The following is a 57,671-nucleotide window of genomic DNA, read 5'->3' on the forward strand; positions in this document are numbered from 1 at the left end:
AACCCATTCTACCTGCCCATCGCCCGGCGTCAAATGGGTGACTTCCTTTGTTTTTGGATTGATACTATACAATTGCATCCAATTGTTTTTTTCCCATGGAAAAACCAAAGAACCAGAAGGTGTCCACCAAAGTCGTTCACTTACTGCGGGTAAATCGTCCACCATCACGGATCCTCGACCTGGATCCGCTTTCCATACTTCTTCAGCTTTCATCGTGGCGATATCCAAAACACGAATACTCCAAGGATTGGCCTCAGTGATGGATGTAAATGGAAGCAGATTCAGAATATTTGGAATCCGGAGATAGGCGAGTTTTTTTCCGTCAGGACTCCAAGAGGGATAAGAATCAAAATCTAGGCTTGCTTCAGGAAAAGTCAACTGTTTTTTCTCGAAATCCCACAATCCAACAAAAGAATGATCCGACCGGCCTGACATAAAAGCCAGGTATTTTCCGTCAGGAGAAAAAGAAATCATGGATGCACTCCCGCGAGCTTTGAAGAGTTGCTCAACCGAATCGGTGGTGTCTGAAGTTGATTTCAAATAAACCGAACTTCCCAATACATATGCGATATCTTGACCATCTGGACTGAAAACAGGTGAAGTTCCAGGTGCAAACCAGCTTGATTTTCCTGTCTGCAAATCAAGCTTGAAAATCTTCTTGTCTGTGTTTTCCTGTAATTGGGCGGGGTTTGCAGGTTCGCCATTTGGATTACGTCCATTTCCTCTGACGTAAAGCAATGTTGTCCCATCCGGAGAAAATACCAATGGCCCCAAATCCACCCCGAGGTCACCTGAATAATCTGTCAGTTTTTTGGCTGAATAATCCGGCGCTTTTGCATAAAAAATATTTCGTTCACCTTGATTATTGAACACCCATGCGATCGCTGTTCCGTCAGGTGATGCAGTCATCGAGGTGGGAAATGGGGCCGAAAGATAGTCTGCAATGCCTTGACCTTGGAGATCAAAAACAAGCAGAATCAGAAAAACTGAAATTAGGATCTTTTTCATTGGGAAGGGGTTTGGTAAAAGGTACAAATTCCCTTTAATTTCTAAAAAAGTAATTGCAATGGTTAAGACTCTTGGGTTTCCTCTTTGCCTGCTCGGTTTTGTTTACCTAATAGGGTTTTCTGCATTGGCACAGGAGAAAAAAGTGGTTTTTATCATCTTAGATGGTATTCCAGCGTCTGAATTGGAGCGAGTGGATACGCCCAATCTGGACCAAATAGCTGAGACGGGAGGATATGCTCGGGCCTATACCGGAGGGAAGGCAGGGGACTATTCTGAGACGCCTACCATCTCAGCGGTGGGATATAACTCGCTTTTGACCGGGACTTGGGCCAATAAACACAATGTATGGGGAAATGGAATTGAAGCTCCGAATTACAATTACTGGACGATATTCAGATTTTTGAAAGAGGCGAGACCTGATGCTCAAACAGCGATTTTTTCCACATGGCAAGACAATCGAACCAAGCTTTTGGGAGAAAATCTTCCGCAAACTGGCTATTTGAAATTGGACAAATCCTTGGATGGGATGGAAATTGATACCCTAACTTATCCACATGATGAAGGCCACCTGTATATCCGAGCTATAGACGAAAAAGTAGCTCGGGAAGCCGCCAACTACCTTGAAACTTCGGGTCCTGATCTCACTTGGGTGTATTTGCAGTATACCGACGATATGGGTCACAAGTTTGGTAAAAGTCCGGAGATGGATGAGGCGATCCGTCTTGTCGATGCTCAAGTCGGAAGCATCTGGGAATCGATTCGGCGAAGAAAAGTGGAATTCGGTGAGGATTGGCTCATCTGGGTGACCACAGATCATGGTCGAAAAGATCCGGAAGGCAAAGATCATGGAGGTCAATCAATTTCAGAGCGTGAAACCTGGATGGTTACCAATGCGCAAAACCTGAATGATCGCTTTCTCTTGGGAAATGCCTCCATGGTGGATATTCTGCCTACATTTCTTCGGTTTTATAATTTAGTTGTCTCTGAAAAAAGGGAGTATGAACTGGACGGGATTCCGCTGATCGGAGAAATTTCCATTGCCGATGCTGAATTGATTGGTAAACCGAAAAAGCAAAAGCTTATCTGGAAGCCTTTGGATAAGTCTGAGAAAGTCAGCATTTATTGGAGTCCTACTGATAATTTCTCTGCCGGAGGATTTGATGAGTATATTCTTTTAGCAAATGTGGAAAACTCGGGTTCATTTGACCTGCCTAAATCAATTTCCAAAAAGAAGTTTTTTAAACTATTGATCCAAGGTGAGTGGAATGAAGTGAATGTGTGGAAGGGAGGGAAAAAATAAAAAGTCCCGCCGCAGCAGGACTTTTTAAGTTAGTTTCTGTAGGAATTAATCCATACCACCTTTACGATTTGGAGATCTTGGCGTTGGCCATTCGGTAGGTTCTCCTGTTCTGAAGTTGAGCGGAATGCGCTTTTCACGGGAAACTTGCTCAGGCTCTTCTGAGGCCATGTAAACCAGAATCGCTGCCAAAATCGCGTTACTTTTTACGTCATCGAACACTACTTTGTCATAGGTGTCGACATTGGTATGCCAAGTCTGTGTGCCATAATCCCAGCTTAACGAACTTAAGTTAAACGCAGGCACGCCAGCTGCTACAAAAGAAGCATAGTCTGATCCTCCGCCACCGGGATTGCCCGGAAAGCTGGTTTCGATATCTGATGTAATTTCCCTTGGTACTTTGTTCATCCAGCGACCAAGATATTCGTAGCTATCTACAAAACCTTGACCCGATAGATTTGCCACTCGGCCTGTTCCATTGTCCTGGTTGAAAAGTACTTGGATTTTGCCCATCATCTCAGGATGATCTTCGACAAATGCTCTGGATCCGTTGAGGCCTTGCTCTTCTGATCCCCAATGACCGACTAAAATGGTACGCTTGGGATTTGGATAGACTTTCTTAAGGATCCGCATTACTTCCATCATTAAAATAGTTCCTGTTCCGTTGTCAGTGGCACCGGTTCCACCATCCCACGAGTCAAAGTGAGCCGAAAGCATCACGTATTCCTCAGGTTTTTCTGTTCCTTTGATTTCAGCGATGGTATTGAATGTTGGCTGTACCCCAGTCTCTTTGGATTGGGCATTGAGGTGGATTTGAGGCTTTTTGCCGCTTTCAGCCAAACGGAAAAGCATGCCATAATCTTCCAAGGAAAGATCTACAGTGGGTACGGTCTTCGTCGAGGCAGAGAAGATTTTATTTGCTCCAAAAGCTCTGGACCAGTACGAGGTGATGATGCCCAAAGCTCCTGCTTCTTCTAAAGCCAGCGGTAGAGCTTGACGATTTTTGCCTGTTTTTCTCAGGCGCTCCTGCCATGCAATATCAGCGGCGGAGCGTTCCTCTTTCATCTTTTCAAAAGATTCCTTAGTGGCCCATTTTTCCCAGTTGTAATCGGGTCTACCGGTAATCTGAGGAGCGGAGATCATTACATACTTTCCTTTTACTGAGGGAAGCCATTTTTGAAATGCGACTGAATCTGCAAAATCAGGCAAAACGACGACTTCGCCCTGCGCTCCACCCTTTGGAGAAGCTGGACTCCAGGCAAGCTGCATTCCTGAAAGAGATCTGGTCCAAGGAGCCACCATATCGATATGGGTGATTCCACGCTCCCAACCTCTCCATTCGCCCCATTTTTCATTTCGTGCAGGGATACCCCAAGCTTCATATTGGCTTACTGCCCAGTCGTGAGCTTTTTGCATCTGAGGAGAACCTACAAGTCTCGGTCCCACACCGTCCAAAAGCTCATGGGCTAAGACTTCCAATTGGGAGTTTTCATTCGCTTCTTTGATGATGGCATCGATGACTTGGTTTTGCGCTCCTGCTTTGACTGAGATCAAAAGCAAAAGGGCCAAGCCTAAGTGATAAATTTTTTTCATGTGTTTTTAGTTTGCTTTTTAATGGTCAAATAACCTGTCTCGTCCGCCGCGGCGGATCGGGAGAATCTCGCATTTCGAATAATTACCTCGATGTGACGTTCTTCGTCATGCTCGATTTCATAGGATTTAGTTTAGGAGATAAAAATAAATGAGTGGGCATTATTTCGGCTAACCGCTGGTGGATAATTGACTATTCTTTATCAAAGCTGCTTTACGACCTTACATGGATTTCCAAAAGCGAGGACATCACTTGGGATGTCTTTAGTGACCACAGATCCTGCACCGATGGTAACATTGTCGCCAATGCAGATACCCGGAAAAATCACTGAATTGCCACCAATCCAAACATTGTCCCCGATGATTACCGGTTGAGTAGAAGTATGGTAGCGGGTACTTTCCCCATCTTGATAAATCCGCTCGGAAGCCTTAAGCGGATGAGTTGCGGTGTAAATCTGCACGTATGGAGCGATTAACCCATTTTTACCGATTCTGATTTTGTTGTCATCGAGAAATATGCAATTTGAATTGACAAAGGTGTTTTCGCCAATCTCAATGTTGACTCCATAGTCACAGTAAAATGGAGTTTCTATCCAGACACCCTTTTCGACTTTTCCCAAAAGTTGACTTAAAATTTCTCTTCTCCGAGCCAGATCTCGACTATCGCAGGCATTATGGGCTAAAATGAGAGCCTTTGCCTGGTGGTAAAGCTCTAGTAATTCAGGGTCACGGGAATCATAGGCCTCGCCATCCAGCATTTTTTGGTGGTTGGATTTCATGGAAACTCAATTTAATCGATCTCTAAAATAGAAATAATTGCGCGATCATGACTTTTAAAGTACACTTCGCCTAAGTCAAGATTCATTATCCCATGATTTTTATCAGGAATCGCTTTTTTTCCTTCCTTTCACCAAATTTCCCTTGGCTTTTCTAAGGCTTTTGGATTTACTTTATCTCTGCTTCAAACCCGGAGGACAACATGCAAACCCAAACCGACTTACTTGCTTTTTTTAAAGAGGTTCTATCTTCCAGAGCTGAACTCAAAGCGCTCGATTGGCTACATACCCAAACAGAAAAAATCATAGCTGAAGCATCGCCCATCAAGTTTTTTCTTGCTTTCTCTCAGGCATCCCGCTTTTTCAAAAAGGAAAAAATGGTTCTAAACCAGCAGGAAATAGACCGGGCAGCTTCTTTGGTAGCTGGATTTGACCCTGGTCACTGGGATTTGCTCCAGACTGCACGAACTTATCTTTTGCTTCATTTTCCACAGGAAAAAGAACGATGGTTTACAGCCATCAATCAGCTTTTTGAGACGGGCGACCTGTATGAGCAGCAGGCGCTTTATGCGGCATTGCCATTGATGCCATTTCAGGAAGAGTTGCTTCCTCGAGCCATAGATGGATGCCGAACGAATATGACGCTGATCTTTGACGCCATTGCCTTGAATAATCCCTATCCTTCCAACTACTTTCCGGAAGCCAACTGGAATCAACTGGTCCTCAAGTCGATCTTTATGCAGCGACCACTCTATCGAATTCAGCAGCTGGATGAACGAAGAAATCCTGCTTTGGCTGCAATTGCCTCAGATTTTGCTCACGAGCGATGGGCTGCAGGAAGAGAGGTCATGCCTGAACTCTGGCGTTTGGTGGCGCCGTTTATCAATGAAAAATTCATTGCTGATCTTAAAAAAGTATTGGCATCAAACGATCAATTGGAGATTGAAGCCGGACTTTTAGCTTTGATTGGGTGTCATTCGGAAGAAGCAAAGCAGCTACTTCAAGGGCACAATGAAGAGGTCATGGCCATCGAATACGGAGAAATCACCTGGGAAAAAATCGGAAGGGACTTTCAGGAAAAAAGAGGGTGATTACCTTCCCAATCCTTAATTTTAAATTCTTCATTCTTAATTACTGAATTATGGAAATGTACATAGATCCTCATATTCACCTGGTTTCACGCACGACGGATGATTACGAAGCCATGCGAAAAGCCGGTATTGTAGCCACTATCGAACCAGCCTTTTGGCTGGGTCAGCCCAGGACCGAGGTGGGTTCTTTCAAGGATTATTTTTCCACACTTGTGGGTTGGGAAAGATTCCGTGCCAGTCAATTTGGAATCGTGCACTACTGCACCATGGGCCTGAATTCTAAAGAAGCTAACAATGTGGCTTTAGCCGAACAGGTGATGGAGCTTTTGCCACTGTATGCAGGCAAAGAAGGAGTAGTGGCAATCGGTGAAATCGGCTACGACGATCAAACTGAGGCCGAAGATCGTTTTTACCGTCTTCAGCTCGAACTTGCAAAAGACGTCAACCTGCCAGTACTTATCCACACCCCTCATCGCGACAAGAAAAAAGGAACAACGCGGTCCATGGACGTAGCCGAAGAGCATCAAATGGATCCGGGATGGGTAGTAGTCGATCACAACAATGAAGAGACGGTTAAAGAAGTTTTGGATCGGGGGTTTTGGGCGGCTTTCACCATTTATCCACACACTAAAATGGGTTCGGAGCGTATGGTAGAAATCGTCAAACAATACGGCCCTGAGCGAATTATCGTTAATTCTGCTGCGGATTGGGGAATTTCTGATCCTTTGGCTGTGCCAAAAACGGCCAACCTGATGCGAAAAATGGGCATTCCCGAGGAGCACGTTCGCTTGACTACGTATCAAAATGCCCTGACTGTCTTTGGACTAAGTGGGCAAATGGACGAGAACGATTGGCTCAAAGCACCTTCCATTGACCAAACCAAAAAACTTGGTGGAAACTCTGTCCTTCGTGGTGGGCAGGTACCTCGTGTGGAAGGTCCAGCCGATCGAGTTGAAAATTAATCCATGGCAAAAAACGGAATATTCCCTTACCTCCAACTTACCCGCCCGGCGAATGTAATCACAGCGATTGCAGATATCTGGGCAGGATTTGCAGTTGCCGGTGCTTGGGATTACATGGCCACGAATTGGGTATATGGGGATCAGCAATTTTGGTTAAACCTGCTTTGGCTTTCATTGAGTACAATTGGGTTGTATGCTGGTGGTGTGGCCTTTAATGATATCGCTGATGCCGATTTGGATGCCATAGAGAGACCAGAGCGACCGATTCCAAGCGGCAGAGCTTCCAAATCCAAAGCAACTATCATGTCTTTGGCATTGCTAATCCTTGGTGTACTCTCGGCCGCCCAGGTCAATTTCACCGCAGCATTAATTGCTGCTTCAGTCGCTGTTTTGGCTGTGGTATATGATTACTGGGGAAAGCATCAGCGGATTCTAGGCCCAATCAATATGGGGCTTTGCCGATCTGGAAATTTACTCTTGGGCATCAGCGTGGCACCTGAAGTAGTGGAAAAAATCTGGCCGATTGCGTTTATTCCTTTGATTTACGTGGCAGCCATTACCATGATCAGCCGGGGAGAAGTACAAGGAAAAAACAGAAAAGCCCTGTTTGCTGGAGGTACAATGTATGCGTCCATTTTCTTGGCAATTTTTGGATTGGCTTATCTGGAGAGTCCGGGATACCTACAAGTCATTCCTTTTTTAGCTTTGCTGGGATATATGTTGTTTCCTCCATTGGTGAAAGCAGTTCGAACTCAGGAACCAAAATTCATTGGAAAATCGGTCAAAGCGGCAGTTATTTCCTTGATTATCGTCAATGCCTCGGTTGCCACGGCATTCTCGGGTTGGCCCATTGGAATCATCGTTTTGCTCCTTCTTCCGGTTTCCCTTTGGTTAGCGAAAAAATTTGCCGTAACCTGAGCAAAATTTAAACTAAATCGCCGTTAAAATTGTCTTGAAGGCGATAATTGCCCAATAACCTATTGCCGATTCTGATGAATACAATTCTCGAACAGACCTTTTCAGTTCCTTTCCGATATCCGGTGTGCTTCACCGAGGATCTTTTCGATCCAAAGAATTCCATTTTGGCCGATGTACTTCGTGGAGATCGAGTTCCCAAAGTACTTTTTGTTATAGACAAAGGTGTTTCAGATTCCCATCCTGGATTAATCGATCAGGTAAAAGCCTACTCTGCTACATTCAGCGAAATATTTACTCTGGCTGCCGACCCGATGGTGGTGATGGGTGGTGAAGCCTGCAAAAATGACGAGAAGCTATACCAACAAATCGTGGAAGCCACGCATCTGTATGGAATTGACCGCCATTCCTACATTGCCGTGATTGGGGGGGGAGCGGTCTTGGATATGGTTGGCTTTGCAGCAGCAATTTCTCATCGTGGGATTCGATTGATCCGGATACCTACTACTGTGCTATCGCAAAATGACTCCGCAGTAGGCGTGAAAAACAGCATCAATGCCTTCGGCAAAAAGAATTACCTCGGCACATTTACTCCTCCAAATGCCGTCTTGAATGATTTCAATTTTCTGAAAACCCTGGACGATCGAGACTGGAGAGCAGGTATTTCCGAAGCTATAAAAGTGGCTCTGATTAAGGATTTGAGCTTTTTCGAGTGGCTGGAGGCCAAGGGGGAAGCGCTTGCCAATCGTGAAATGCTCCCGATGAAGGAACATATCATCCGCAGTGCCAAGATGCACATGGATCACATCGCAGGTAAAGATCCATTTGAGTTTGGCTCTTCTAGACCTTTGGATTTTGGACATTGGGCAGCACATAAATTGGAAAAGTTGAGCGATTTCAGAATCCGTCATGGAGAAGCGGTGGCAATCGGGATTGCCTTGGATTCTACGTATTCATTTTTGCAGGGTAGAATCTCAGATGAGGACTTAAATAGGATCATTCACCTACTGAAAACTCTTGGGTTTGAGTTATATGCTCCAGAGTTGCAAGGTGACCATCTCATACAGGGACTTAAGGAATTCCAAGAGCATCTTGGAGGTCAACTGACGATAATGCTCTTGGAAAAACTAGGAAAAGGAATCGAAGTTCATCAGATGGACTATGATCTGATCCATCAATCTGTAGATTTGCTACAATCATTTCAGGGGAAATCCAATCTTATTCCTTCCTGATTTTTTTAATTTCACCACATGGACATCAAGGGATTTCATCTGAGCTATTGCAGCAATATACATCCCGGTGAAAGCTGGGAAGCCACTTTTCAAAATCTAAAAATCTACATCCCCGAAGTCAGGCAACGTCTCAAAGCTGAAGGGCCTTTTGGAATCGGACTGAGGCTTTCCAATGAAGCATCGCTGATCTTAGAGCGGCCCGAAAAACTTGCCGAATTCAAAGATTGGCTGCGCAAAGTCAATGCCTACGTCTTCACTTTAAATGGCTTTCCCTACGGTGATTTTCATAGGCAAATTGTCAAGGAAAAGGTGCATTTCCCGGATTGGACGACTACCGATCGCCGAGATTACACCATTCGCTCCTTTCGTATTTTGTCTCAACTTTTGCCCGCAGGTATTGAAGGGGGAATCTCCACGTCACCAATTTCTTACAGGCATTGGTTTAAGTCGTCAGATGCGCTGAATGAAGGAATGGAAATCGCCACGCAGCATCTGCTGGAAGTGGTCGAGCAGTTGGTATTGATCCACCGAATCACTGGAAAATTGATGCACCTGGATATTGAGCCGGAGCCGGATGGGGTTTTGGAGAATTCAGATGAAATGATCTGGTTATTCACCGATTGGTTGCTTCCTAAAGGCAAACCTTGGATCGCTGAGAAGTTTGGGATAGGTGAAGATGAAGCAGAAAAGTTGATCAAAACGCATATACAAGTCTGCTATGACGTGTGTCATTTTGCAATCGTCTATGAAGAGCCGGCTGACACATTTGCGAAATTCGAAGCTGCCGGAATTCAGATCGGAAAGATTCAAATTTCCGCTGCGCTAAAAGTTTTGATTCCTGCTACGCCAAATGGCAAGTTTAGCTTAGGTAAAAAATTGCAGTCATTCATGGAGTCTACCTACTTGCATCAGGTAGTGGCAAGGCAGGAAGATGGAGCACTGAAATCCTATTCAGACCTTCCTCAGGCATTGGACACTTTGGCAGATAGCAAAGAGCAAGAATGGCGAATCCACTTCCATGTCCCTGTATTCTTGGAGAATTACGGCTCTTTTTCGTCCACTCAGGAAACAATTTCAATTGTACTCAAGGAAATTTTATCCAATCCAGAAATCACCCAACATCTTGAAGTGGAAACGTATACTTGGGAAGTTTTGCCGGAAGATACGCGGCTGAGTTTGGGTGAGTCAATTGCAAGGGAATTGAGTTGGGTGATCGGGGAGATGAAAGCTTAGTAATAGTAAATTGTAAGTGGTAAAAAGTAGTCAGTTGGATTGAGGTGCCTAAGTGCGAACTCCCCCTTGCAAAGGGGGTCGGGGGGATTTGGTTGTTTTCCAATTGAGTTTTTCAAAATCCCCCTAGCCCCCTTAAGAAGGGGGAATTGCCTCAAATATGGTTTTGAACCTTGATTAAAATAGTTGAGGTTGAATCTTTGAATGCAAAATTCATAAGTAAAAAACATGATAAAAACCGTTGTCCTAGATATCGTTGCCCTTTCTCCTCGAGTGATCGGCGAATACACTCCTTTTTTGAAAAGCTGGATTGAATCTAAAAAGCAAGCTGTCGTGGAGCCTGTTCTTCCGGCAGTGACTTGCTCTGCGCAGTCGGTGTATTTGACTGGAAAATGGCCTTCAGAAAACGGAATCGTAGGAAACGGCTGGTATTTTCAGGACGAATGCGAAATCAAGTTTTGGCGTCAGTCCAATAAGCTCGTACAGGCAGAGAAAGTCTGGGAAGTGCTGAAAAAGGAAAATCCGAAATTCACTGTAGCCAATCTATTTTGGTGGTACAACATGTACTCGAGTGCCGATTTTGCGGTGACACCTCGCCCACTTTACCTGCAAGACGGGCGAAAAGAGCCAGACTGCCATTCCCAACCCATGGAACTCCGGGATCGCCTGCAAAAGGAACTAGGCCAGTTTCCGCTTTTCTCCTTTTGGGGACCAAAAACTACCATCGAATCCAGTCGCTGGATCGCAGAAGCGGCCAAAAAAGTAGATCAATGGCATAACCCGACACTGAACCTGATCTACATTCCACATTTGGATTATGGCCTTCAAAAGTATGGGATTGACTTTGACAAAATAGGGAAGGACCTGAACGAAGTCGATGACTTGGCGAAAGACTTGATCACCTATTTTGAGAATCAGGGCACCCAGGTTTTATTGCTTTCGGAATATGCCATCACTACGGTAAGCAAACCTGTTCACCTCAATCGGATTTTCCGGGAAAAAGGCTGGATTCAGGTGAAAGATGAATTGGGGAAAGAGACATTGGATGCCGGAACCTCGGCGGTTTTTGCGGTAGCAGATCATCAGGTTGCGCATGTCCATGTGAATGACAAGTCCAAACTCGCTGAGGTGAAAAAGCTCTTGGAAAAAACTCCCGGTGTGGAGAAAGTCCTTGACGAGGTAGGTAAAAAAGACTTCCACATCGATCACGCCCGCTCGGGTGATTTGGTGGTGATTGCCGATTCGGATTCTTGGTTTACGTACTATTTCTGGTTGGACGATGCAAAAGCGCCGGATTACGCAAGATGTGTGGATATCCATAGGAAGCCAGGCTACGATCCTGTTGAGTTGGTGTTGGATCCAAAGATCAAATTCCCGCTGGTGACAGTTGGTTCGAAAGTGCTAAAGAAAAAGCTGGGCTTCCGCTACCTGATGGATGTGATTCCCTTGGATGCGACTTTGGTGAAAGGAGCACATGGACGGATTCCCGAATCCGACTTGGACAAGCCACTTTTTGTTTCTGATTCGGCTATTAATTCTGCTGCAAACATCCAACCGACCCAAGTCTTTGACCTGATTTTGAAGGCTGTAAGAGGTTAAAACAGCAAAAATAATTCTTGATATTCTTTGATTTTAGTTTAGCTAAGTTAGTTTAGTAGGAAAATTATTTTCTATGAGTCGGCTTGCTTTATCGTTAAGTCTTTTTCTGCTTTTTTCCTGTGGAGGGAATTCTTCGGAAAAATCCGAGTCCGGCAATATTTTGGAGAATTTGACTTTTGATTTAGATACGGTGGTGATGGATCCAGGCGATGAGCTTGTCAATCTCCAGTTTTCACCTTCTCAATTTGACCTTTCTCCTGACCAGAGGCGATACTATTTTATGCATCGGAATTCAGGAGAGATGACCGTATTTGATTTAGAGGAAAGGAGACTAATCAAGAAAATTCTCTTTGAGAAAGAAGGACCCAATGCCATCCCCAATTTCGTTTATAGTTTCCAGTTGTTTGATGAAAATAAGTTTCTGCTCACAGATTCCAGAAATATCAGTTTTTATGATTCTTCGGGAGTGAAATTGAGGAGTGTTCCTTTTGATAAAGATAATTTTCCCGAATTGACCGAGGATGAGGGCTATAGTTTGATCACTGGGTTGAAAGTAGATGATCAGCAGCAAATCTTCTATTCTCTTCCCAATGATCCAAAAAGTGAGCGGGTTAGCTTGGCTATTTGGGATAGTGCTACGGGTCAAAGCCGATTGGTTTCCCTGCCTGAGTTTGGGTTTTTGACCAAGTTCACACTTGTATTTCGGGATGGTAACTCCTATAGTGGAGCCAGTTTTGCCAATCTCAAATTAAAATTGGAACAGGATCGAGCGATTATCTATTCCTCTGGTACGAGCAGCATTTACTCCTTTGATTTGACTATGGATTCACTCTATTTCAAAAGGTATGAGCCCAAGATGTTCCCTTTCCAGGCCGAGGCTCCCCTTGTCAGTGAGTTTTCAAGCAAGCAGGAATTTGATGAAGGGATTGGTAAAGCCAGAGCTCAAATATCATTTGGTGATCTTTTTTGGGACGAAAGCCGGACCATCTATTTTCGATTTGCATCTATTTCAAAACCAAATCTTAATCCGGAGCTTCCTGCCAAAAGCGAAGTGTATCTTATGGCATTCGATAAAGAGTTGAATTTGATTGGAGAAACCAGATTGGAGGAATTGTCTTTTCCTCCCACTTGGGCCTTCTTCAAAGACGGCAAGCTTTGGACCTATGTCAATGTGGAGGATGAGCTGGGTTTTGCAGTGATGGATTTTAAATTTTAAGATGATGAAAAAACTAGCGGTAATTCTATTTATTCCTATTCTATTATCCTGTGGAGAAAATTCATCTGAAAAATCGGAATCTGGAAACGTATTGGAGTCTTTGACTTATTCAGTAGATACAGTGGTGATTGATGCCAAGGAAGAGTTTCTCTTCATTCAGTGGGGACTGCTAGGCTCGGTGGTCACCCGTGATCTGAAGCAGTTGTATAATTTCAACCAAAAGGATTTTAAACTGGAGCAGATTGACTTGGATAGTCGGACTCTAATAAATAAAGTATCCTTGGAACGAGAGGGGCCACTTGGAACTGGGGATTCTCAATTGATCCAGCTGGACAAAGCCGGAAACATCTATTTCATCGGCATGTGGGAGCTTCGGATTTTCAATCCAAGCCTGGACTCAATGACCTTGTTCAAGTTGAATCCGGACACGCTGAGCGGTCTGGATCCAGATGATGCGGTGGGTTCTGAGGCACTCGTGACCGCAGATGGCAAATCCTTTATTACCACCTATTTTTCCAAAGAACAGACGCAGGCGGGGATGTTGGTGATTTCTCTGGAAGATCTTTCTACCAAAAAGTACCCCTTTGACCTCGGTGAAAAATTGGAGCCCTTTCGATTTACCTTGCTTGAAGATGGCAAGGTGAGAGCGAGTACCATGGAACGGATTTATTTGACAGAATTGGATCAAAATGTTCTCATTTCCTCTGCACACTTCAATGAGGCCTACGTCTTAGATCTTAGCCAGGACACCTTGATGGTGAAAAGACACCACGCTCAGCTTACCGCCAATGAAAAGACAAAGCCACAAAAGTCAACTGCCGACTCCTTCGAGGAATTGGAGGAAATCCTGGCAGAAACCGGAAAACAAGTCCGCTTTGGAAGCTATGTGTATGACCCATCACAAAAGCAGGTTTGGAGATTTTCTCGGGTGATGGAAAGTGAGCTGGAAGGAAAAAAGACCTATAAAAATGTCGTTACCCTTTTTGACTCAGAACTGAATCAAGTTGGCGAAACAGTGCTCCCGATTTTCCCGGAGATACCCTTTTTCTTCAAAGACGGCAAGCTTTGGTCCTTTGTTAATGTGGAAGATGAGCTGGGTTTTGCAGTGATGGATTTTAAATTTTAAGACTATGAAAAACGTAATTTTCTTATTCCTTATCTCAGGATTCGCTTCTTGTTCTTCTGAAAAAAAACCAGCTGAGCGACAAACCCTCGACTTTACGGTGGAGCTTGACACAATTAAAGTCGATGCCGGAGAGGAGCTACTTTATGTCAATTGGAGTCTCTCTTCCTCGGGGGAGTCACCTGATGGAAAATACCTCTTTAATTTCAAGCGAGCTAAACCCATTGCCTTGGAGGTGATCAATCTGGAAAACCTTAGCCTCGAAAAGGTCATTCTCATGGAACTGGAAGGGCCTAACGGCTTAGGCACGGAGTATATTTCAAAGATCCATCTTACCCCTAGCGGAAGCTTTATTTTTCTGGATGGTTATCAGGTTTCTACCTTTGATGATCAACTTAATAAAGTCAGCACGTACCGATTAGATAAGGAAGAGTTCATTCTCAAATCACTACCAGAAGGAAAAAGAATTTGGCTCGATCAGGCTATATCGGGTGATGGGAAAAAATTAGCGGCATTCTATGGAGGGCAACAAATGACCGATCCGAAAGAAGGTGTGATTGTGGTTGATTTTGATGCACAAGCAGCCAGGATTTTCCCGATGGAATCCTTAAGTTCTTGGTTAAAATATCAGACGACTTTCCTCTACAATGGGGAACATCCCATGAATGCCATTTTTCCACCAGCCAATCTCTTGATGAAGGGTGACTCGATCATTTTCTCAATTGCAGCAGAAAATAAGGTTTACTTTTTGGATCTGAATACTGACTCAATCAGCACTAATACCTATGAAAGTCAGTTTACCAGTCAGATTTCGCAGAAAGTATTTCCTCAAACAGTAGATGCTGAGGAGGAATTCCAGAAAATTTCAACAGAAAAATTAAATGAAGTACGCTATGGAAATTTTCTTTTTGACGAAAAAAATCAGGTTTACTGGAGAATTACACTAGAGTCTCCAAAGGCAGTGCTTACCGTATTTTCATCTGATTTCAAGCAACTAGGCGAAGTACTGTTGGATGAGAGTTTTAAACTGCCCTCAAAGGTTTTCATTCGGGATGGTATGATTTACACCTTTCTCAATCAGGACGACGAGGTGTACTTTGTGAGGCTGAAGCCCAATTTTGAGAATTAAACCACCCCCAGCCTTTTCTTCACCGTCAGGAGGTTTTCCTGCTTTTTAGGCTCGCGGTGCTTTTGGCAGTACTGGGTGTGAAAGTGATGCTTTTGCATAAATACCAGTTGCAGTTCATCCCAGGCCTGTTCCGTAAAATCAGGGTTGAAGTGCTTCAACTCCTCGAAAAGTGTTTTGCCTATTTTCTCAAATTGATCTGTACCCAAATATTCCAGATCCGCATCTGCAATGATCTTTTCCAACAGATTGGTGGGGCTTTGAGGAATCTTGGTAGCCATGATCATTCCACAGATTTTATCCAATTCTGCACCGGAATAGGCTCCTTCGAGATAGCTTTTGGCGATTTTGCACCCTTTTTCTTCGTGGTCTTTGGGATTGTCAATGAAGCCTGTATCGTGAAAAAGTGCCGCAAGCTTCAATAAATGGAGTTCTTCGTCTGATAGCTGGTGCTCCTTACCCAAAAAAATCACTTGCTTGATCACATAGGCAGTATGGTCGAGATTATGATAGGTCAGATGTTTTGGCAGCTTGGCCAAAATTTCCTGATAGACCGTATGTTGGATTTCCTCAAATTCCATCAGCTGTGTTTTTTACCGACCCGTTTGATAACCCCTCCCCTGACTTCCTTGATCGTCTGAACATAAAAGAATGCTTTTGGGTCTATGTGTTGAATTGCCTCTTTTATTCGATGTACTTCCAGTCGCGTGACTACTGTCATGATGATATCGCAGGGATGCTTGATGTGGAAAGTTTCTGGAAGATAACCTCTTTCTCCTTTATATACAGAAATCGCCTTGCCAAATTCCTTGACAATAAGCTCTTTCACTTTATCATCCTCTCTGGATATGATCGTCAGAGCCGTATATTCCTCAAAGCCCTCCACCACATAATCGGTCATTTTGATTGCGGTGAAGTAAGTCAGAATAGAATATAAAGCAGCCTCTGTGCCAAAGTATACCGCTGCAACAAGCATAATGATCGAATTGAGAAATACAGTGATCTCACTGCCTGAAAAGGCCGAATTTTTCTGAAAAAACTCCGTGATCACTTCAAATCCATCAATCAATCCTCCTCCTCGGATTATGAGTCCAATTCCCGTTCCCATCAATACCCCTCCAAAAACCGCAATCAGCAGTTTATCATTGGTGATCGGTTCGATCTCCATAAAATGAAGGACAATCGTCAGAAGAAAAACGGAAAATGCAGACTGCACAGCGAAGGTTTTTCCGATCATTTTCCATCCTATCCAGAGGAAAGGAATATTTATCAGGACCAAAAGGAGGTTTAGATCCACACCAAAATTAAGGTTCACGATAATGGCTATACCAGTCACTCCTCCATCCAGGAATTTGTTTGGGAGCATAAACGCTTCTAAAGCTACCGCAGCGCAAAATACACCCGTGATGATGTAAAAAAGTGACGCTGGATCAAAGATGGCTTTCCAATCGATGTTTTGTCTGGATGATATCATTCCAAACAAGGGTTAAAAAAGTTCATATTTTGGTGGATTCTCATTTTTTGTAAAATTTAAGCAAATTCCCAGTTTGCCCAAATTTCCCTCAGCGGAAACTTTAAGGAATGTTGGAATTATCTTGATTTTACTACAATTAGCACTGAAAATTAGCCTAATCGCGGTAAACTGAGCTTGTATTTCATGGCAATCATCCGAATACTGATGATCAAAGACATGGAGATAAGCATATTGTAGTTTCGGTCAAGACCAAAGTGCTCCAACACCAAGTACATGATCGCTCCAACAAGGCAGGCTGAAGCGTAGATTTCTTTCCTGAAAAGGATCGGAATCTCATTCGTGAGGGTGTCCCGAATCACCCCACCCATCACTGCCGAAAACATCCCCATAATCGCAGCGATCTCAGGCCTGACTCCAAGGCTTAGCGCTTTCTCCACACCCAGCACAGTGAAAAAACCAATTCCCAGCGTATCAAACAGAAAGAAAGTTTTGCGGAGCCGGCTGAGAATAGAAGGGAATAAAAATGCAGTCAAGATTCCAACAAGTATGGCATAGAGCACTTGGACATTGCCTATCCAGACAAGGGGATAACTGTCCAGTAAAATATCACGAAGCGTACCACCGCCTATCGCTGTAATAAATCCAGTAAATCCCGCCCCAAAAAGATCATGTTCTTTTTCCCGAATAGCCAATGCTCCTGATATCGCAAAGACGAAGGTACCGGTGAGTTCGAGGCCGTATTGAAGATCCATGGAATAAAAGGTTTGTGAAAAGTTAAGGGATTGGAATAAAAGTACTGCTGGGTCAGTCTGAAGAAATTTGTTAAAATCTAGGTCCGAAGCCTTTTCCTTCTAAAGGCTTCCAGCTTCTTTTTCCAATACAAAAACACCCATCGCACGTTGTCCATGTACCAAGACTGACTTTGGGTTTTCAAGATGCCGAAAGCCCATTTTTTCTAAGTTATCCACATGTACTTGGGTTAGCAAAAACCGCTCTGATCCTTCAGGAAGCAGGAAATTCCCATTTTCCAGCGCTTGACTTTCCTCCAAAATCCCCCCAAAACCAGTCGTCATTCGAAACCAAAATATGCCACCCGGTTTGAGTACTCGATAGATCTCTGAGATCATTTGCCAGAAGTTATCCACACTGTCAGCAAAGTGCAAGACCGCCGAGCAAATCACCGCATCAAAAGCTCCTGCATGAAATGGAATGTCTTCTAGTCTCCCCACTTGAAATCTGTGTGCATCAAATTCGGGATTTAAGCTTTTGGACAGGTATCTACAATATTGAATCGCCATTTCATTCGGATCAATGCCAAAAATCGGATAGCCTTTATTGATGAAATAGACTGCATTTCTACCTTCGCCGCAACCTGCATCCAGAATTTTCATTTCCTTGGTAAATCGACCCTTCAGTATCTGATCCAATAGGTAGATATCCACATTCCCTAAAAGCCGATTGAGTTCAGTTACTTCCATTTTCCAATTGGTCCAGGGCTTCTTTTGTTTTTTGACGACCGATTTCTATCATTTCTGCCGCACGGTGAAATTCCAGCGTTCCAGCCTGTTTTCGAGAGATTCGAACCATCATATCGACCGGATATTTTTCGATCAACAACTGACAAAAACGGTCTTGAAGCAAATCAAAAGATCTGGTGATCAAATTTAGGGAGGAAAGTGAACTTGGTTTTTCTTCTTTTTCCGCCTCAGGAAAATAGGAGCTCATCTTGATGCGGTAATCTTTTAGCCAACTTGGAAGGGTAAGAAAGCGGTTTCCCTCCTCATCCCTTTTGGGAGGCTGAATGTAATGTGAGTCGGGACCATTGACCTCTACCACGATCAGCAGGCGGTTTTTATGGTTTGAAATCAGGGAAATCGGAACGGGATTCAGCACACCACCATCTATAAATTCATGCCGATGATGCCGAGCAGGTTGGAATACGGACGGAATACTTCCCGATGCCCGAATCGCTGCATAGAGGCTTCCCTCACGGAAAATTACCTCTTCACCGCTTTTGTAATCTACCGCATTGCAGGAAAATGGTATGCTCAGATCTTCGATCTGACAGTCTTTGACTACTTTCTTCAGGGCATTGTAGACTTTTTCACCTTTGATAAAACCTCGGCTCGAAAAGGTGAAATCCATCAAAGAAAAGACATCCAGGCGATCCAGATTGCAGATCCAATCCTTGAATTCGGACATTTTTCCTGCAGCATACATGCCCCCTACCAACGCTCCGGCAGAGCACCCGGCAATCTCAGCGATCTCATAACCACGGTTTTCCAGCTCCTCGATCACGCCGACGTGCGCCAATCCCCTTGCCCCACCACTGCTCAAAACCAATGAAACTGTTTTCTTTTTTGACATATCTTTAAGGACTGAAAAAACTATCTTTCCGACGAAAAATTATTAACGAAATTAAGCATTATGAGCGAATTTAAACCCTTTCACCTCGCATTCCCTATTCGGGATATTGCCGAAACCCGCGAATTCTATGGTGATTTGCTGGGATGCGAGATCGGTCGTAGTACTGATAAATGGATCGACTTCAACTTCTTTGGGCATCAGCTATCTGCCCATATCAAGCCTGAGGAACTTGCGAATGCCAAGACCAATGAAGTCGATGGGAAAAATGTACCTGTCAGACATTTTGGAGCAATTTTGGGCTGGGAAGAATGGCACGAACTCGCTGAAAAACTGAAAGCGAATGGGACAAAGTTTGTCATTGAGCCTTATATCCGTTTCCAAGGCGAAGTGGGTGAGCAGGCAACCATGTTTTTCTTGGATCCTTGTGGAAATGCACTGGAATTTAAGTCCTTCCAAGATCCCTCTCAAATCTTTGCCAAATAAATTCAGTTTTGAAAAACTACTACCTGGACACCGGAGTCGGTCGTATGATCGAGATAGATGGAAGAGACTATTTCTATTTCAGCGGGACTTCCTATCTAGGCATGGCTCAGGACATGGATTTCTTGGATGTTTTAGCCAATAACCTTTTTGAGTTCGGAGCAAACCACGGCCAAAGTAGAAATAACAATATTCGACTTCGGGTATTTGATGAATTTGAGGAGTCTTTTGCTTTTGCTGTGAATGCAGAAGAAGCAGCAGTATTCAGCTCCGGATATCTTGCAGGGATTGCTGCATCCAAGTCCTTAGCTCATGAAGCAGAGGAAATTTGGATCGCACCGGATTCGCATTCGGCTATTGTTCCAGATAATTTTAAACCCGCCATGCAATTAGATTTTTTACAATGGAAAAATGAGTGCTTGGCGAAAGCTGAGCAGCTTTCTCCTCGAAAAATTTTGATCATTGGAAATGCCTTGGACCCAATCCGCTGTGAGATTCATGACTATGGCTGGGTCAGTGAAATCGCTAAAAAGCATCAGGTAGCTCAGCTCATCGATGATAGCCATGCCTTTGGCACGCTTGGACCAAGCATCTATGGTACGTTTGCCCAGTACGCTGACCCTCGTATTGATTTAATGGTTTCAGGTTCTTTGGGAAAAGGTTTGGGCTTGCCTGCAGGAATCATATTGGGGTCTTCAGCGCAAATTCAAAAAATCAAACAAACCCCTTTATTTGGAGGGGCTTCCCCAGGTTCACCAGCTCATTTACAGACTTTTTTGGAACTGGAAGATCGGTATTTGGAGAAAAAAGCCTGGCTAAAGCAAGCTTGTGAACTCTTTGCCAATGAAACTGCGAATATTTCCCAAATCAAAGGCAGCAAGCTGTTTCCTGCCTTTGCATACTCAGAGGATTCTTGGGTGCGGGAATTCGAAAAGGCCGGAATTATCACCTCTTCCTTTGCTTATCCTACGTCCCAAAGTCCAAGTGTCAATCGGATTGTAATTTCCGGTTTTCATGAAAAGGAAGATTTGATGTATCTCAGTGGAATTATCCAAAATCTTGCAAAATGACTAAACAACTAACTGTAATTCTGTCAGCCGTTTTTTTGCTATCCTCCTGTTCAGAAAAAGAGGATTTGCCTTTTCAATCCGGTTTGGAGAATTATCCTACCTTGAGCATGGTCTTGAAGGATTCCTCCAAATACCATGTGCAAATCCTGTATACCCAAATCGACCGAAACGAACACGCGAATCCTTTGATGACAACGTATGAGTTTAATCTGGATGATGAGCGCTACTTCTATCCTGCCTCTACGGTAAAGCTTCCGATTGCAATTTTAGCTTTGGAATGGCTGGAGGAGCAAAATATCGAAGGGCTGACCGCCAAGACGATCATGTTGACGGATTCTGTTAGACCATCACAATTTCCAGCTTTGGTGGACAGTACTTCCGAATCGGGACTACCGAGTATCGGCCATTACATCAAAAAGATTTTGCTGGTTTCGGATAACGATGCCTACAATCGGCTTTACGAATTGCTCGGACAGGATTACATCAATCAGAAGCTAAAGGAAAAAGGCTTGAATCAAACCATGATCAATCACCGGCTTAGCATGCCGATGAGCCCGGAGGAAAACCGACAGTTTAACCCGATTCGGTTTGTGGATAAGTCGGGAAAAGTTATACTTGAAATCCCAGCACGGAGTACAGAAACAGTCTATTCAAATCCTGACCAACCTAAAATCGGGAAGGCATACTACTCAGGAGATTCCCTGATCAATGAGCCGCTGGATTTTACGTACAAAAACAAATTTTCAATTTCGGATTTCGATGGGGTGGTAAAGCGGATTGTTTTTCCACAGGCATTCCTTGGAGATGAGCGATTTACAATCAGTGAAGACCATCGAAATTTTATTTTGAAGTACATGAGCATGCTTCCAGCAGAGAGTGATTTTCCAAGTTATCCACAGGAAGAGTACACCGATAGCTATTCGAAATTTTTTAAGTTTGGGACAAATGAAAGTCCGATTCCAGCTCAATTCCGAATCTTCAACAAAACAGGTTGGGCCTATGGACACTTGATTGATGGAAGCTATTTTGTGGATTTTGAAAATGGGGTAGAGTTTTTTGTCACAGCGGTGATCTACACTAATGAAAATGAAACGCTCAATGACGATACCTATGAAACTGAAGAAATAGGCATGCCTTTTTTTGCGGAGTTGGGAGAGTATTTGTACCAAAGAGAGCTGAAGCGGAAAAAGCAGATTCCGGCGGATTTGAGTAGGTTTAGGTTTGAGTATTAGTTGGATTGGAATAAAAATTGAAAAATGGAAAGTGCGAAACCAAATGAGAAGAAGCGATATTTAAAAGCATTTTGGTGGATTATACTACTTTTAAGCCTTGCAGGAGTATTAAGCGACGGGATTATTGACTTGAATCAAGGATATGATTGGAGTTTTATCACCCAGCCAAAATCCTATCTTAAATTGATTTTTTTAATTGCATTCTGGTTACTAGGGTTTTATTTGTTGTTAGTCAGGCCGAAACTAAAAGGTGAAGAATCTGAATTTGAAAAAAGCAAAACGAAAAACTTTTAATCAGGGCACAATTTTGTTCAAAGATTTAAGTGGAGATTAGTTTTGATTTTTTGAATGAACTTTTAACTTTTAGACTATGAAAGATTTTCTAGACTATCTAAAATGGAAACCCACTTGGATAGGAATCCTAGTCGGTTCGGTTGGATATATTTTATTCGTTCAAGCGTATGTATACCCAACCTTGACTTTTGATTTTTCTGTGATTTACGAGTGGTCAGCTTGGAGAAATCTTTTGATATGGCAGACATGCATGACAATCGCTTCTTATTTCACTTTCGGGAAGCCAAATAGAAAAGTTTGGGCAAAAGAAAAACCTCAGTCTCCTGAGGTTTCTTAAATAGGTTTTGGTTTGAATTAATACGCTTTTTCTAAAGTGGGCATGTTCCTCAACGCATGTGGATAAGTGTGTCCCAGTTGGATTTTTAGACTTTTGAGTTTGGATGTGGATAAGTCCCAAGGTTGATGGATGTCAAACCCTTTAATTGCCTGTAATTCAGGAATCATCATTCGGACATAATCCCCATTTCGGTCATAGTTTTTCGCTTGGCGGAGGATATTGAAATAGCGATTTTCTCGTGGATCATTTCCTACTCCACCGACATACATCCAGTTGCCCCAGTTGGAGCAGACATCGTAATCGATAAGTTTACTTTCAAAATAACTCGCTCCCCAAGTCCAGTCAATTCCCAGATCATTCACCAAGAAGCTAGCAACGATCTGTCTGCCACGGTTAGACATAAAACCGGTAGCGTTCAGCTCCCGCATGTTAGCATCAACAAAAGGGACTCCTGTCCTCCCCTCAGCCCAAGCCTCGAATTGAGGCTTATCTCTACTCCAGGAGTCCTCTTGATTTTTGATGCCTTGTATTTGGAAGATCTTATCTCCGTGCTTCTTTGCAATGAATCTGAAGTAGTCTCTCCAGACCAATTCAAAGATTAGCCAATACGTGCTGTCATTCTTTTTACGCTCTTTTTCATAGCGTTTGACTTCTTCGTAAATAGATCGGGGAGAAATACAGCCCACTGCCAGCCATGGCGAAAATTTGGAGCTGTAATCCATCCCGATCAGCCCATTGCGGGTTTCCTTGTAAACTTTCAGTAGATCTTTCTCCCAAAAAAAGGACTGAAGTCGCCCAGACGCGGCTTGCTCTCCACCTTCTATCTCCAACCACGATTTTGCAATCCGGTCAGGTTCCTCCAGTCCATAAGTATGTAGCGATGGCAATTCTCCCAATCTTGAAGAATCAAGATCACTTGGAAAATTTAATCTCTTTGGCGTGCTCCAAGCAGGACGGATTTTGACCATTTTTTCTACCGCCTTGCGGAAATGTGTGAAAACCTCGGGTGTCTGACTCACTGGAAAAGGTAAATCGTCTATGTGGTATAAGGTACTTTGCCAAAAACTTTCCGTCGCGATACCTTTGGCGAAGGCATTTGTTTCTAAGGACTTTTCCACATTCCTCTCTTCCGAGGTTACTTCCTTGGAAAAAAATATTCCTTTGGCTTCCATTTCCTCTGCCAATTGAACAAGCTTGATCTCAGGCATGCCCTGAAGTACTATCAGGTCAGCACCAAGCTCACGGAAAGATTTGCGTAGCGCATCTACTGATTCAATCAAAAACTTGGTTCGAAATGCCCCCGTTTTACAGTATCCCAAATCCGTCTTAGACCACATTCGGGGATCAAAACAATAAACAGGAACAACTTCATTGCCCGACTGGATTGCTTTAATCAAGGTCTCATTATCAGTGATTCGAAGATCGTTTCTAAACCAAACAAGTATCCGATTATGCCTCATATCGCTTCAAACAGAGAGTTGAAGCGAAGTGTTTTGCTTTTTTGGACAATTTTAATTGATGTATTTTATGTTTAGGATAAGGTTCTTTTTGTCCCTGATTTTGTGAATTTGATCCTTTGTTTCAGAACTTGAATTGATCTAATTCTTTTCAGAGTATTCGGTTTAAAAAGTAAAGTCAGGATAAAAACCCTAATTTTCCGCATCCTAATCACATTCCGTATGCATTCGAAAACCTTCCTTTTCATCACTAGCCTAGCGAGTTTTTTGGCTTGCTCTCCACCTTCATCCGAACAGTTTGTTTTTACAGATTTGGAGACACAAGCAGGTCTAAGCGGAAAGGCAGATTATCTCGGTTCGCCCTTTGCAGCTGCAGGTGATCGTGTTTATCTGGTTGGTCATCAAGATGGGACGTTCCCCGATTTAGGTTGGCATGTGCAAGGTGAAATGGGTGGAATCTGGCTTCATCCGATCAAACTGATGGATGGATTTACGGCATCCATTACCGTGAATGATAACTCGTTTTGCCTGGACAAGGCTACATCATTTACGAATTATCCTTTCGCCAATGTATTGGATTTTACAACTCCAGATGCGGGAATAGAGGTGGAGCGCTTGCATTTTGTACCCGATGGCCGGGCCGGAATGGTGATTCTTTTCAAGGTTAAAAATGTGGATAAGTCAGATCGATCTCTTCGATTTGATTTCAATGCCTATGTGGATTTGATGCCTGTTTGGCTTGGAGAACGAACCGGAATGGTGGATAATGCAGATGAGATAACCTTCAGCGAGCAGACAAATACGTTCACAGGAAAAGATCAAGGAAATGACTGGTTTGTAGTGTGGGGAAGTGCGGAAGGAATGACATTGAGTCCGACAGAATCTTCAACTTGCCAAATGTCTCCGAAAGGAAATGGTGCCAATGCTGGCTTTGCCTTAGACATCACGATCCCAGTAGGAACTGAGCAGATTATACCAATTTTTATTTCCGGATCAACAGAGAGTGAATTGAAGGCAATGGAAACTTTGGCGGACCTAAGATCAAATCTGCAAAGCGATTGGCTAGACAAAAAGGACCGGTATAAAACGATTCAGGAATCCGCACAAATCACCATTCCGGACAAGGAACTTCAACAGGCATTTGAGTGGGTCAAATACAATACCGACTGGCTAGTTCGTGATGTTCCCGGCATGGGACGTGGATTTGGGGCCGGATTGCAGGATTACCCTTGGTTTTTTGGAGTGGACAGTGAGTACACGATTCAGGGTTTGATAGCGACAGGGAGAAAGGATTTGGTTTATTCCACTCTGGAACTTATCCACAATCTTTCTGAAAAAGCGAATGGAAATGGCCGGATCGTCCATGAAGTCAGCACAAATGGTGCGGTGTTCAATCCTGGAAATATCAATGAAACTCCACAGTGGGCATCCACGATCTGGGAAGTGTATCGCTGGACTGGAGATCGGGAATTTCTGGAAACCTACTTTCCGTCCATTGAAAAGGGACTCGACTGGCTACTCAAAGAAAATGACAAAGACGGGAATCTTCTGGCTGATGGCTATGGCATGATGGAGATTCATGGCCTGGAGTCCGAGATGATCGACGTGGCGGTGTACAGCCAAAAAGCTTTTGCAGATGCCGCAAAAATGGCTGAGATACTCGAAAAAGCGGAACTTTCTAAAAGTTATCAACAAACTGCCGATGCGTTGGCCATTAAGATAAATAAAGACTTCTGGGTGTCGGAATTTGGGAGCTATGCGGACTTTATCGGAACGGCAGAAGATGCCCTTCACCTGATTGATGGAGCGATTATTCGGGCCGATACCTTGAATAAACCTTGGGCTGTGGCAGAATTGGAAGCTACAAAAGCCAAGTTATCCACACTGCCAAAAGACCAAAAGCAAGGATTTGTTCTGTATCACAATTGGGTTGTGAATACACCTATGGAGACGGGAATTGCTGACTCTGAGAAAGCGAAAATTGCTTTGGAGACAGGAAGAAAGTACACCAATCCGTTCGGTGTTTTTGTCACTGGAATTGATCGAGATGAGAGTTCAGAAAATGCAGATGGATCATTCGTCGGGAGTAAAAGTTTTTCTTACACGGGCGCTGTAATGACCTTGCCTACGGGCGTATCTGCAATTGGGGAAAACAATTACGGCAATCCAGATCAGGCGTTGGACTACCTCAAGCGGATGACTCGGAGTTTTGGCTTTGCATTGCCTGGCTCGATCTATGAAGTTTCGCCCGATTACGGCATGTTTACCCAAGCATGGAATTTATACAGCTATACCGTTCCCATTGTAACGCAGTTTTTTGGGATCAAACCTGATGCTGGCAACAAGGTTATTTACATCCGCCCTCAAATGCCCAGCACTTGGGAGGAAGCTTCCATTCAAAAAGTCATCATTGGCGATAATGAAATCAGCATGAGCTATGTGGATAAGTCTGGAGTTCGAAGCATAGAAGTTTCCCAAACTCAATCCAAATGGGGAATTTCAATTGAGATTCCTGAGGAATATTCAAAAGTGAAAATCTTGGGAAAAGAGATCAGTTCGGACACCAAAGACGGATTCAGACGAATTCTGATGACCGGGAAAAAGGTGAGAGTAGAGGCAGAGAAATGATTTATCCTATCTTCTAGTCAATTAAAGATTCAACCAATAATTCAACTTCAGCACTAAAGACCGCTGCTTTGGCGTAAAATCCCCTGGGAAATAATTGTCCGTGTACACTAAGAAAAAATCTGAAACAGGCGCATATCTCCATTGCAAACGCGTGTTGATATTTAGGTTGTCGATCTGATTGTTGTATTGGATAAAGGTTGTCCAGAAGATTTTATCCGTGAAAGTTAAGTCTATTCTAGGTCCGACTAGAATTAAATCAGCATCGCTTTGTGGCTCAGGAAGCCGGATTCTTGCATAGTTGAAGTTCATGGAAATGTTGGCCAAATAGCCTATTCTAACACCCATCTGGCTGGTAATCCGCTGAAAATTCCCCGTAAAATATTGTCCTGCTTCAGCGTCCAGCATGATATTGAATACATTCCTAGGGTTGCTTTGATATTCAATCTGTACGGTCTTGTTGACATAATCTGTGCCCGCTAGCAAAGGCTCGCCTCCCGAACGGGTAGGGTCAAAGTCTTGAAAAAGATATACGTATCGATTTCGCTGCGTGATCTCAAGCTCCGAAAGTGAATTGAATCGAATCAAATAGCCCAAGTTGATGTCCCGATCTGTTTGGCCAAGATCCTCATTCCAGTACCCTTCGTACTCCAATTTTGGTCCGTGGCGATTGATCAGCCTGGATTTAGGATAAAACAAATAGGAGACATCTGGATTCAGTCTGGTGAAATTAACCCTAGGCACAAATCCCACTGCGGGGTTGAAATTTTCTCCGATATTCTGAAAGCTGATGCTCCAGTTCCAGTGAATATCTGTGAAGAGCATATAGGCATTGAAGGAATAGGGGGCATCCTTTTTTTCAGATTCAAAAGTCCTGTGATAGAATACTTTGCCGGTCCACTTGCCGTCGGCTGAGTTCAAGTTGTAATCAAGCCCAAGTAGTCGATTGTATGCGGTTGGATCAAAAAGCTGCTGAAATTCATCCAAGGCCAGCGATTCTTTATTTACATAAATCAAACCGATGTTTGATCGGGTAAATACTTTTTTCTGTAGTGCCAAAACAGAGAAATTCTTTCCGGAGACCCCCGCATCTTCATCAGTCGCGGTTTGCATATTCATGGCGCCAATCCGCCAGTCTTCATTTATTTTGCCACTGAGACGAGCACCGTAGATGATTTTGCTTTGGATATTTTGTCCTGTAGCCGAATCGATATCCACTCCGATTCTTCTGGAGAAAAACGGCCGAGAACGCTGCTGTCCAAAACTGTCGAAGAGGTCTGCATTTTCAAGAAAAAACTGTCTCCTTTCCGGAAAAAATATCTCAAATCGATCCAAGTTGGTCACCTGTTGATCTACTTCCACCTGTGAAAAATCCGGGTTGAAGGTCAAGTCAAGGTTAAGAGCCGGCCCAATTCCAATTTTCGCATCGCCTCCAAATGCAGGAGTAAGCGATTCGGAGCTTCCTTCGATATAGTTTTTGGAAGTTCGGGCAGCAGTATACGGAATCAGGGAAATATTCGCCGAAGTCTTTTTGATGGGTTCTTCGAAAATCAGCTTTTTGCTGAATGCGGTGGAAATTATCGGAATATTTCGAGGAATGGGTGTCCAGGTACTCCGCTCACCAAGCTCGCTGTCGATCCGATAGACATTTAGATTCCAGTTTTGAGCCCCATCATTGAATCGGAGAGTTGACAGCGGAATGACCATTTCTGCTTGCCAGTGGTTTTCAAAGATTTTGGCTTCTGAATACCATTTATTGTCCCAGGCCAGGCTCAGATCTGCAGAAGTCATTCCTCCATTGGAGATCAGGCCCTCTCGCTGTACGCCGTAGGGATTGATCCCAAATGAGAATGCATTGGTTTTATCATTGAAGGTATCCATGACGAAAACAATGGCGTCATTTTGCTCACCTCTGAAATCACGACGCAAGGACGTAGAGACATACTTTCTGGGACCTAGATTCTCCATCACCGCCGCGATGTACAGATTCTGCTCATCGAAGGCAATCTTCATTCGGGTTCTCACACGTGAGGCTGAAGTGTCAGAAGGAAAATATTGTCTGAAATTGCCATTCCAGCCTTCTTCATTGGTCCAGATCTCTTCATCCAGGATGCCATCGAGCGTGATGAGTTGGGCGAGCTTAAAGGCAAAGGCATTGGTCTCACCTGCATTCTGCGCAAAAGAAACAGTAGAGGTCAGGCATAGCAGGATTGCTGCTTTGGCAAGGATAGATTTCATGTAAGGTCGGAGGTACTCAAAAGTAACTTTGCCAACTCATTCCAAGCAAGGAATTTTACCAATGGTAAAGCAAATTTTTTAACCGATTATTTGGAGCCGAAAGCGGTTAATATGAGGTTTCGGGCTCCACCATGGTGCCGAAATTCGCAGAGGTAAATTCCCTGCCAGATTCCTAGGGCAAGTTTTCCACCGGAAATTGGAATTTGTAGGCTTACACCGAAAAAAGCGCTTTTAATGTGCGCAGGCATATCATCATCGCCTTCATAGTCGTGGACAAATCGTGGATAAGTCTCTGGAATTAATTCATTTACAAAGGTTTGGAAGTCTTTTCTGACAGTCGGGTCGGCATTTTCATTGATGCAAAGTCCTGCGGAAGTATGCTGTAAAAAGACCTGCAAAAATCCGATCCTGATTTCCTTGAGTTCAGGAATCGCTTTTTCAATTTGATCCGTGATGAGATGGTATCCTTGTGGATAACTCGGAAGGCGAAGGGGTTTTTGAACGAAAAAACTCATGCTGGAGGATTAATTGATTCCATTTGGCATTACTTAATCAATAATTGATGTTGCTTTTTCTGATAACTAATAGCCTCTATTTAACTATCTCAAAGTAATTGGTAGGGCCGTCGCAGGGAGCACTTCCTCCAGAGAGGATGCCGTCATTATCCAGAAATAATTGTTCCGTTGGGCCTGAGCAACTGTGAGCGAGTTTTCCATCAGGGAAAAGAAGTATATAAACTGTTCTTTTCCCTCCTTCTTGGTAATCTCGCTTTTCCCTTTCATATGTTCCTGTAGCAGTTTCCTTTCCTACCGTTTTTAGAAATGTCCCATCCCGATTGAAAAGATAAGTATATGTGGAATCGGGTGTGGAAATCAATCCAGTGTCGCCTCCGAAACCATAGGTTCGATGGCCGATAATTTTCCATGTTTGTGGAAATTGATTTTCCGATTCAATACAGGATAACATTATGAAAATCAGAAGTAAAATGCTTAATGAAGATTTCATAGAGTTAATTTTGTTACTGAAATCAAAACGGTAACTCTGTACTGATTGCTACAAATGATCAAATCTTCCCAACTTTATTTTCTAAAGTCCCAATCCCTTCAATGGTGATTTTTACTACGTCGCCAGCCTGAAGAGTGAAATTGTCCGGAACGATTCCTGTCCCTGTCATCATCAGACAACCGATCGGAAAGGTACTTGATCTAAATAGCCAATCTGCCAATTCCTGTGGCTTCCGCTTCATTTGGTCTAAAGTAGTTTCGCCGGAAGCTTCGGTTTTACCATTTCTTAAGATTTCGAGGCTTATTTTATTGGAGTCTGGAAGCATTTCCTCCTGAATCAAAATGCAAGGACCGATGGCTGCGCAGCCCTGATAGACTTTCGCCTGCGGCAAATAGAGCGGGTTTTCTCCCTCGATACTTCGGCTGCTCATGTCATTGCCGACGGTAAATCCCTGCACTTTTCCCGAAGGGGAAATCAGCAAAGTCAACTCCGGCTCAGGCACATCCCAAGTGGAGTCTTTTCGAATATTGACTGTTTCACCAGGATTGGAAACGCGACTTGAAGTTGCCTTGAAGAAAAGCTCCGGCCGATCAGCAGCATATACTTTATCATAAAAATCCGCTCCGCCGGCATCTTGTGATTCTTCCATCCGTGCAGTTCGGCTTCGGTAATACGTAACTCCCGCCGCCCATACTTCCTGATTGCCCATGGGTGCCAAAATGCCTTCCTCCTTCAATTCTTCTGCTTTATCAATTGAGATATTTTCCCAATGTGCTGCCTCTGATTTCAACAATTTGGGAAGATTTTCTCTTCCCAAGAGTTGATCCCAATCGAGTTCAGGACCCAGAAAGATTCCATTTTCGCTTTCTAAAAGTGTTCCGGAGGTAAGTTTGTAGAGCTTCATCAATTGGTTTTAGGTTTATTTTTCGGGAATTTATAAAAAAGGAATTGAAGCGGGAGACTTGTAAAGAAACTTTTCGCTCGTAACTTTGTCGGAGATCATAAGGGGTGCCTTAAACAAAACGGGCTGAGATCATACCCATACGACCTGATCCGGGTAATGCCGGCGAAGGGAAATGAGAATAGTAAAATGACTGTGTCAACTGAATCGCTGAAGAGGTACCCTTCAGGCTAGTTCGTTGTATTCATTTTACATACCGGGTAAACTATCACGGAGGACCTCCCTTGGGTTTTCTAATGTTTCACTCAAGCACCCGAAAGGGAAGATTACATGAAAAAGTTAGTATTTGGCTTGGTTCTAAACCTTGCTACACTTGCCGCTTGGGCTCAAAGCAGTTTGAGCGGAAAAGTTATTGATGCACAAAGCGGACAACCGCTGGTAGGAGCATCAGTCTGGACAGAAAATATCGGAAAAGGAGCTGTCACAGACGGGAATGGGATATTTTCTATTGCCAAACTTCCAGATGGAGAAGTTGAATTACGGGTGTCATACCTTGGATTTGAAACCTTTCGGAAAACGATCACGCTTCCCTTTTCTGGAGATTTGGAAGTTTCTTTGCAGGTTAAAGATTTCCTTACTGAGGAGTTTATCGTATCCGCGACCCGAGCTTCTGGAATCACTCCCACGACTTTCACAAATGTGGATAAGTCTGAAATTGCCAAACGAAATTTGGGTCAAGACATCCCTATTTTGCTAAATTTCACACCTTCTGTGGTGAGTTTTTCGGATGCTGGAGCAGGTGTTGGGTATACCGGACTTCGGATAAGAGGTTCGGATCAAACTCGAATCAATGCTACGGTCAACGGTATTCCAATGAACGACGCCGAATCGCATGGGGTCTTTTGGGTGAATATGCCTGATTTTGCGAGTTCGGTGGAAAATGTACAGATCCAGCGTGGAGTCGGTACATCGACCAATGGTGCTGCCACTTTTGGCGCTAGCCTAAATTTCCAAACTGACACCCGTCGAGATGAAGCCTATGCAGAGTTGGACAACGGATTCGGTTCTTTCAACACCTGGAGGCATACCGTGAAAGCTGGTACAGGATTGCTCAATGACCGATTTGCGGTGGATGCCAGACTCTCCAAAATCACCTCGGATGGCTATGTCGATCGGGCATTTTCGGACCTGAGCAGTTGGTTTGTGTCTGGTGGATACTACGGTGAAAAAAGTGTGATCAAACTGATCGCATTCTCAGGAAAGGAGCAAACATACCAAAGCTGGTATGGCTTGCCGGAATCCAAATTGGAGGACGACCGAACGTATAATTTCTACACCTACGACAACGAAACGGATAATTACCAGCAAGATCACTATCAGTTGATTTATACTGGGAAACTCGGAAGTAATTGGAAAACCAATCTTGCGCTGCATTATACCTATGGGAGGGGCTACTACGAGCAGTTTCGCGAAGATGATGACTTTGCTAGCTATGGCCTGCCTCCAGTAACAATTGGGGATGAAGTCATCGAAAGTACAGACATCATTCGACGTCGCTGGCTGGACAATGACTTCTATGGCTTTGTAGGCTCAATAAATTATGTCTCCACAGACGGAAAACTGGATATGATCCTTGGTGGTGGAGCCAATCGCTACGATGGGGATCACTTTGGAGAAATTATCTGGGCTCGTGTCGCAGGGAATACCAGCATCCGTGATCGCTACTACGACAATAATGCGATCAAGGATGACAAGAATGTCTATGCGAAAGCAACGTATGAAGTGAGCCCTGGACTGAATCTATTTGGAGACCTTCAAGTCAGGGGAATCAATTATTCATTTGATGGAGTCAATGACGACCAGCGCGTAGTGACTGGTCAGGAGAAGTATACCTTCTTCAATCCGAAGTTTGGATTTTCCTATGAAAAAGGAAATCAGACTTTCTATGCCAGCTATGCCGTGGCCAACCGCGAACCAACTCGATCTGACTTTACAGACAATCCAATCTCTGAAGTTCCCAGACCTGAAAAGCTTAATAACATCGAGGCTGGAGTTCGTGCCAAAGCTGGAAACTTCAGCTATACTGCCAATTTTTACTACATGAACTATCGGGATCAGCTGATTCTGACAGGCCAAATCAACGACGTGGGAGCATATATTCGCGAAAATGTCGAATCTTCCTATCGTGCTGGGATCGAATTGGATGGAGCTTATAGACTTTCTTCAGCTTGGACCTTGGGTGGAAATATTGCTTTCAGCCGAAACAGAATCAAGGAATTCACCGAGTACATCGATGATTACAGCGTGGAGGAATTTCAGCAGGAAGCAATTACCAACACGGATACAGATATTGCCTTCTCACCAAATGTGGTCGGTTCTGCGATCATTGAGTTTCAACCCACCAAAAATTTGTCAATCAACTGGCTGAGCAAGTATGTGGGTCAGCAGTTTTTGGACAACACGGGAAATGAAGGAAGGGCTTTGGATGCCTTTCTCACCAATGATTTGCGAATCAGCTATACTGCCACGCCGAGGTTTTTTAAAGGCTTGGAGTTGAATCTGCTGATCAATAATATCTTCAATGAGCTGTATGAGCCCAATGGTTATACCTTCAGCTACTTTGTGCCGGGAGAAACGAGCGGTAGGGAATTGGTGACTGAAAACTTCTACTATCCACAGGCAGGGACTAATTTCTTGCTGGGATTGCGGATGAAGTTTTAAAGGATTTATTTCTCACAGATGGCGCAGATGAGCACAGATTGATTCATCTGTGTCATCTGTGAGTTTTTTTATTTTGAGCTATCCGGCAGGTCAGCAGTAGGAACTTGGGTATCAACGATCATTTTCACCTCAGGATGAATCATCCAAAGTCCGATTGGCCAGAATATCAATAAAAATCCCATACCGATACTTTCTCCATAGCTTACGTCTCCTCTTTTCTTGACCATTTTCAAAATCCGCAATGGGAAAAGATGGACATGAATGATCGCAAACATCAGGTATAAAGAGATCAACATTATCCAGCCTCCTGTTCCGCTTATGTCCTGACCGTCAAAAAGAATCAAAAAGAGAATCATACATCCATCCCAAATCAGCCAGTTGATTACGAAAAGGGTGGTACTGATAGGGAGTTTTCTTGGTAAATATTCAGTGAGCACTATTCCCAAACTCAATGGATAAATTCCAGAAAGAATAAATCCCACAGCTTTGATTAAAGAGCCTGTAAATGGATCTGTGGAAAGGTCAATAGAGAATAATAAGTAAGAGGCAGTTAAGTAGATAAAAATTGCCCATGTGGGAGCTTTGAGGAGTTTTTCCATGTGTGTGGTTTCCCAAAACTATATTTTTCAAACAAAAAAAAAAAAAATTGAACCCCTTCATTTTTCTTTAAATGCTTCCTGAATTTCTGAAAACAGGATTTTATGGTTTACTCGCAACGGTTCCCACTGAAAAAACCTGTGCAGATCAGCTGGATTATTCAGCGAAAATCTACAGGAAAAATGAAGAGTTCCCGCTGATTCCCGCAAAAAAAGTCGCGGATCATCGCAGATTAGTATAGATCGACGAGGATCCGCGTATTTTATCCGCGCAGATCAGCGGGGAAATCACCTGCTACTCAGCAGCGCAAAGAGCTTTTCATTCACATAATAATTCCCGGTTCCTAGCCTTTCCTTTCGCAGGACGCCGTCGGCAGCCAATTGATTCAGGTAATTGGCGGCGGTGATGCGGGAGACACCCAGATCGCGCACGAGAAACTCGATCTTGGTGTAGGGATGCGCAAAGAGATTATTGAGCAGCTCCTGGGAGTAGAACTTGTAATTATTCCGAAGTGTGTTTTTCATTTCAGCCATTAGGATCTTGAGTTCTTCGATCAGTAGAATGGACTCTTTGGCGGTGTTTTCCACGCCCTGAATCATGTAGCTGATCCAACTCTCCCAATCGCCATTTTCACGCACTCCTTGTAGCAATCGGTAGTAATCCGTCTTATTTCGGATAATATGGCTACTGAGGTAAAGAATTGGGAGCTTTTGCAATCCTGTCAACACCAAGTAGAGAATGTTCAAAATCCTACCAGTTCTCCCGTTGCCATCGTAGAAGGGATGGATGCTTTCAAACTGAAAGTGAATAATGGCCATCTTCACCAAAGGATCGTAGTCACTCATCTCCACATTGTGGATAAACTGCTCCAAATTGGTCATCAGGTTCAAAATCTCCTCCGGATCTTGAGGAGGTAAGTAGACATTCTCTCCCGTTTGGGCATTTTTCAACGCTGTGCCGGGAAGCTTGCGAAAGCCAGCATTGTTACCTTCCAAAGTTTCCTGAATTTTTAGAATCGTCTGATTGGTCAACAATCCTTGGGCTTGGACCAATTCAAATCCCCGCTTCATCGCGGCCACGTAGTTTTGCACCTCTTTGATATCAGGAGAGATATTCACCTCGAAATCTAAGTTGGCCTTGTACAAATCATCGTGCGTGGTGATGATATTTTCGACCGAGGAACTGTCCTTCGCTTCCTGAATTCCCAGAGTATTCAACAGAATGATTTGATTGGGAATCGATTGGACTATTCCCTTCAATTCTGCCAAAGCTGCATGCGCTGCAGGCAGTTGCTTGAGGATGGATTTGGTTTCCAAATCCTCAGCATAAGGCAAAGGGATAAGCTTCCAAGACATGATATGTAAAGAAAAATCGATTTTCTTTACAAAGGTAATTCCTTATGTAAAGAAAACAAGCTTTTCTTTACATATAGAAGATAATGTGTAAAGTTTTTCCAATTTTCTTTACAAAGAAAAGATGTTATGAATAGCCGCTTTACTTTATTCCAATTTTGCCTTATCCAGCACGAGCGCAATCCGGAATTCGATGTCGCGATCCACCAAAGTGCGATCTGCCCAAGAGCCTTCATAAGCAATAATCCAATCAAAACGATCGATAAGAAATTGGGCGGAAATGGTGTTACCTCTTTGAATGGCGGAAAAAGTAATGTTTTTGGTAATTGCCCGAATTGTCAAATTTCCGGAAACCTCCAGATTTTCAGATAAATGAATCTTGATTTCGTTGATTTCAAATTCTGAAGTTGGAAAGTTATCCACATCAAAAAAATCAGAATGCATTAAATGTTCAGTGAGGTTTTTGATCGGAATCGGATCGGTTTTAGGGATATCAGTAATAGAAATAGACTTCATATCGATTTCAAATTTCCCTCCTGAAAATCCATTTTTATCCTTCAACATAAATCCTTGAGTGATTTTCACTTCTCCTTCATGACTTCCGGCTCCTCGCATTTTGGTTCCTTTCCAGAATAATTTGGATCGTTCCATATCAAGTTTTATCGTGTCTAGTTCCAAAAGATCAATTTTACTTTGACTTTGTTGCGCTTGAACAAGAGCTTTTTGGACTTCAGAATTTGACTTATCCACACATGAGGATGCCATGATAAGCAGAAACAGCATTCCTATTTTATTCATAGTCAGGAATATTAAGACCCAAAATGATATCCCTTCGAAAAATGAGCATCCCGTTTTCTGGTTCTGGATTTCCGATCCCGGATCCTCCCCGATTGCTGAGAAACGATCGTTTTTCCTGCGTCAAAATCGGGTCATCTTCAAACACGAAGTCATCTAGGTAATACTCGTTTTTGTCCGGCTCTTTGACAGTGAGGTGAATGTGTTCAGGTTCGGTTCGGTCAGGGTATGCAACAGGACGGAACGTGTAAAATGTGTAACGCCCGCTTTGATCTGTTTTGATCCAACCCCGTAGGTATCCGTGTCGTCTTGCCCATCCGGTTTCATTTCCTTTTTTTGGGTAAAAGCCCGTTCTGTCGGTATGGTAGACATAGAGGATAACGTCTTTGGCCGGAGTTTTTCCATCACGCTGAAATACCGTTCCGGTAAGTTTAAGCTTGGGTTCGGTGCTTTCAAAATCCGGTAGCGTATCCACATTAGTCAGGTTTTCTTCCCCAAATTCATAGATCGCTTCGCAACCCTCACAGCTACCGCCAACTGATTTTTGGGACTGCCCGGAGCAGTTGATGCTCAGAAAAATGGAACAAAAGATCAGGCATCGGATAAGGTTTCGGTTCATCGCTTACTTTTTTCTACAAAGTGAGCGAAAGTATGGGAAGCCAGAAAATTGAATCGTCTATCCTGAGTTAATTTTAGATCAACCTGTGGGAGCTTGCTCAAATCTGCTTCGAAAGTCTGGGACGTAATTTCTACTCAGACGAAGCTGCTGTCCATTGGATAGCAAAAGATCGTAATCTCCATTTCCTCGGGAACTGATCGAATCTACTTTTTGGACATTTACCAAGGTGGTTTTATGGATTCGTACAAAGACTGAAGGATCCAGTTTTTCCGAAAATGATTTAAGTGAACCCTGTTGTAAATACTTTCTTTCCTTAGTAAAGAACTCGACATAGGGGGTAGCAGAAGTAATGTATTGAATGGATTCTATGGAAACTTTCTCTATTCTTTTCCCTTTCTGCAAAAGCAAAAAGTCAGGACTTTCAGTTGCTTTTTGCACTTCAGGATTCTGTGATGCTTTATTTGGAATCAGGGAAATCGCGGTGTAGATCAGCAGATATTTGTAAAAATCATTGGAAAGGGAATAGACGACATTTTCCCAAAATCCAAAGGTGTGATCATAGAATAATCCAGAGACTGAAAACACTAAAAAGGCAAAAATCAAAAGGTGGAGCGTCGTAGCCAAGAACACAAAAAAAGACCTGATTGCCCATTTAGAGCGGATTTTCAAAATGATCTGTGAGCTTCGGAAAACAAACCGCAATAGGAATGTGACCGGAATAATCAGCGCCCAATACAGATTAAACAGCAGCGACTCCGAAAAGTAAAACGAGTAAGAATGATACCTCGACTGAAGGAAATCCTGAAAGATAGTCGTCAACAATATTACAATCAAAGCCGCAAGAAATTTAAGTTTTGTCTTAATTCTTGCTTTTCCAAACGTGAAAAATGTAACAGATTTGACCATATAAGAATAACGGATTTTTCATCCAAAAGTCAAAATTGGTCAATCCTATCCTCCTTTTTTGTTTCTAAGATTTAAGTCAATTTTCCATTTTTCTTTCTTCTAAAAAATCGCACCAATAACCCTAGACCTATAAGCACAAAACCACTGATCCTTCCCTGAAACATATCTGGCCAGTTTAAATACCAAAAGATAAGGCCCACCAGAACAAGCGTAAAACCAATTCCGATTAAAATATTTCCAAGTAAATTCATGAGGTCAATCCGGAAACTGTGACTTGTCCATGCCCGGCACAATTCTCAGCGCATTTTTGTAGTAAAGCTTTTTTAAGACCTCATCAGGAAGTCCCAAGCCATACATCGCCCAGAAGGCATGGTACTTTTTGTAATAGGGAAAATACTCATCCTCAGTCTCCAGCACGCGGAAGTAGGTATGGAATTCCTGGGGATTGTAGGCGTCTTTCCCGAAGAGAACCCGATCTTGGTATTTGATGAAAAATTGTTTGGCACGCTTGGGCTGCCTGCCAAATTCCGCGATTACAGCACCGATTCCAAAGTTGACATTGGGGTACTTTTCAAGGTGTGCTTCAGCTGCATCCAAATCATTGGCCATCCAGCCCATGTGCGCATTGATGAAGGTAGTCTTTGGATGCTTCGCAAAAACATGGTGCTGCTCGGCGATGATCTGCTCAAAAGGAACAGGGTCTGTCGCAGATCTTTTTCGGTTTGGGTTCAGCTTCAGTTCCAACCAACGCTCATTGGTAGAATCCATAGGCTGCCAAAACTGTGCAGGATCCGCGGAGTGGATGATTACAGGAATCCCAAGTTCGCCGGCTTTGGCCCAGACAGGATCCAGATCCGGATGATCTACGGGAATTCTTTTTCCATTGATATCTACCGAGTTTAAGCCCAAACTTTTGTATATCTTCAGCCCTGAAGCACCTGCTGCCACATCCTCTTCCAGCTCTTTGACCGCAATTCTGCTCCATTCTGAGTCTCCGAAGCCCGCAAAATTCAAGTTGGTGAACACCATGAATCTTCCCGGTGCATGGGTGTTGAATTCCTGGATCATCGATTTGATGTATTCTTGTTGCGTATTGCTATCTCCCCGACCAAATCCCCTGCCACTAAGATTCACCAAAACGCCCATGTTCAACTCATCCATTTCTCGGACGAGTTGGTCGATTTTGGCTTCATTGATCCCCCCTTGATGGCTGTGGATATCTACGAAAGGGAATTTTGCGCGAGTGACTGGGTTTTGGGGGACCTTGAGTGTGGAGGGTGGGTTGTAGTTTTCAAAACTCATTTCCTGAGCCATGGAAACGCCTGCCGAGATAGATAGTGCGGCAATTAAAGGTAGGATTTTCTTCATGTTCGCTTTAACTGAAACTTGCTGAGAATAGGTTTGGATTTTCTTTGAGTGGAAAAAAAGAAATCCCGACGGAAAAATCGGGATATCAATCTGTTAACGTGTCGTGCCTCCGTCAATGACTTGACCGAAGAAGATGGAGTTCATAAACAGCTTATTCGTGCCAAACCAGAATGCACGGAAGTTTGGATTGTCTGCAAATCCAATGATTCTACCTCTTCCCACACCTGATATTCGAATCACACTTCCATTCTGAATGCCTGGAAGATTACTTGGATGAAGGTATCCTGAAGCTAGCGGGCTTTCGGTGTATACCAGAGGATTGGCATATGGGTTTGTAGAAACCTCCATAAAGAAGTTGTCATTTCGGAAAGTGTAGATTTCTTTTTCCGAATAGCCATACCCGATTGGATGAGTTACATCAAGATTTGCCTTGAAGATTGCACCAAAAGTTCCTTTTGCACCTGTCGCATTTTCGAAATCCGCATAACTTTTTTGTAGGCCTTTCTCTGAGTTATCCACAGTTCTGAAAGTGAAATTTCCGACTTCGTTAGCAGCTAGGAATCGAATTGCCCCGCCTTTTGCTACCAATGTACCACCTTTGGAGGTCCACTCTTTTAACTTTTCGGCACCCATTTTTCCTAGAGAATTGTAGTTGCCATCTGCCATGAGGATTACATTATATCGGTCTAGATTTGCCATACCTACTGATCCCACAGGCAGTAAAGTCACTGGCATTTTCATTCGCTGATCCAGCAAATGCCAGATTTCACCTGCTTCGCCGCTATCCACGCCTCCATCAACCAACAGGGCAATTTGAGGGGTTTTCAGCGGAACCATAAATGTTGATCCCAGATTGGCTCCACTAGTATATCCTGTGGTCAAAGCGTTGATTTCTACATGAGCCTCAGAAGCTATCGCCTGAAGTTTCGCAAAAAAGGCTTGATCGTCCAGTCCTGACTCCCCTTTGTCTATCAAAAGCGTACCTCTGCCATAGGTCTTTCCGGCTGCAGTGGTGAATTCAGTATTGGATACACGGACTAAGAAACCTGCTTTGAGCAATTGATAAGCAGCTTTGGGAGCGTAGTAATCCGTCCACTCCATGGCATATTGATACGCTCCTGCATTCCCGTTGACCTTACCTGGGGCAAGCGAGAAATTGGATTTATCCACTTGTCTGACACTGGCGAGATTGAGGATCTTACTGTTGAGCGCCATGTAATCCAAGTGGAAAGCCATGGGATAGGTCCAAGCCGAAATATCATAGAACAAGCTGTCTTTGAAAGTAGTGCGAGTCTCAAACATTGCCTTGATCAGCCTGTATTGCGGCTGATCGGCTGGGACGATGTAGGAAGTTTCCTTTTTAAATTCCTTTCCATTCACCGTGATGTTTTCATTCAAGGCAAAGACTTTGATGTCGTGCTGCAGAATCAAATCAGCCAAATGGAAGCTTCTCGCATCATCTTCTTTTGCCCCGAAAATATAGGCCTTGTTGACATCTACGTCTGTTTCTTTTTTGATTTCGGAGTAAAAGTCCTTCATCCATTGATTCAGCTCCACCCGCATTTCTTTGGCGGCTTGGTAGGAAGAAAGATTGGCAGTAAACTGATTTCTGATTGTAAACGGAAAACTCAACATGCCATTGGCACTTTCTTGCAGATGTCCTCTGGAGCTAGCCTGCTCAAAAAGGATCCCAATAGACCCCTGTACATCGGGATAGGTGGAGCCTTTTCCATAATAGAAGTCATCGTAGTTCTCCTGATTGTAATACAGGGAACCGATTTGGTCTAGAGCTTTTGCATGGTAGGTCCCGATTTTTTCGGTCAATTCAAAGTTCTTGTCCGGCGTCAAGGGGTGCATCCGGGAAGGAACCCCCGGCTGAAAAAAGAAGGTGCTGTTCGTCCCCATTTCGTGGAAATCCAAGTGGATGTTTGGCAGCCAGCTTTGAAAGACTCTGACCCGATTTCTGGACTCTGGGTGCTGTACAGGAAGCCAGTCGCGGTTTAAGTCAAACCAATAGTGATTGGTACGGCCTCGTGGCCAGGCTTCATTGAGTTCTCGCTGAGCCGGGTCGCCGTTCATGACGAAGGCTTTGTGGGAATTGACCCAAGAGGCAAAGCGATTCAACCCGTCTGGATTGATCGCAGGGTCAAGCAAAAGCACGATATTTTCCAGATCTGCTGCGATTTCATTTGCCGCAGCAAAGTGATACGCTGCTACCAATGCGGCATTGGCTCCACTTGGCTCATTGCCGTGGACTGAATAGCCCATAAACATGACCACGGGCATATTTTCTATGGAAACGGAGGCATTGGGATCTCGGAGTTTGGCCCGCTCGGCTTTGATCTGATCCAGTTTAGTGAGATTAGCAGGGGAAGTGATCGTCAAGAGTGTCTGCGGTCTTTTTTCATAAGATCTTCCTGTTTCTTCGAAAATCACCCGATCAGATTTCTCGGCAACAGCTTTCATGTACATCACCAGCTGATCATGAGTGACATGCCATTCGCCTACCTCATAGCCTAAAACGTCTTTTGGGGTAGGTATTGCGGGATTATAGGTGAAGCCTTTGGGAAGGTAATAACTCAGATCCTGTGCGAAACTGAGTGAATAAAATAGAGCTAAAAGCACTGCTAGGGTGTACTTCTTCATGAGTTGGGGTTTAAACTTTGGACTAAATTCTTACTAAGTTTTATCAAAAAAAGCTATTTTGGATCGGTGGTAAAAATAATTGAATAAACGATATGGAATTGATAACTCAAGGATATGGTTTGCTGATTTGGCAATTATCAGGCCTTATTTACCTTGGATTTTGGGCCTATGCGCTTTTTGATTGCCTGAGAAGTGATTTTCAGGGACCAAACCAAAAATTGATCTGGTTGATTTTGATCCTTTTTGCTCCGATTATTGGTACATTCCTTTATTTAAGTATGAATCGGCGGACCAAAGTGAGGAGAACATTTCAACCTAATTTTCACAAAAAGACGCATTACTAATCGAAAAATGACAGCACTATTTATTCAAAACATGGGAGGAGGAATAGCTTTTTTATTCCTTTTATTATCGGTTTTCTATTTTTTCCTTTGGATCTATTGCCTGATCGATGTGATCCGTTCTGATTTCAGGGATCAAAATATGAAATTGATCTGGGTGGTAGTTATACTCTTTGCGCAGGTGATCGGGCCGATCGCCTATTTGATATTAAGAAAAGGATCTAAACTGAACTGAGCATGTGGAAATTTCTAGGAATACTAGTTTATGCCTATACGATTTATGATGTGGTGACCAGCAAGTTTGCCAATTCCAATGACCGGTTGATCTGGATTTTGATTGTTCTTTTGGTCCCCCTTTTGGGGACAGTGCTTTGGTTTGCTATCGGGAGGAATAAAAGGCTTTAGTCAATCAATTGTGAAAAATGTCTTTCAGCGCAGCTGAAAGCTCATAAAACTCAAACTGGAATCCTGCCTTTTGGATCTTTTGACAGGAAACACGATTTCCGCCGAGTACCATCGCTGCCATCTCTCCCAGGACTAATTTCAAGGCAAATCCAGGAACTCCGATTCCAATGTAAGGCTTTCCTTTTGCACTGGCAGCTTCTTGGGTCAGTTGTTGATTGGTGGCCGGATTAGGTCCTACGGCGTTGTACACTCCCTGGAGTGTGGTCTTTTCCAAGGCGAAAACAAACATTCGCGCCAGGTCTTCAATGTGGATCCAGCTCATCCATTGATCTCCCGAACCCAGTGGAGCGGCTACGGGTGGCTTGAGCATTTCGCCCAGAGCTCCTCCTTCTGCATCCAAAACGATTCCGATCCGCAGAAGTACTGTTCGTAGGTCGAGACTTTCCATTTTCTTAGCTTCACTTTCCCAAGCCTTTACCACTTCAGCAAGAAAATCTGAACCCGAAGGACTCGTCTCATCCACTAGTGCTGTTCCGGTATTAAATCCATAATACCCGACAGCTGATGCTGAAATAAAGGTATTGGGACGTTGATCTGATTTTTCCAAGGCATGGTACAACAACTGGGTACTTTGAGTGCGAGATTGTAAAATCAGTTTTTTACGCTCTGGGGTCCACCGTTTTTCCGCCACACCTGCACCTGCCAGATGAATGATGGCGTCAGCCCATTCGATGGCTTTTTCATCGATCTCTTGCCTTTCAATATTCCAGATAAATGATTTTCGGCCGGATTGTGAAGATCTGCTAAGCCAAGCTACCTGATATCCCTTTTTTTCAAGTAGGGAAGTGATTTGCTGACCTACTAGGCCCGAACCGCCGGTAATTAAAATATTTTGCATGAGTGACAATTTCTAAAGTAACCTGAAATACCCGGAATTGGTTGAAATGCCCCTGAGAAGATCTTCTTTAATTATAGAAAGTTCCTACGGGTACATTCCAGGTGCTTATTTTTAAATCAAATTATAAACAGATATAATGTACGATTTCGAGACAAGCGTCCGAGCATTTGGTTTGGGTTTAAATTATTTGAATGTATCTCTAGTTGATGATTTCGACTTATTTTGTACCAAATCCTAATTTGTGAATAAAAGACAATTTACGCGGTATGTTATCCTTTGGCTTAGCCTGGCCACTTTGGCAGGGGTTTTATCGGGTTCAGCATCAGCGATTTTTTTGGTTTCACTGGATTGGGCGACCAATCTTCGCGAAGCTAATCTCTGGTTGATAGCCTTACTACCGTTTGCAGGCTTCGGGATTGGTTATGTGTATCACCATTATGGGGCCAATTCTGTAAAGGGCAATAATTTTCTACTGGAGGAACTCTACAAGACCAAAAATCCGATTCCTTTGAGAATGACTCCTTTGGTACTTTTTGGGACGATTTTTACGCATCTCTTTGGTGGATCAGCGGGACGGGAAGGTACAGCGGTTCAGATGGGTGGTTCATTAGCCGATCAATTGACTAAATGGTTTTCGCTCAATGAAGAAAACCGGAGACTAATCCTCATTTGTGGAGTAGCAGGTGGATTTGCCTCGGTTTTTGGAACTCCGCTCGCTGGGGCGATTTTTTCACTTGAGTGGATGTTGACCCGGAAATTTCGGTGGGAATCCCTTTTTCCTGCATTTTTGGCTGCATTTGTCGCAGATTGGACTTGTGAATTGCTATGGGGTGTAGGACATACTGGCTATGCTATTTCAGATATTCCGATCCATTCCTTGGCTAATTTGGCTTGGGTGATTCCGGCGGGGATTGCCTTTGGACTTGCTGCCAGGCTTTTTGCTGAGACAGGACATGGGGTTTCGGCGGTTTTCCTCAAAACTATCTCCTACCCACCACTTCGGCCCCTTGTGGGGGGAGTTTTGGTTGCATTGATTGTCTATTTCACCGGATCGACGACCTACATCGGACTTGGAGTTCCTAGAATCGTGGAGGCTTTTGAGGTTCCCTTGCCGTGGTATGATTGGTTGGTAAAGACTGGTTTGACGGGATTGACTTTGGGTTCAGGATTTAAAGGAGGAGAAGTGACTCCTCTATTTTTCACTGGAGCGACTCTGGGCAATGCACTGGCATCATGGATTCCATTGCCTTTGGCCCTTCTGGCAGGGATGGGGTTTGTGGGAGTTTTTGCTGGAGCGACGAATACTCCGATGGCCTGTACCGTGATGGGTATGGAGCTTTTTGGCTATGAAGCTGGGATTTTTTTGGGATTGGCCTGTCTGATCTCCTTTGTTGCAAGCGGAAGAGGGAGTATTTACACTGCTCAAAATTTGGAAAAGAAATACCGACCCGGTTAATCCGGAATTTGCTCTCCGCAGTTTCTGCAATATTTATCGCCTTTTTCCAGGTGATCAAACCCACAATGGGTGCAGCTCTTGGCATGTTCAAAGTGCTCAGGTTTTCTTCGTTTCGCCATTTCTGAACTCACTATTCCCGTTGGTACGGCAATAATTGCATAGCCTAGAAGCATGATGAGTGAGGCCAAAAGTTGACCAAATGGAGTCTGTGGAGTAATGTCTCCGAAGCCAACTGTAGTCAAAGTAACTATCGCCCAATACATGGCTACAGGAATACTGGTAAATCCACTTGCAGGCCCCTCTACCACAAACATCAAGGTGCCCATGATCAAGACAATGGTCAAAACAGAGAATAGGAAAATCTGGATTTTGGTGGCGCTGGCCTTCAGGGATTCCCTCAGAAAATCCGCCTCCGAGAGGTATCTTCCAAGTTTTAGAATCCGGATCACACGGAGTAGTCGTAAGGCTCGAATCACCGAAAGAAGCTGGGTATTCAAAATGAAAAAACTCAAATAAACCGGCAGAATAGCCAATAAGTCTACTATTCCGTAGAAGCTTGTCACGTATTTGAGTGTTTTGCTAGTCAACCATACCCGTAGCATATATTCCAGAGTAAAGAGTAAAGTAAAAGCTAACTCAAGGATGTAAAAAATCTCCCCATATTTCAAATGAAGGGAGGCCACGGAGTCAAGGATAACTACAATGATGGATCCGAAAATCAACCAAAGTAAAACCAGGTCAAAAGTTCGGGAAGCTTTGTCATTAGATTCAAAAACAATATGAGCAAGTCTCTTTTTCGTAAGGAACATGGGGGAATTTAGAAAAATTACCTTAATCTAAGTAATATACCCGCTTGACCCGGGTACTGATATTGGTCAGTAACTCGTAGGGGATCGTGCCGATTCTGTCTGCAAGTTCTTTCAGCGAAACTTCAGCACCGTAGATGATTGCCTCATCTCCAGCAGATACGTCGATCAGACTGACATCTACCATGGTCATATCCATACAGATATTTCCAACTACAGGAGCCTTTTTCCCATGAATGAGAACATATCCTTTGCCTTGCGAAAACCGCCTGTCGTATCCATCTGCATAACCGATGGCTAAGGTGGCTATTTTCCCGCCTTCGGGGAGTATTCCTTTTCTGGAATAGCCGACTGTAGCACCTGCAGGTAGTGATTTCACCTGGGAGACAGTGGTTTTAAGCGTACTAACAGACCGTAGATTGCTGTCAAATTTCCCTGTAACCTCGACACCATAGAGCCCAATTCCCAATCTGACCATATCCATCTGATATTCTGGATAACGAACGATTCCGGCTGAATTGAGCGCATGGATTAGAGGCTTGTAGTCCAGATTGGCTTCAATGGCTGTTTTCATTGCTGTGAACAAGCGCAATTGCTCCAAAGAAAATGCCTCATGCACTTCTTCATCTGCTCCTACGAGGTGGGTATAGATACTTGCAATTTTTAACTCAGGGAAGTCAAGGATCAAGCCCTTCAACTCCTCCAAATGTTGTTTTTCAAACCCTAATCGATGCATACCTGTATCCAGGTCCAGATGAATGGCAATTTGTGCTTGGTGGTTTTTGGCATAGTTCCCAAGTTTTCTGAAAAACTCAGGACTAAATACTACCGGCTGTAGGTCATACTCCCTGATCAAATCAAAGGATTCTTCCACCGGATTGAGTACCATGATAGGGAGTCTGATCCCTTGTTTTCTTAAAACCACCCCTTCATCTGAAAATGCCACTGCCAGGTAGTCTGCGCCCATGGTTTGCAAATGATTGGCGATTTCGGCAGCCCCTCCACCGTAGGCAAAAGCCTTCACCATGACCATCATTTTGGTTTCTGGGCGGACCAGTTTTTTGAAAAAGTTAAAATTATGTGTCAGGGCATTGAGGTTGATTTCGAGAGTGGTACCGTGGATGCGCAGCTGGAGCTTATCGACAATACGCTCAAATGCAAAGGGTCTAGCACCCGTGATTAGGATCAGGTCATTTTGGAACGCTTCCAGATCAAGGGCTTGAAGCAACTCTTCTGTAGACGGATGATTTTCAAACTTTCCGGGGAAAAACTCCTGAAGTCGCCCCACTTCTTTCCCCACTCCGATGATGTGATCCAATCCATACGATTTGATCAGTTCGGCGACCTCGATGTAGACTTTTTCGGGGATACCTTGCTGTAAAAGATCTGATAGAATCAGGATTTTTCTTCGTTTTGGACGCTGCTGACTAAGGAACTCTAGAGCAACCTTCAGCCCTGCGATGTCATTGTTATACGTGTCATCGATCAGCAAAGAATCATTCAATCCCGGCTTCAGCGTTAACCGCATATCAACTGGCTTCAGGTGATTTAACCCATCCTGAATGGAGGTAAACTCCTGTCCCAAGGTCAATGCAGCGAGGATTACATGGGTGATATTTTCCACCGAGGCCGAATCGGTAAACGGTACCTGAAAGGTGAACGTATTGAGCATCTTGTTCACCAAAATGATTTTGCTTTGCGATTCTTGCTTTTTCACCGAGACGGAATAATCCGCTCCGGGATTAGTGGACCAGCTAATCAGTTTTTCCTGCGGGAAAGCCTCTTCGATAGCTTTGCTAACCAGAGATTGATCTTTGCAATAAATGAGCAGCTTGCTAGAGGTGAAAAGCCTCAGTTTCTCAATGATTTTCTCGTGAATGCTGGTAAATCCCTCCTCATGTGCCGAGCCGATGTTGGTAAAGATCCCCAAATCTGGCCGAATCATTTCCGAAAGTGTTGCCATTTCCCCTTTTCTCGAAATGCCCGCTTCAAGTAAAGCGACTTGGTGATAGGGCTTGATTCCAAAGATAGACAGCGGAACACCCACTTGGGAATTGTAGCTTTTGGGACTTTTGGCTACGGTAAATTTTTCACTCAACACCTGCCCCAGCCACTCTTTGACGATGGTTTTTCCATTGCTTCCCGTAATTCCTACGACGGGTTTATGGAATTGGCTCCGTTGGAAAGCGGCAATGGCCTGAAGAGCCATCCGTGTATCATTCACCTGAACGAAGGTAGCTTGCCGGGCTAGTTCGGCATCGATTTGCCAATCGGAATGAACTAAAAAAACCGAAATACCCTCTCGGATGATCTTGGGGATATAAGCTGCTCCGTCTGCTTTGGCTCCACGAAGTGCCACGAACAGGCATCGATCCGGTTGGATGATTTGCCGGGAATCAATGCTGATCTGCCAGATCGTACCGGAAAAATCCCTTCCCTGGACTTTTCCTTGTGTGATAGATATCAGTTGAGCTAGGGTTAAGTCACTGCCCATTTTATTCTTCTTCGAGTGCTTGTTTCTTTTTGAAAAATACCTGTCGGATCCAGCGAGGGAGGAAAATTGCCCCTAAAATCAGGTAGGGATAATAGGAGAAAAGTCTCCAGACAATGCTGGTCACAAAGGTGTAGCTTCCCAGGAATTGGGTAAAAAACTGCGCATAGAAAAACTCCGCTGTCCCGCTGCTTCCCGGTGTTGGCGAGATCATCATTACGATCCACATGATCACCTGCCGGGCAAAAACGATAATTTCCTGTTCCCAGGTTAAGGGTACAAATGCTGAAATCAGCGCATTCAGCATCAGGTAGCGTGAAGTCCAGATGAAAATTGTTGCAAAGATTATTTTGACCCAATACCGATAGTTTTTGCCAGTCAGTTGCCTTGAAGCTTCTATGATCTGGTCGCCATATTCCTGTGCGTCATGCTTCCATTTTCTAAGAAACTTGATCGTGAAAATTTTGATCAATACCCATTTGAATACCCTTGGTCGGAAAAATAGAGCCAATGCCATCACCAAGCTATACCCTGCATACAGGCTATAACTGACCCAGAAAATTGCCTGAAGGCTATTTTCCATTTGGGTCTCGAGGAGTTTGCTGTCCGGGAAAATATTTCCTTTGGCAAAAAACAGAATGATCGGAGCCCCAATGACGAAAAAGAGATTGTCCAAAATCGCCGTCACCATGACAAAGGCAATGGCTTTTCCCATTTTGATTCCTTCTTTATTCAAGATAAAAATCGCCACAGCTGTCCCGCCTACTACAGAGGGAGTCACTGCCGAGGCAAATTCCCATAGGATGATCACATAAATGGCTCTAGTCCAAGTGAGGTGCCGGTCGGTGATTTCCCTGATCCGGTAGACGTAGCCAAAATCCCGAAAAAACAGAACCAGAATGGCAAAAAACAACCAGGGAATCGAGGCGTCAAAAACCCCCTTGAGCGAATCGGCTGTGATCGAAGGATCCAAGTAAAACATCGCAAAGACTATCCCCAATCCAATGAGGACGGGTACCCATACCTTATTAGGGTTCAGCGTCTGAAAGATCTTTTTATTGTCCAACTTCATATCAGGCCGCAGCGATTGGCTCAGTCTTTTCTACCCAAAAATTATTGTATCCTTCTCCAATAATGATGGTGACAAGGGATAACTGGAGAAGTTCAAGTATGGCCAAAAACGTATAAATCACAAAGATTTTTTCGGGGTTATATTGGATGAATTCATCAAAAGGGACCTGTTTTTTGAAGCTGATTTTCTCCAAAACAAAGTCCTTTTGTTGCTCAATCGTGTAAGGGTACTGAATCACAGTGTGTTTGGTTTCATCCACACGTGAGGCAAGACGGGCCATGCATTTTTGGAATACTTTCAACAGCTTGTAGAGGTCTACGTGCTGCATCTCCGCTTCAACGTCATCGTTTTTACTAAGTTCCAAAAGTTCCTTGGCCAGATTCCCTCTTTTCTCTTTGGACAGGCGATCAGACTCAAGCTGAGCAAGATCTCCGATGACAGATTTGTATTTTTTGTACTCCAAAAGATTTCTGATCAACTCCTCCCTTGGGTCAATTTCTTCTCCTTTTTCATTCAGCTCTGGCCTAGGTAGAAGCATTCGTGATTTGATTTTCATCAGTGTGGCAGCAAAGAGAATGAAATCACTCGCCACCTCGATCTCCATTTTCTCCAAATGATGAATATACTCCAGAAAATCATTGGTAATCTTGGAAATGGGAATGTCATAGATATCCAGTTCGTCGCGCTCTATGAAGAACAGCATCAGATCAAAAGGTCCTTCGAAGAGGGGTAATTTGATATCGAAACTCACCGGATAGTTATTTTTATTAGTTAATTTTGCCGACTATTAGCCAAAGATATCCAATTAAGCTAAATTAATCCGAGGCAGAAAGAATATAGCAGGACCGTGAGGTTGATCCTCGCACGTAATTTGTAAACAAACTTATTCGCCTGCTGTTATCTTTTTCAATTCCAATACTTCAGCCAATGCAAATCACCCCCGGAGAACTACTCGCCCAAATCAATACTCCAGAAGACCTGAAGCAATTTCCTAAGGACAAACTCGTCAAAATCTGTGACGAGCTCCGTCAGTTTATTGTAGATAATGTCTCGGTGTATGGGGGACATTTTGGTGCAAGTCTGGGCGTAGTCGAATTGACCGTAGCATTGCATTATGTACTCAATACACCTGAAGATCAGCTAGTGTGGGATGTAGGCCATCAGGCATATGGGCACAAAATTCTTACGGGTAGAAAAGATAAATTCCACACCAACAGAGTCTACGGCGGTATTTCCGGTTTCCCAAAGCGTAAAGAAAGCGAATACGATACTTTTGGCGTAGGCCACTCGAGTACTTCTATTTCTGCAGCGCTTGGAATGGCAGTAGCCTCCAAATACAAAAACTCCAACATACAGCACGTCGCTGTAATCGGTGATGGATCTATGACAGGCGGAATGGCCTTTGAAGCCATGAATCATGCAGGAGTCAGTGATACCAATCTCTTGATTATCCTCAATGATAATTGCATGTCTATCGACCCCAATGTAGGTGCCTTGAAGGACTATCTCACCGATATCACAACTTCTCACACCTATAACAAGGTGAAAGATGAGGTGTGGAAAATGCTTGGCAAGCTTAGTAAGTTTGGCAGCAGTGCACAAGAAGTCATCTCCAAAGTCGAAGGAGCCATCAAATCCGCTGTGCTCAAGCAAAGCAATCTTTTTGAATCGTTGAATCTTCGCTATTTCGGGCCAGTGGATGGGCATGATGTGAATCATCTGGTCGAAATATTAAATGATCTGAAAGACATACCGGGACCTAAAATCCTACATTGCATCACAGTCAAAGGAAAAGGCTATGCCCCGGCCGAGAACGGCAATAAAACTACCTGGCATGCACCGGGGACCTTTGATAAAGTAACTGGAGAGATCTTCAAAAAAGTACCTACTACACCTCAAGCCCCAAAATACCAGGATGTGTTTGGCCATACGCTAGTGGAACTGGCGGAAATGAACCCCAAAATCATGGGAGTCACGCCAGCGATGCCCTCCGGCTCCTCTCTCAATATCATGATGAAGGCGATGCCGGACCGTGCTTTTGACGTAGGCATCGCAGAGCAGCATGCAGTTACATTCTCAGCGGGACTAGCTACCCAAGGCCTTGTTCCGTTCTGTAATATTTACTCTACGTTTATGCAACGGGCTTACGACCAAGTGGTCCACGATGTCTGTTTGCAAAATTTACCGGTAGTCTTTTGCTTAGACCGCGCTGGTTTTGCAGGAGCGGATGGACCTACACACCATGGTGCATATGATATTGCGTATTTCCGCTGCGTCCCCAATCTTGTCGTGTCTTCTCCAATGAATGAGGAAGAGCTTCGAAATCTTATGTATTCCGCTTCCCTCCATGAAGGACCTTATTCCATTAGGTACCCGAGAGGGAATGGTGTCATGCCACAATGGAAAACACCCTTCAGACAGATTCCGGTCGGCCAGGGTAGAATTGTAAAGGAAGGTAAGGATGTTGCTATCCTCACAATAGGTCATATTGGGAATTATGCCGTGCAGGCGTGCGCCACTTTGGGTAAAGAAGGTATGGATCCGGCTCATTTTGATATGCGATTCGTCAAGCCTTTAGATGAGGAGTTGTTACATGAGATTTTTGGCAAATTCAAGAAAGTGATCACCGTCGAAGATGGTTGCCTGATGGGAGGATTCGGTTCAGCAGTCTTGGAATGGATGGTTGATAACGGTTACGCTGCGCAGGTAAAGCGACTAGGAATTCCTGACGAAGTTATCGAGCATGGTGAGCAGATCGAATTGCATCGAGAATGCGGATTTGATCCTGCGGGAATTGCAGATGCGGTCAGAAGCCTTGCTGAAGTTGCTCATAGTTCATAAAACCCCTCTTTTCACTCATGATTCATTTTTTTGAAAAAGGAAAAGGTCAGCCTTTAGTCCTTATTCACGGATTTTGTGAGACTGGAAACATGTGGAAGGATTTTGCCGAAAGCCTTTCTCCCAAATTTCATGTTTTTTGTCCCGATTTACCGGGAATAGGCGGCTCGCTAATTGAAGGAGATCAGATTTCCCTTGAGGAAGTAGCCGTGATTCTGGAAGATTGGATGGAAGTAAACCAGATCCTAGACCCAATCGTGATTGGCCATTCACTGGGAGGATATGTTGGGCTTGCGCTGTTGGAACTGATGGGAAATCGCATCAAATCCATCGGTCTTTTTCACTCCACCGCCTTCTCAGATGATGCGGATAAAAAGGAAATGCGAAATCGGACGATCACATTTCTTCGAAAAAACGGTGTGGAAAAGTTTGTGACTTCATTTGTCCCACCACTTTTTCCTGAAAACCGGAGGGAGGAATTGGCTCAAGAAATCGAAAAAGCAATCGAAGATGCAAAACGATCTACGCTGAAGGGTTTGATTGCCTATGCAGGTGCGATGCGCGATCGACCAGACCGTTTAGAAGTTCTGAAACATTATTCTGGCCCGAAACTATTGATTGCAGGAACAGAAGACGGTGCTGTTAAAATCGAAGCCAGCCGAGCGCAAAGAGACGCATTTTCCCACTACATCGAACTACAGGGTGTAGGACATATGGGAATGGTGGAGGAAAAAGAAAAGACGCTGGAGATTGTTAACGCTTTTGCATTAGGATCAATTTGATCAAATTGTTTTGCTCAATATCCCCATCAACTCTTCCAGATAGTCCTGATCGGTCTGATCAAAATCTGCCAAAAGATCGCTGTCGACATCGAGTACCATTGCCACCTCATCTCCTTTAAAAACAGGCACGACGATTTCGGACTTGGAGGCTGAACTGCAGGCGATGTGGCCAGGAAAAGCATCTACATCCGGAACAAGTTGCGTTTTTGCTTCCTTCCATGCGGTACCACAGACGCCTTTGCCAAAATTGATTCGGGTACAGGCGATTGGCCCCTGAAATGGCCCTAGAACCAACTGCTCATTTTTTACTAAATAAAATCCCACCCAAAAAAAACCAAAGGCTTCTCTCAATGCCGCTGCGATATTGGCAAGGTTGGCATACAGATCAGGTTCGCCAGAGATCAAAACCTCAATTTGAGGAATAACTGCTTCGTATTTTTCAACTTTGGTACCTGCTTCGGGGATAAATAAGGATTCAGACATGGTGGTAAATGGTCAATAGATCTTCTCCGATATGAAGTGTTTCGTCTGGGTTTTGGTTCAATTCAGGTGCAGGAATTCCGGTGTGAAATTTAACTTTTCCTGTAAAAACTCTGGCCTCATCCCAAAGTCCACTTTCTATAAAATTTGCTAAAACCCTGCTTCCCCCCTCTACGATCAGACTTTGGATCTTTCGGTTTTGTAGTTCATCTAGAATATCCGAAATCGAAAAACCTGAGGCCAATTGAACTAAATCAAGGTTTTCTGAAGATTCTGATTTTGTTAAGTTGAACCGAATAGTAGGCGCTGATCGATTAAACAGATTTAGACTTTCTGGTAGTTCCAGTCTGGAATCCAATACCATCCGAACTGGATTTTTTCCGACCCAATCCCGGACATTCAGGCTTGGGTTATCGTGAAGCGCAGTGTTTTTTCCAACCAAAATTGCATCTTCTTCGGCTCGCCACTTGTGAACTAACTGCCGACTTTGTGTTCCGCTGATCCATTTCGAGGAGAAGTCTTCTCTGGCTACATACCCATCAAAAGTTTGCGCCCATTTTAAGATGATATAAGGTCGTTGTTTTTCGATCTGGGTGAAAAACCGTCTGTTCTGCCCTCGTGCTTCTTTTTCCAAAAGCCCTGTTTCGACCTCTATTCCGGCATTTCTGAGAATTTCAATCCCCTTTCCACCAACCAATGGATTGGAATCGAAAGCGGCTATCACTACTTTTTTCACCTGCTTTTCCACAAGTAGGTTTGCACAGGGTGGCGTCTTGCCCCAATGTGCACAAGGCTCCAAAGTCACATACACGGTGGAGTCGCGAAGTAATTCTTGATTTTCTACCGAATGAACGGCATTGACTTCGGCATGAGGCCCGCCATAGATTTGGTGGTAACCTTCTCCGATGATTTTATCTTCATGGACGATTACACAGCCTACCATGGGATTTGGACTGACTTTACCGCGACCGTTTTCGGCGAGTTCCAAGGCCCTAATCATGTAGCGTGAATCCCTTTCTATCATTTCCTGGTCAAGGTGATGCGTTCCAAAGCTTTGGTTTTGCCAGGCTCGATGATTACTCCTCTGATCGTGTCGGTATTGTAGCGTGAATCTTTTGGATCAATGAAAACATCGTAGGTGCCGGGTTCCAATCGGAAAGTAAAGTTTCCGCTGGAGTTGGTATGGGTACTGATGGAGTCACCTTGCTGGATTGCATAGATCGCCGGACGAATTTCCGCAGGACTGGTAGATCCTGTCAAGTCACTTCGCCCAATTCCCGAATAAGCCGAAATTGTAGGATTAAAATTCACTGTCAGCGGATTTGAATTTGCGACTTGAATCGACTTTTCCAGGTCAAAATCCAAAATGAGGTCATACGAAAAACCCTGTTCCAGATCTAAGGAAATGGGTAAGAAATAATCCGTATTTCCCCCAGGGAGATTCAGCGCATACCGGTCTTCATCGAGATAAAGGGAATTTTCTGGACCAAGTCTAAGCGTGATTCCGGTGATTTGGCCAAGTTGCATCTCATTTCTGGCGACTGGAAGTGCAGTCCCGCCGACCAGCTGCGAGATATCGATCAGTTTGTCTCCGGGCTCGTAAGGCCAAAACAACTGCTGAACTTCACCTCCGCGGCCATTTGGTACAAACTCCAGCTCCACGCCTTGAATTTCGACAATGACCGAATCCCACTGTGCAGGAGCATCAATCAAAAGTACGTTGACTAGCGCTTTGGGACTGTCATCAAATTCTTTGCATGACCAGATCAAAATCGGGAAAAATAGAATCAGAAGAGGCTTAAATCTTTTCACGGGGTAAATTTAGCCCAAAACTCATCAATCCCGGTAGTTTGCCTGCTTAGAATGAAAAGAAAATGCCGGGAGCTTGGCCAACATTTTCTTCCGTTATTTCAGTGTGAGTGTCACAGCTGGAACTGAGGTAAGCTTTCCTGCCTCCACAAGTACATCGGCTACGGTGACGGGATTGTAAGCCTCATTTGGAGTGAAGGTAATGGTATATGTTCCAGGGGCGATGCCTTGAAGTACATAATTGCCGCTTTCACTGACAAATGAATCGTATACTTGGCCTCCGCCACTTACAGTCACTTGGATAGGTTGAGCTTCGATCGGAAGCACCTGACCTTGTAGACCTTGTGATTGCTCAAGAAAAGCACGTAGTACTGGCTTAAGGATGATATTCCCAGAGTTTCCTGCAACTACGATAGATTTCGCTACATCAAAATCAATAACCAAATTATATTCACTTCCAGCTTCAACAATTTGATCTACTTTGATTTTAAGTCCGCTTTGCTGTGCACTTGGAGTTTTGAGTTCAAATCTTTCACCATCTTTCATCAGGTAATTGTCCTCTCCAAGAATTAGACGGACCTGATCTATCTCTCCTTCCGGGAAATCATCCGTACCAAGCAAGAGGGAATTTCCACCAGTCAGGTCTAAAAGATTGATATACCTGCTGCCTTCAAAAATGATTTCTTCCCAAGAATCATCGTCTTCGGTCATTTCACTCTCTTCATAGTCTGCCTTCACACGGAGGGCAAGGACCTCAATCCATACTTCATCAAAAGCAACCGTTGGCGCATCGACCAAATAGAAATTAACTTTAGCCTGACCGGATTTTGGCGCATCGTCAGTATCACAACCAAAAGCAGCCAAGAAAATTAAGCTGAGGAAAAGAAAATTTGCAATTTTTTTCATCGGGATGTTAGTTAGGTTCAGTCTGTTTTCAGCCCACTAAGTCCAATCCCCATGCCAACACATCAAAGTTTTATTTAATACAAGATTAATCTCAGGAGCTTTTTAATTTTGGGGATGATGAAATGGGAAAAATTGCTGGCAAGCGGTCGTTTTGGAGAAACTCCAAAGTCGCTCAATTTGGAAACCAGCAGAACAGAATTTGAAATTGATTACGACAGGATAATTTTTTCAGCGCCTTTTAGGAATCTACAGGATAAGACTCAGGTTTTTCCACTTCCAGAGCAAGCCTTTGTCCACACCAGATTGACTCACAGCTTGGAGGTGTCCAGTGTCGGCCGATCGCTGGGTAAATCTGCAGGTGAGATCCTTTTGGAAAAATATCCAACCCTGGAGAAATCGGGTATTTCTGCTTCGGCGATCGGGTCTATTGTCGCCGCAGCTGCTTTGACACATGATATTGGCAATCCTCCATTTGGCCATGCGGGAGAGGAAGCGATATCGGACTTTTTTAGATTTCATGCCTACGGCAAAGTCTGGGAAAAGCATGTCAGAGTCGACCAATGGGCAGATTTAGTTAATTTCGAGGGAAATGCCCAAGGCTTTCGGATGTTGGTCTCGAAGCAATTTGGCCTGAACTTGACTTACGCGACACTTGCGGCTTTTACCAAATATCCCCGGCCTAGCTTCATTCCCCAGCGTGATATCGCCAGAAAAAGCCAGAAGAAATTCGGATTTTTTATCAATCAACTGCTTGATTTTGAAATGATGACCGATGCACTTGGCATCGAGAAAATCAGTGCAGAATCTTGGGTCCGGCATCCACTTGCGTTTCTAGTAGAGGCAGCAGATGATATCTGCTACAATATCATCGATCTCGAGGATGGCTGTACGATGGGCTTGGTGAGTTTTGAGGAGACGGTTAGTCTGCTGAAACCCATTCTAGGAGAGCGATTTGATAAAGAAAAGCTCAAAGACCGGACACAGGCCCAGAATTTGGGTATTCTTCGGGCCATAGCAATCGGTCAATTGATCCGAGAGACCGTGGAAGTATTTGACAAATATGAGGAAGGAATGCGCAAAGGAAATTTTGACAAAGCGTTGACTGACATCATTCCCTCAGCCAAAGCGCTGGCACAGATTTCTGCCACTTCAATAAAAAGTATCTACCGCTCCAAGGTGGTATTGGAGAAAGAGGCCGCAGGTTTTCAGGTTTTGGAAGGATTGCTTTCGGTTTTTTCTCAGGCGCTCTATCACCAGTTTTATCATCCTGATCTCTTCTCCGGGCAGGATAAAAGTATTTTGAGACTTCTCCCAGAAGATTTTCCCCTCAAGGGCTGGGGTGCTGAAGTGAATCCCTATCCCATGCTGAGAAGCCTAGTCGATTTTATTTCAGGAATGACAGATAAGTATGCCCTCAATCTCTACCGACGGGTGAAAGGGATTTCATTCCCAGGAGTCTAAGATTTTCCTGCTGATTTTCATTCGTCGAAGGATTCTGTTCATTCATCGAAAAAATCATTTCATTCATCGGGACTTATTTTCCTTTGGGCTCATTTAACTTAGCCTTATCTTTTGGAAAAGAATTTCCCCTTTCTAAATCGACGTCCCTTGGATCAAGACGCTGACTTTCCAAGCTTTTCTATTGACAGATACCGCGTCTTGGTAGAAGAGGCGCTGGATATCATTTATGAGATTGATGTCACCGGGCATTTCACTTTTGTGAATGGCATGGCCGTTC

54 protein-coding genes and 1 riboswitch (2 of these 55 only partly in view) are annotated in these 57,671 nt (G+C 43.9%); of the genes, 25 read left to right on the forward strand and 29 right to left on the reverse strand.

Translation table 11 applies throughout. The features are described 5' to 3' along the window. Positions 1-1,008, reverse strand: partial view of a S9 family peptidase gene (locus tag DK188_RS01130; protein ID WP_111668941.1) — the 5' end (the start) only. Its footprint begins 1,062 nt before the window's first position; only the first 1,008 of its 2,070 coding nucleotides appear in the window; its start codon is at positions 1,006-1,008; the stop codon falls past the left edge of the window. A gap of 58 nt (positions 1,009-1,066) precedes the next feature. Here DK188_RS01130 and DK188_RS01135 point away from each other — a divergent pair, with 58 nt between their 5' ends. Continuing rightward, positions 1,067-2,308 (forward strand): alkaline phosphatase family protein, encoded by a 1,242-nt coding sequence (locus DK188_RS01135; RefSeq protein ID WP_111668942.1) that lies wholly within the window; start codon positions 1,067-1,069, stop codon positions 2,306-2,308. A gap of 45 nt (positions 2,309-2,353) precedes the next feature. On the opposite strand, the gene DK188_RS01140 is transcribed toward DK188_RS01135, so the two are convergent. Further along, entirely contained in the window at positions 2,354-3,898 is a 1,545-nt protein-coding gene (locus DK188_RS01140; RefSeq protein ID WP_111668943.1) for a M20/M25/M40 family metallo-hydrolase, read from the reverse strand. 200 nt (positions 3,899-4,098) lie between these two features. Continuing rightward, on the reverse strand, positions 4,099-4,674 hold the full coding sequence (locus DK188_RS01145) for a sugar O-acetyltransferase (protein ID WP_111668944.1): 576 nt from the start codon (positions 4,672-4,674) through the stop codon (positions 4,099-4,101). A gap of 200 nt (positions 4,675-4,874) precedes the next feature. Between DK188_RS01145 and DK188_RS01150 the strand changes: the two genes are divergently transcribed. The 9 genes from DK188_RS01150 to DK188_RS01195 all read left to right on the forward strand — a co-directional run bounded on the left by DK188_RS01150 (position 4,875) and on the right by DK188_RS01195 (position 15,168). After that, complete coding sequence (locus DK188_RS01150; protein WP_111668945.1) at positions 4,875-5,762, forward strand: EboA domain-containing protein; 888 nt, start codon at positions 4,875-4,877, stop codon at positions 5,760-5,762. 50 nt (positions 5,763-5,812) lie between these two features. Further along, entirely contained in the window at positions 5,813-6,724 is a 912-nt protein-coding gene (locus DK188_RS01155) for a TatD family hydrolase (protein ID WP_111668946.1), read from the forward strand. Between the two features lie 3 nt (positions 6,725-6,727). Beyond that, a complete protein-coding gene (gene eboC / locus DK188_RS01160) occupies positions 6,728-7,642 on the forward strand; it encodes a UbiA-like protein EboC (RefSeq protein WP_111668947.1) in 915 nt (304 codons plus the stop codon). Between the two features lie 74 nt (positions 7,643-7,716). After that, positions 7,717-8,871 (forward strand): 3-dehydroquinate synthase, encoded by a 1,155-nt coding sequence (locus DK188_RS01165; protein WP_198672950.1) that lies wholly within the window; start codon positions 7,717-7,719, stop codon positions 8,869-8,871. Positions 8,872-8,889: 18 nt separating this feature from the next. Next, positions 8,890-10,104 (forward strand): metabolite traffic protein EboE, encoded by a 1,215-nt coding sequence (gene eboE, locus DK188_RS01170; protein WP_111668948.1) that lies wholly within the window; start codon positions 8,890-8,892, stop codon positions 10,102-10,104. 225 nt (positions 10,105-10,329) lie between these two features. Then, positions 10,330-11,700, forward strand: a complete 1,371-nt coding sequence (locus DK188_RS01180) for an alkaline phosphatase family protein (RefSeq protein ID WP_111668950.1) — start codon at positions 10,330-10,332, stop codon at positions 11,698-11,700. Between the two features lie 73 nt (positions 11,701-11,773). Then, positions 11,774-12,916 (forward strand): DUF4221 family protein, encoded by a 1,143-nt coding sequence (locus DK188_RS01185; protein WP_111668951.1) that lies wholly within the window; start codon positions 11,774-11,776, stop codon positions 12,914-12,916. A gap of 4 nt (positions 12,917-12,920) precedes the next feature. Continuing rightward, complete coding sequence (locus tag DK188_RS01190) at positions 12,921-14,042, forward strand: DUF4221 family protein (protein ID WP_157963138.1); 1,122 nt, start codon at positions 12,921-12,923, stop codon at positions 14,040-14,042. 4 nt (positions 14,043-14,046) lie between these two features. Further along, the gene (locus DK188_RS01195) at positions 14,047-15,168 is read left to right on the forward strand and encodes a DUF4221 family protein (protein WP_111668953.1); all 1,122 of its coding nucleotides are present in this window, start codon (positions 14,047-14,049) and stop codon (positions 15,166-15,168) included. Here DK188_RS01195 and DK188_RS01200 read toward each other — a convergent pair. The 5 genes from DK188_RS01200 to DK188_RS01220 form a co-directional block, all read right to left on the reverse strand. Further along, positions 15,165-15,746 (reverse strand): HD domain-containing protein, encoded by a 582-nt coding sequence (locus DK188_RS01200; RefSeq protein ID WP_111668954.1) that lies wholly within the window; start codon positions 15,744-15,746, stop codon positions 15,165-15,167. The genes DK188_RS01195 and DK188_RS01200 overlap by 4 nt on opposite strands. Beyond that, positions 15,746-16,639 (reverse strand): YitT family protein, encoded by an 894-nt coding sequence (locus tag DK188_RS01205; protein ID WP_111668955.1) that lies wholly within the window; start codon positions 16,637-16,639, stop codon positions 15,746-15,748. The genes DK188_RS01200 and DK188_RS01205 overlap by 1 nt, the downstream gene beginning before the upstream one ends. A gap of 149 nt (positions 16,640-16,788) precedes the next feature. Beyond that, the gene (locus tag DK188_RS01210; protein WP_111668956.1) at positions 16,789-17,391 is read right to left on the reverse strand and encodes a trimeric intracellular cation channel family protein; all 603 of its coding nucleotides are present in this window, start codon (positions 17,389-17,391) and stop codon (positions 16,789-16,791) included. Between the two features lie 99 nt (positions 17,392-17,490). Then, the gene (locus tag DK188_RS01215; protein WP_111668957.1) at positions 17,491-18,117 is read right to left on the reverse strand and encodes a class I SAM-dependent methyltransferase; all 627 of its coding nucleotides are present in this window, start codon (positions 18,115-18,117) and stop codon (positions 17,491-17,493) included. Beyond that, complete coding sequence (locus DK188_RS01220) at positions 18,104-19,006, reverse strand: patatin-like phospholipase family protein (RefSeq protein ID WP_111668958.1); 903 nt, start codon at positions 19,004-19,006, stop codon at positions 18,104-18,106. The genes DK188_RS01215 and DK188_RS01220 overlap by 14 nt, the downstream gene beginning before the upstream one ends. A gap of 60 nt (positions 19,007-19,066) precedes the next feature. Here DK188_RS01220 and DK188_RS01225 point away from each other — a divergent pair, with 60 nt between their 5' ends. The 5 genes from DK188_RS01225 to DK188_RS01245 all read left to right on the forward strand — a co-directional run bounded on the left by DK188_RS01225 (position 19,067) and on the right by DK188_RS01245 (position 22,419). Next, a complete protein-coding gene (locus DK188_RS01225) occupies positions 19,067-19,489 on the forward strand; it encodes a VOC family protein (protein WP_111668959.1) in 423 nt (140 codons plus the stop codon). 8 nt (positions 19,490-19,497) lie between these two features. Then, on the forward strand, positions 19,498-20,556 hold the full coding sequence (locus DK188_RS01230) for an aminotransferase class I/II-fold pyridoxal phosphate-dependent enzyme (RefSeq protein ID WP_111668960.1): 1,059 nt from the start codon (positions 19,498-19,500) through the stop codon (positions 20,554-20,556). Then, complete coding sequence (locus DK188_RS01235; protein WP_111668961.1) at positions 20,553-21,788, forward strand: serine hydrolase; 1,236 nt, start codon at positions 20,553-20,555, stop codon at positions 21,786-21,788. Before DK188_RS01230 ends, DK188_RS01235 begins: the two co-directional genes overlap by 4 nt. Positions 21,789-21,812: 24 nt before the next feature. Continuing rightward, the gene (locus DK188_RS01240; RefSeq protein ID WP_111668962.1) at positions 21,813-22,082 is read left to right on the forward strand and encodes a hypothetical protein; all 270 of its coding nucleotides are present in this window, start codon (positions 21,813-21,815) and stop codon (positions 22,080-22,082) included. A gap of 76 nt (positions 22,083-22,158) precedes the next feature. Continuing rightward, entirely contained in the window at positions 22,159-22,419 is a 261-nt protein-coding gene (locus DK188_RS01245) for a hypothetical protein (protein ID WP_111668963.1), read from the forward strand. 17 nt (positions 22,420-22,436) lie between these two features. On the opposite strand, the gene DK188_RS01250 is transcribed toward DK188_RS01245, so the two are convergent. Next, positions 22,437-23,879 (reverse strand): DASH family cryptochrome, encoded by a 1,443-nt coding sequence (locus DK188_RS01250; RefSeq protein ID WP_111668964.1) that lies wholly within the window; start codon positions 23,877-23,879, stop codon positions 22,437-22,439. Positions 23,880-24,098: 219 nt separating this feature from the next. Here DK188_RS01250 and DK188_RS01255 point away from each other — a divergent pair, with 219 nt between their 5' ends. Then, complete coding sequence (locus DK188_RS01255) at positions 24,099-26,504, forward strand: alpha-L-rhamnosidase-related protein (protein WP_111668965.1); 2,406 nt, start codon at positions 24,099-24,101, stop codon at positions 26,502-26,504. A gap of 21 nt (positions 26,505-26,525) precedes the next feature. Here the strand turns inward: DK188_RS01255 and DK188_RS01260 are convergent, their stop codons facing one another. From DK188_RS01260 to DK188_RS01275, 4 genes are all read right to left on the reverse strand, one after another. Further along, positions 26,526-28,739, reverse strand: a complete 2,214-nt coding sequence (locus DK188_RS01260; RefSeq protein WP_232825633.1) for a DUF5916 domain-containing protein — start codon at positions 28,737-28,739, stop codon at positions 26,526-26,528. 86 nt (positions 28,740-28,825) lie between these two features. Next, complete coding sequence (locus DK188_RS01265; protein ID WP_111668966.1) at positions 28,826-29,254, reverse strand: secondary thiamine-phosphate synthase enzyme YjbQ; 429 nt, start codon at positions 29,252-29,254, stop codon at positions 28,826-28,828. A 76-nt stretch (positions 29,255-29,330) separates the two neighbouring features. Continuing rightward, complete coding sequence (locus tag DK188_RS01270) at positions 29,331-29,744, reverse strand: hypothetical protein (protein ID WP_157963139.1); 414 nt, start codon at positions 29,742-29,744, stop codon at positions 29,331-29,333. Between the two features lie 58 nt (positions 29,745-29,802). Continuing rightward, positions 29,803-30,648, reverse strand: coding sequence for a fumarylacetoacetate hydrolase family protein (locus DK188_RS01275; RefSeq protein WP_111668968.1), 846 nt, complete (start codon positions 30,646-30,648; stop codon positions 29,803-29,805). A gap of 90 nt (positions 30,649-30,738) precedes the next feature. Further along, a riboswitch (TPP riboswitch) is annotated at positions 30,739-30,836 on the forward strand. Between the two features lie 139 nt (positions 30,837-30,975). Between DK188_RS01275 and DK188_RS01280 the strand changes: the two genes are divergently transcribed. Then, the gene (locus DK188_RS01280) at positions 30,976-33,366 is read left to right on the forward strand and encodes a TonB-dependent receptor (RefSeq protein ID WP_111668969.1); all 2,391 of its coding nucleotides are present in this window, start codon (positions 30,976-30,978) and stop codon (positions 33,364-33,366) included. Positions 33,367-33,434: 68 nt separating this feature from the next. On the opposite strand, the gene DK188_RS01285 is transcribed toward DK188_RS01280, so the two are convergent. The 7 genes from DK188_RS01285 to DK188_RS01320 form a co-directional block, all read right to left on the reverse strand. Beyond that, positions 33,435-33,965 (reverse strand): hypothetical protein, encoded by a 531-nt coding sequence (locus DK188_RS01285; RefSeq protein WP_111668970.1) that lies wholly within the window; start codon positions 33,963-33,965, stop codon positions 33,435-33,437. Between the two features lie 285 nt (positions 33,966-34,250). Next, positions 34,251-35,318 (reverse strand): Fic family protein, encoded by a 1,068-nt coding sequence (locus DK188_RS01290; protein WP_111668971.1) that lies wholly within the window; start codon positions 35,316-35,318, stop codon positions 34,251-34,253. Between the two features lie 144 nt (positions 35,319-35,462). Further along, positions 35,463-36,113: a YceI family protein gene (locus DK188_RS01295; protein ID WP_111668972.1), complete on the reverse strand. Its 651-nt coding sequence runs from the start codon at positions 36,111-36,113 to the stop codon at positions 35,463-35,465. Continuing rightward, positions 36,106-36,729: a dioxygenase family protein gene (locus DK188_RS01300; protein WP_111668973.1), complete on the reverse strand. Its 624-nt coding sequence runs from the start codon at positions 36,727-36,729 to the stop codon at positions 36,106-36,108. Before DK188_RS01300 ends, DK188_RS01295 begins: the two co-directional genes overlap by 8 nt. Before the next feature lie 78 nt (positions 36,730-36,807). Next, positions 36,808-37,635, reverse strand: coding sequence for a LytR/AlgR family response regulator transcription factor (locus tag DK188_RS01305; RefSeq protein ID WP_111668974.1), 828 nt, complete (start codon positions 37,633-37,635; stop codon positions 36,808-36,810). Between the two features lie 255 nt (positions 37,636-37,890). Further along, positions 37,891-39,003, reverse strand: coding sequence for an amidohydrolase family protein (locus DK188_RS01315; RefSeq protein WP_111668976.1), 1,113 nt, complete (start codon positions 39,001-39,003; stop codon positions 37,891-37,893). A gap of 93 nt (positions 39,004-39,096) precedes the next feature. After that, positions 39,097-41,649, reverse strand: coding sequence for a M14 metallopeptidase family protein (locus DK188_RS01320; protein WP_111668977.1), 2,553 nt, complete (start codon positions 41,647-41,649; stop codon positions 39,097-39,099). A 92-nt stretch (positions 41,650-41,741) separates the two neighbouring features. Here DK188_RS01320 and DK188_RS21820 point away from each other — a divergent pair, with 92 nt between their 5' ends. From DK188_RS21820 to DK188_RS01335, 3 genes are read left to right on the forward strand one after another with little or no spacing between them, the layout of a single operon-like run. Then, the gene (locus DK188_RS21820) at positions 41,742-41,993 is read left to right on the forward strand and encodes a PLDc N-terminal domain-containing protein (RefSeq protein ID WP_111668978.1); all 252 of its coding nucleotides are present in this window, start codon (positions 41,742-41,744) and stop codon (positions 41,991-41,993) included. Positions 41,994-42,000: 7 nt separating this feature from the next. Beyond that, the gene (locus DK188_RS01330; RefSeq protein WP_111668979.1) at positions 42,001-42,225 is read left to right on the forward strand and encodes a PLDc N-terminal domain-containing protein; all 225 of its coding nucleotides are present in this window, start codon (positions 42,001-42,003) and stop codon (positions 42,223-42,225) included. Positions 42,226-42,227: 2 nt separating this feature from the next. Beyond that, a complete protein-coding gene (locus DK188_RS01335; RefSeq protein ID WP_111668980.1) occupies positions 42,228-42,395 on the forward strand; it encodes a PLDc N-terminal domain-containing protein in 168 nt (55 codons plus the stop codon). Between the two features lie 4 nt (positions 42,396-42,399). Here the strand turns inward: DK188_RS01335 and DK188_RS01340 are convergent, their stop codons facing one another. Next, entirely contained in the window at positions 42,400-43,293 is an 894-nt protein-coding gene (locus DK188_RS01340; RefSeq protein WP_111668981.1) for a TIGR01777 family oxidoreductase, read from the reverse strand. Between the two features lie 241 nt (positions 43,294-43,534). On the opposite strand from DK188_RS01340, the gene DK188_RS01345 reads away from it, so the two are divergent. Further along, complete coding sequence (locus tag DK188_RS01345) at positions 43,535-44,749, forward strand: voltage-gated chloride channel family protein (RefSeq protein ID WP_111668982.1); 1,215 nt, start codon at positions 43,535-43,537, stop codon at positions 44,747-44,749. Here DK188_RS01345 and DK188_RS01350 read toward each other — a convergent pair. The 4 genes from DK188_RS01350 to DK188_RS01365 are packed head-to-tail and all read right to left on the reverse strand — an operon-like array spanning position 44,746 to position 49,869. Beyond that, positions 44,746-45,558: an ion transporter gene (locus DK188_RS01350; RefSeq protein ID WP_111668983.1), complete on the reverse strand. Its 813-nt coding sequence runs from the start codon at positions 45,556-45,558 to the stop codon at positions 44,746-44,748. The two genes, DK188_RS01345 and DK188_RS01350, sit on opposite strands and share 4 nt — an antisense overlap. A gap of 22 nt (positions 45,559-45,580) precedes the next feature. Further along, positions 45,581-48,049, reverse strand: coding sequence for a bifunctional UDP-N-acetylmuramoyl-tripeptide:D-alanyl-D-alanine ligase/alanine racemase (locus tag DK188_RS01355; protein WP_111668984.1), 2,469 nt, complete (start codon positions 48,047-48,049; stop codon positions 45,581-45,583). A gap of 1 nt (position 48,050) precedes the next feature. Then, entirely contained in the window at positions 48,051-49,118 is a 1,068-nt protein-coding gene (locus tag DK188_RS01360) for a lysylphosphatidylglycerol synthase transmembrane domain-containing protein (protein WP_111668985.1), read from the reverse strand. Position 49,119: 1 nt separating this feature from the next. After that, positions 49,120-49,869, reverse strand: coding sequence for a segregation and condensation protein A (locus DK188_RS01365; protein WP_111668986.1), 750 nt, complete (start codon positions 49,867-49,869; stop codon positions 49,120-49,122). 176 nt (positions 49,870-50,045) lie between these two features. On the opposite strand from DK188_RS01365, the gene dxs reads away from it, so the two are divergent. Next, positions 50,046-51,959: a 1-deoxy-D-xylulose-5-phosphate synthase gene (gene dxs, locus DK188_RS01370; RefSeq protein ID WP_111668987.1), complete on the forward strand. Its 1,914-nt coding sequence runs from the start codon at positions 50,046-50,048 to the stop codon at positions 51,957-51,959. A gap of 17 nt (positions 51,960-51,976) precedes the next feature. Continuing rightward, positions 51,977-52,738, forward strand: a complete 762-nt coding sequence (locus DK188_RS01375; protein WP_111668988.1) for an alpha/beta fold hydrolase — start codon at positions 51,977-51,979, stop codon at positions 52,736-52,738. Here DK188_RS01375 and DK188_RS01380 read toward each other — a convergent pair whose 3' ends face one another. From DK188_RS01380 to DK188_RS01395, 4 genes are all read right to left on the reverse strand, one after another. After that, the gene (locus DK188_RS01380; RefSeq protein ID WP_111668989.1) at positions 52,739-53,221 is read right to left on the reverse strand and encodes a GAF domain-containing protein; all 483 of its coding nucleotides are present in this window, start codon (positions 53,219-53,221) and stop codon (positions 52,739-52,741) included. It lies immediately after the preceding gene. Further along, positions 53,214-54,242, reverse strand: coding sequence for a bifunctional diaminohydroxyphosphoribosylaminopyrimidine deaminase/5-amino-6-(5-phosphoribosylamino)uracil reductase RibD (ribD, locus tag DK188_RS01385; protein WP_232825634.1), 1,029 nt, complete (start codon positions 54,240-54,242; stop codon positions 53,214-53,216). Before ribD ends, DK188_RS01380 begins: the two co-directional genes overlap by 8 nt. Continuing rightward, complete coding sequence (locus DK188_RS01390; RefSeq protein WP_157963140.1) at positions 54,239-55,030, reverse strand: DUF4382 domain-containing protein; 792 nt, start codon at positions 55,028-55,030, stop codon at positions 54,239-54,241. Before DK188_RS01390 ends, ribD begins: the two co-directional genes overlap by 4 nt. 93 nt (positions 55,031-55,123) lie before the next feature. Continuing rightward, a complete protein-coding gene (locus DK188_RS01395; protein WP_111668991.1) occupies positions 55,124-55,933 on the reverse strand; it encodes a DUF4382 domain-containing protein in 810 nt (269 codons plus the stop codon). 117 nt (positions 55,934-56,050) lie between these two features. Between DK188_RS01395 and dgt the strand changes: the two genes are divergently transcribed. Both dgt and DK188_RS01405 read left to right on the forward strand, forming a co-directional pair. Then, positions 56,051-57,394, forward strand: coding sequence for a dGTP triphosphohydrolase (gene dgt, locus DK188_RS01400; RefSeq protein WP_111669368.1), 1,344 nt, complete (start codon positions 56,051-56,053; stop codon positions 57,392-57,394). A gap of 147 nt (positions 57,395-57,541) precedes the next feature. Further along, a protein-coding gene (locus tag DK188_RS01405) for a PAS domain S-box protein (RefSeq protein ID WP_198672951.1) crosses the window boundary here: on the forward strand, positions 57,542-57,671 show its 5' end (the start). 2,843 nt of this gene lie beyond the right edge of the window; the window shows 130 of its 2,973 coding nt (coding positions 1-130); its start codon is at positions 57,542-57,544; its stop codon lies off the right edge, out of view.

The sequence above is a fragment of the Algoriphagus litoralis genome, from assembly GCF_003259255.1.
Lineage (GTDB): Bacteria > Bacteroidota > Bacteroidia > Cytophagales > Cyclobacteriaceae > Algoriphagus > Algoriphagus litoralis.

What these genes read in the sequence shown, in the direction of transcription:
- DK188_RS01305 (WP_111668974.1), bottom strand. Translation starts at nt 37,635, where the DNA reads ATGGTCAAATCTGTTACATTTTTCACGTTTGGAAAAGCAAGAATTAAG.
- DK188_RS01225 (WP_111668959.1), top strand. Translation starts at nt 19,067, where the DNA reads ATGAGCGAATTTAAACCCTTTCACCTCGCATTCCCTATTCGGGATATT.
- DK188_RS01200 (WP_111668954.1), bottom strand. Translation starts at nt 15,746, where the DNA reads ATGGAATTTGAGGAAATCCAACATACGGTCTATCAGGAAATTTTGGCC.
- DK188_RS01340 (WP_111668981.1), bottom strand. Translation starts at nt 43,293, where the DNA reads ATGCAAAATATTTTAATTACCGGCGGTTCGGGCCTAGTAGGTCAGCAA.
- DK188_RS01210 (WP_111668956.1), bottom strand. Translation starts at nt 17,391, where the DNA reads ATGGATCTTCAATACGGCCTCGAACTCACCGGTACCTTCGTCTTTGCG.
- DK188_RS01155 (WP_111668946.1), top strand. Translation starts at nt 5,813, where the DNA reads ATGGAAATGTACATAGATCCTCATATTCACCTGGTTTCACGCACGACG.
- DK188_RS01190 (WP_157963138.1), top strand. Translation starts at nt 12,921, where the DNA reads ATGAAAAAACTAGCGGTAATTCTATTTATTCCTATTCTATTATCCTGT.
- DK188_RS01290 (WP_111668971.1), bottom strand. Translation starts at nt 35,318, where the DNA reads ATGTCTTGGAAGCTTATCCCTTTGCCTTATGCTGAGGATTTGGAAACC.
- DK188_RS01315 (WP_111668976.1), bottom strand. Translation starts at nt 39,003, where the DNA reads ATGAAGAAAATCCTACCTTTAATTGCCGCACTATCTATCTCGGCAGGC.
- DK188_RS01205 (WP_111668955.1), bottom strand. Translation starts at nt 16,639, where the DNA reads ATGATATCATCCAGACAAAACATCGATTGGAAAGCCATCTTTGATCCA.
- DK188_RS01270 (WP_157963139.1), bottom strand. Translation starts at nt 29,744, where the DNA reads ATGAAATCTTCATTAAGCATTTTACTTCTGATTTTCATAATGTTATCC.
- DK188_RS01350 (WP_111668983.1), bottom strand. Translation starts at nt 45,558, where the DNA reads ATGTTCCTTACGAAAAAGAGACTTGCTCATATTGTTTTTGAATCTAAT.
- DK188_RS01255 (WP_111668965.1), top strand. Translation starts at nt 24,099, where the DNA reads ATGCATTCGAAAACCTTCCTTTTCATCACTAGCCTAGCGAGTTTTTTG.
- DK188_RS01135 (WP_111668942.1), top strand. Translation starts at nt 1,067, where the DNA reads ATGGTTAAGACTCTTGGGTTTCCTCTTTGCCTGCTCGGTTTTGTTTAC.
- DK188_RS01250 (WP_111668964.1), bottom strand. Translation starts at nt 23,879, where the DNA reads ATGAGGCATAATCGGATACTTGTTTGGTTTAGAAACGATCTTCGAATC.
- DK188_RS01295 (WP_111668972.1), bottom strand. Translation starts at nt 36,113, where the DNA reads ATGAATAAAATAGGAATGCTGTTTCTGCTTATCATGGCATCCTCATGT.
- DK188_RS01375 (WP_111668988.1), top strand. Translation starts at nt 51,977, where the DNA reads ATGATTCATTTTTTTGAAAAAGGAAAAGGTCAGCCTTTAGTCCTTATT.
- DK188_RS01215 (WP_111668957.1), bottom strand. Translation starts at nt 18,117, where the DNA reads ATGGAAGTAACTGAACTCAATCGGCTTTTAGGGAATGTGGATATCTAC.
- DK188_RS01185 (WP_111668951.1), top strand. Translation starts at nt 11,774, where the DNA reads ATGAGTCGGCTTGCTTTATCGTTAAGTCTTTTTCTGCTTTTTTCCTGT.
- DK188_RS01145 (WP_111668944.1), bottom strand. Translation starts at nt 4,674, where the DNA reads ATGAAATCCAACCACCAAAAAATGCTGGATGGCGAGGCCTATGATTCC.
- DK188_RS01335 (WP_111668980.1), top strand. Translation starts at nt 42,228, where the DNA reads ATGTGGAAATTTCTAGGAATACTAGTTTATGCCTATACGATTTATGAT.
- DK188_RS01275 (WP_111668968.1), bottom strand. Translation starts at nt 30,648, where the DNA reads ATGAAGCTCTACAAACTTACCTCCGGAACACTTTTAGAAAGCGAAAAT.
- DK188_RS01180 (WP_111668950.1), top strand. Translation starts at nt 10,330, where the DNA reads ATGATAAAAACCGTTGTCCTAGATATCGTTGCCCTTTCTCCTCGAGTG.
- DK188_RS01355 (WP_111668984.1), bottom strand. Translation starts at nt 48,049, where the DNA reads ATGGGCAGTGACTTAACCCTAGCTCAACTGATATCTATCACACAAGGA.
- DK188_RS01280 (WP_111668969.1), top strand. Translation starts at nt 30,976, where the DNA reads ATGAAAAAGTTAGTATTTGGCTTGGTTCTAAACCTTGCTACACTTGCC.
- DK188_RS01245 (WP_111668963.1), top strand. Translation starts at nt 22,159, where the DNA reads ATGAAAGATTTTCTAGACTATCTAAAATGGAAACCCACTTGGATAGGA.
- DK188_RS01380 (WP_111668989.1), bottom strand. Translation starts at nt 53,221, where the DNA reads ATGTCTGAATCCTTATTTATCCCCGAAGCAGGTACCAAAGTTGAAAAA.
- eboC (WP_111668947.1), top strand. Translation starts at nt 6,728, where the DNA reads ATGGCAAAAAACGGAATATTCCCTTACCTCCAACTTACCCGCCCGGCG.
- DK188_RS01150 (WP_111668945.1), top strand. Translation starts at nt 4,875, where the DNA reads ATGCAAACCCAAACCGACTTACTTGCTTTTTTTAAAGAGGTTCTATCT.
- DK188_RS01165 (WP_198672950.1), top strand. Translation starts at nt 7,717, where the DNA reads ATGAATACAATTCTCGAACAGACCTTTTCAGTTCCTTTCCGATATCCG.
- DK188_RS21820 (WP_111668978.1), top strand. Translation starts at nt 41,742, where the DNA reads ATGGAATTGATAACTCAAGGATATGGTTTGCTGATTTGGCAATTATCA.
- DK188_RS01265 (WP_111668966.1), bottom strand. Translation starts at nt 29,254, where the DNA reads ATGAGTTTTTTCGTTCAAAAACCCCTTCGCCTTCCGAGTTATCCACAA.
- DK188_RS01360 (WP_111668985.1), bottom strand. Translation starts at nt 49,118, where the DNA reads ATGAAGTTGGACAATAAAAAGATCTTTCAGACGCTGAACCCTAATAAG.
- DK188_RS01260 (WP_232825633.1), bottom strand. Translation starts at nt 28,739, where the DNA reads ATGAAATCTATCCTTGCCAAAGCAGCAATCCTGCTATGCCTGACCTCT.
- DK188_RS01220 (WP_111668958.1), bottom strand. Translation starts at nt 19,006, where the DNA reads ATGTCAAAAAAGAAAACAGTTTCATTGGTTTTGAGCAGTGGTGGGGCA.
- DK188_RS01240 (WP_111668962.1), top strand. Translation starts at nt 21,813, where the DNA reads ATGGAAAGTGCGAAACCAAATGAGAAGAAGCGATATTTAAAAGCATTT.
- DK188_RS01195 (WP_111668953.1), top strand. Translation starts at nt 14,047, where the DNA reads ATGAAAAACGTAATTTTCTTATTCCTTATCTCAGGATTCGCTTCTTGT.
- DK188_RS01235 (WP_111668961.1), top strand. Translation starts at nt 20,553, where the DNA reads ATGACTAAACAACTAACTGTAATTCTGTCAGCCGTTTTTTTGCTATCC.
- DK188_RS01320 (WP_111668977.1), bottom strand. Translation starts at nt 41,649, where the DNA reads ATGAAGAAGTACACCCTAGCAGTGCTTTTAGCTCTATTTTATTCACTC.
- DK188_RS01395 (WP_111668991.1), bottom strand. Translation starts at nt 55,933, where the DNA reads ATGAAAAAAATTGCAAATTTTCTTTTCCTCAGCTTAATTTTCTTGGCT.
- dxs (WP_111668987.1), top strand. Translation starts at nt 50,046, where the DNA reads ATGCAAATCACCCCCGGAGAACTACTCGCCCAAATCAATACTCCAGAA.
- DK188_RS01140 (WP_111668943.1), bottom strand. Translation starts at nt 3,898, where the DNA reads ATGAAAAAAATTTATCACTTAGGCTTGGCCCTTTTGCTTTTGATCTCA.
- DK188_RS01285 (WP_111668970.1), bottom strand. Translation starts at nt 33,965, where the DNA reads ATGGAAAAACTCCTCAAAGCTCCCACATGGGCAATTTTTATCTACTTA.
- ribD (WP_232825634.1), bottom strand. Translation starts at nt 54,242, where the DNA reads ATGATAGAAAGGGATTCACGCTACATGATTAGGGCCTTGGAACTCGCC.
- DK188_RS01300 (WP_111668973.1), bottom strand. Translation starts at nt 36,729, where the DNA reads ATGAACCGAAACCTTATCCGATGCCTGATCTTTTGTTCCATTTTTCTG.
- dgt (WP_111669368.1), top strand. Translation starts at nt 56,051, where the DNA reads ATGAAATGGGAAAAATTGCTGGCAAGCGGTCGTTTTGGAGAAACTCCA.
- eboE (WP_111668948.1), top strand. Translation starts at nt 8,890, where the DNA reads ATGGACATCAAGGGATTTCATCTGAGCTATTGCAGCAATATACATCCC.
- DK188_RS01330 (WP_111668979.1), top strand. Translation starts at nt 42,001, where the DNA reads ATGACAGCACTATTTATTCAAAACATGGGAGGAGGAATAGCTTTTTTA.